The organism is Aristophania sp. ESL1142 (assembly GCF_058107345.1).
In genome coordinates, this window is sequence record NZ_JBYLUH010000001.1 from 1,453,528 (window position 1) to 1,511,198 (window position 57,671).

57 protein-coding genes and 2 tRNA genes (1 of these 59 running past the window's edge) are annotated in these 57,671 nt (G+C 41.7%); 40 read left to right on the forward strand and 19 right to left on the reverse strand.

The annotated features are described in order from the left end of the window. Positions 1-58: 58 nt before the first annotated feature. Entirely contained in the window at positions 59-325 is a 267-nt protein-coding gene (gene rpsT / locus AC3B6P_RS06795) for a 30S ribosomal protein S20 (RefSeq protein ID WP_489805336.1), read from the reverse strand. Positions 326-427: 102 nt separating this feature from the next. Continuing rightward, complete coding sequence (gene mutM, locus AC3B6P_RS06800) at positions 428-1,273, reverse strand: bifunctional DNA-formamidopyrimidine glycosylase/DNA-(apurinic or apyrimidinic site) lyase (RefSeq protein ID WP_489805337.1); 846 nt, start codon at positions 1,271-1,273, stop codon at positions 428-430. Between the two features lie 30 nt (positions 1,274-1,303). Here mutM and AC3B6P_RS06805 point away from each other — a divergent pair, with 30 nt between their 5' ends. Genes AC3B6P_RS06805 through AC3B6P_RS06825 form a run of 5 tightly spaced genes read left to right on the forward strand, consistent with a single transcriptional unit; the run spans position 1,304 to position 6,761 of the window. After that, positions 1,304-2,089, forward strand: coding sequence for a class I SAM-dependent methyltransferase (locus tag AC3B6P_RS06805; protein WP_489805338.1), 786 nt, complete (start codon positions 1,304-1,306; stop codon positions 2,087-2,089). A 43-nt stretch (positions 2,090-2,132) separates the two neighbouring features. Next, on the forward strand, positions 2,133-3,341 hold the full coding sequence (gene coaBC, locus AC3B6P_RS06810; protein WP_489805339.1) for a bifunctional phosphopantothenoylcysteine decarboxylase/phosphopantothenate--cysteine ligase CoaBC: 1,209 nt from the start codon (positions 2,133-2,135) through the stop codon (positions 3,339-3,341). A 16-nt stretch (positions 3,342-3,357) separates the two neighbouring features. After that, complete coding sequence (gene dut, locus AC3B6P_RS06815) at positions 3,358-3,813, forward strand: dUTP diphosphatase (RefSeq protein ID WP_489805340.1); 456 nt, start codon at positions 3,358-3,360, stop codon at positions 3,811-3,813. Between the two features lie 60 nt (positions 3,814-3,873). Next, complete coding sequence (locus AC3B6P_RS06820) at positions 3,874-5,439, forward strand: ABC transporter permease subunit (RefSeq protein ID WP_489805341.1); 1,566 nt, start codon at positions 3,874-3,876, stop codon at positions 5,437-5,439. Further along, positions 5,436-6,761: an ABC transporter ATP-binding protein gene (locus AC3B6P_RS06825; protein WP_489805342.1), complete on the forward strand. Its 1,326-nt coding sequence runs from the start codon at positions 5,436-5,438 to the stop codon at positions 6,759-6,761. Before AC3B6P_RS06820 ends, AC3B6P_RS06825 begins: the two co-directional genes overlap by 4 nt. On the opposite strand, the gene msrA is transcribed toward AC3B6P_RS06825, so the two are convergent. Then, a complete protein-coding gene (gene msrA / locus AC3B6P_RS06830) occupies positions 6,758-7,318 on the reverse strand; it encodes a peptide-methionine (S)-S-oxide reductase MsrA (RefSeq protein ID WP_489805343.1) in 561 nt (186 codons plus the stop codon). The two genes, AC3B6P_RS06825 and msrA, sit on opposite strands and share 4 nt — an antisense overlap. A 135-nt stretch (positions 7,319-7,453) precedes the next feature. On the opposite strand from msrA, the gene ilvD reads away from it, so the two are divergent. After that, entirely contained in the window at positions 7,454-9,307 is a 1,854-nt protein-coding gene (gene ilvD, locus AC3B6P_RS06835; protein WP_489805344.1) for a dihydroxy-acid dehydratase, read from the forward strand. 70 nt (positions 9,308-9,377) lie between these two features. On the opposite strand, the gene AC3B6P_RS06840 is transcribed toward ilvD, so the two are convergent. From AC3B6P_RS06840 to AC3B6P_RS06850, 3 genes are all read right to left on the reverse strand, one after another. After that, positions 9,378-10,034, reverse strand: a complete 657-nt coding sequence (locus tag AC3B6P_RS06840; protein WP_489805345.1) for a hypothetical protein — start codon at positions 10,032-10,034, stop codon at positions 9,378-9,380. Between the two features lie 224 nt (positions 10,035-10,258). Next, on the reverse strand, positions 10,259-12,964 hold the full coding sequence (locus AC3B6P_RS06845; protein ID WP_489805346.1) for a valine--tRNA ligase: 2,706 nt from the start codon (positions 12,962-12,964) through the stop codon (positions 10,259-10,261). 92 nt (positions 12,965-13,056) lie between these two features. Then, positions 13,057-14,550 (reverse strand): TolC family outer membrane protein, encoded by a 1,494-nt coding sequence (locus tag AC3B6P_RS06850; RefSeq protein WP_489805347.1) that lies wholly within the window; start codon positions 14,548-14,550, stop codon positions 13,057-13,059. A 152-nt stretch (positions 14,551-14,702) separates the two neighbouring features. On the opposite strand from AC3B6P_RS06850, the gene AC3B6P_RS06855 reads away from it, so the two are divergent. Together AC3B6P_RS06855 and galE are read left to right on the forward strand one after the other, a co-directional pair. After that, positions 14,703-14,776, forward strand: a tRNA-Cys gene (locus tag AC3B6P_RS06855). Positions 14,777-14,865: 89 nt separating this feature from the next. After that, positions 14,866-15,852 (forward strand): UDP-glucose 4-epimerase GalE, encoded by a 987-nt coding sequence (galE, locus tag AC3B6P_RS06860; protein ID WP_489805348.1) that lies wholly within the window; start codon positions 14,866-14,868, stop codon positions 15,850-15,852. Between the two features lies 1 nt (position 15,853). Here the strand turns inward: galE and AC3B6P_RS06865 are convergent, their stop codons facing one another. Together AC3B6P_RS06865 and AC3B6P_RS06870 are read right to left on the reverse strand one after the other, a co-directional pair. Continuing rightward, positions 15,854-16,591, reverse strand: coding sequence for a hypothetical protein (locus tag AC3B6P_RS06865; RefSeq protein WP_489805349.1), 738 nt, complete (start codon positions 16,589-16,591; stop codon positions 15,854-15,856). Positions 16,592-16,728: 137 nt separating this feature from the next. Beyond that, entirely contained in the window at positions 16,729-17,109 is a 381-nt protein-coding gene (locus AC3B6P_RS06870; protein ID WP_489805350.1) for a helix-turn-helix domain-containing protein, read from the reverse strand. Positions 17,110-17,481: 372 nt separating this feature from the next. On the opposite strand from AC3B6P_RS06870, the gene AC3B6P_RS06875 reads away from it, so the two are divergent. From AC3B6P_RS06875 to AC3B6P_RS06980, 22 genes are all read left to right on the forward strand, one after another. Continuing rightward, a complete protein-coding gene (locus AC3B6P_RS06875) occupies positions 17,482-17,880 on the forward strand; it encodes a hypothetical protein (RefSeq protein WP_489805351.1) in 399 nt (132 codons plus the stop codon). Further along, positions 17,877-18,440, forward strand: a complete 564-nt coding sequence (locus AC3B6P_RS06880) for a hypothetical protein (RefSeq protein WP_489805352.1) — start codon at positions 17,877-17,879, stop codon at positions 18,438-18,440. The genes AC3B6P_RS06875 and AC3B6P_RS06880 overlap by 4 nt, the downstream gene beginning before the upstream one ends. 155 nt (positions 18,441-18,595) lie before the next feature. Beyond that, positions 18,596-18,967, forward strand: a complete 372-nt coding sequence (locus tag AC3B6P_RS06885) for a hypothetical protein (protein ID WP_489805353.1) — start codon at positions 18,596-18,598, stop codon at positions 18,965-18,967. A gap of 132 nt (positions 18,968-19,099) precedes the next feature. Further along, on the forward strand, positions 19,100-20,464 hold the full coding sequence (locus AC3B6P_RS06890) for a hypothetical protein (RefSeq protein WP_489805354.1): 1,365 nt from the start codon (positions 19,100-19,102) through the stop codon (positions 20,462-20,464). Between the two features lie 35 nt (positions 20,465-20,499). After that, positions 20,500-20,964, forward strand: a complete 465-nt coding sequence (locus tag AC3B6P_RS06895) for a 5-fold beta-flower protein (RefSeq protein ID WP_489805355.1) — start codon at positions 20,500-20,502, stop codon at positions 20,962-20,964. A gap of 101 nt (positions 20,965-21,065) precedes the next feature. After that, positions 21,066-21,683, forward strand: coding sequence for a hypothetical protein (locus AC3B6P_RS06900; RefSeq protein WP_489805356.1), 618 nt, complete (start codon positions 21,066-21,068; stop codon positions 21,681-21,683). Positions 21,684-21,753: 70 nt separating this feature from the next. Beyond that, positions 21,754-22,908: a hypothetical protein gene (locus tag AC3B6P_RS06905; RefSeq protein ID WP_489805357.1), complete on the forward strand. Its 1,155-nt coding sequence runs from the start codon at positions 21,754-21,756 to the stop codon at positions 22,906-22,908. A gap of 15 nt (positions 22,909-22,923) precedes the next feature. Beyond that, positions 22,924-23,637, forward strand: coding sequence for a hypothetical protein (locus tag AC3B6P_RS06910; protein WP_489805358.1), 714 nt, complete (start codon positions 22,924-22,926; stop codon positions 23,635-23,637). 228 nt (positions 23,638-23,865) lie between these two features. Then, positions 23,866-24,810 (forward strand): hypothetical protein, encoded by a 945-nt coding sequence (locus AC3B6P_RS06915; RefSeq protein WP_489805359.1) that lies wholly within the window; start codon positions 23,866-23,868, stop codon positions 24,808-24,810. Continuing rightward, positions 24,810-26,390, forward strand: coding sequence for a hypothetical protein (locus AC3B6P_RS06920; protein WP_489805360.1), 1,581 nt, complete (start codon positions 24,810-24,812; stop codon positions 26,388-26,390). Before AC3B6P_RS06915 ends, AC3B6P_RS06920 begins: the two co-directional genes overlap by 1 nt. A gap of 50 nt (positions 26,391-26,440) precedes the next feature. After that, entirely contained in the window at positions 26,441-26,857 is a 417-nt protein-coding gene (locus tag AC3B6P_RS06925) for a hypothetical protein (protein ID WP_489805361.1), read from the forward strand. A 71-nt stretch (positions 26,858-26,928) separates the two neighbouring features. Further along, positions 26,929-27,480, forward strand: a complete 552-nt coding sequence (locus AC3B6P_RS06930) for a hypothetical protein (protein ID WP_489805362.1) — start codon at positions 26,929-26,931, stop codon at positions 27,478-27,480. A gap of 147 nt (positions 27,481-27,627) precedes the next feature. Further along, positions 27,628-28,929: a hypothetical protein gene (locus AC3B6P_RS06935; protein WP_489805363.1), complete on the forward strand. Its 1,302-nt coding sequence runs from the start codon at positions 27,628-27,630 to the stop codon at positions 28,927-28,929. Positions 28,930-29,008: 79 nt separating this feature from the next. Further along, on the forward strand, positions 29,009-30,766 hold the full coding sequence (locus AC3B6P_RS06940; RefSeq protein WP_489805364.1) for a hypothetical protein: 1,758 nt from the start codon (positions 29,009-29,011) through the stop codon (positions 30,764-30,766). Continuing rightward, on the forward strand, positions 30,733-32,577 hold the full coding sequence (locus AC3B6P_RS06945; protein WP_489805365.1) for a hypothetical protein: 1,845 nt from the start codon (positions 30,733-30,735) through the stop codon (positions 32,575-32,577). The genes AC3B6P_RS06940 and AC3B6P_RS06945 overlap by 34 nt, the downstream gene beginning before the upstream one ends. Then, on the forward strand, positions 32,577-32,996 hold the full coding sequence (locus AC3B6P_RS06950; RefSeq protein WP_489805366.1) for a hypothetical protein: 420 nt from the start codon (positions 32,577-32,579) through the stop codon (positions 32,994-32,996). The genes AC3B6P_RS06945 and AC3B6P_RS06950 overlap by 1 nt, the downstream gene beginning before the upstream one ends. A 185-nt stretch (positions 32,997-33,181) precedes the next feature. Beyond that, a complete protein-coding gene (locus tag AC3B6P_RS06955) occupies positions 33,182-35,437 on the forward strand; it encodes a hypothetical protein (RefSeq protein WP_489805367.1) in 2,256 nt (751 codons plus the stop codon). Then, positions 35,437-35,850, forward strand: coding sequence for a hypothetical protein (locus AC3B6P_RS06960; protein WP_489805368.1), 414 nt, complete (start codon positions 35,437-35,439; stop codon positions 35,848-35,850). Before AC3B6P_RS06955 ends, AC3B6P_RS06960 begins: the two co-directional genes overlap by 1 nt. 479 nt (positions 35,851-36,329) lie before the next feature. Beyond that, positions 36,330-36,620: a hypothetical protein gene (locus AC3B6P_RS06965; protein WP_489805369.1), complete on the forward strand. Its 291-nt coding sequence runs from the start codon at positions 36,330-36,332 to the stop codon at positions 36,618-36,620. Positions 36,621-36,953: 333 nt separating this feature from the next. Continuing rightward, the gene (locus tag AC3B6P_RS06970; RefSeq protein WP_489805370.1) at positions 36,954-38,435 is read left to right on the forward strand and encodes a baseplate J/gp47 family protein; all 1,482 of its coding nucleotides are present in this window, start codon (positions 36,954-36,956) and stop codon (positions 38,433-38,435) included. A gap of 12 nt (positions 38,436-38,447) precedes the next feature. Further along, entirely contained in the window at positions 38,448-39,083 is a 636-nt protein-coding gene (locus tag AC3B6P_RS06975; RefSeq protein ID WP_489805371.1) for a hypothetical protein, read from the forward strand. A 15-nt stretch (positions 39,084-39,098) separates the two neighbouring features. Further along, positions 39,099-39,710, forward strand: coding sequence for a hypothetical protein (locus tag AC3B6P_RS06980; protein WP_489805372.1), 612 nt, complete (start codon positions 39,099-39,101; stop codon positions 39,708-39,710). A 539-nt stretch (positions 39,711-40,249) separates the two neighbouring features. Here the strand turns inward: AC3B6P_RS06980 and AC3B6P_RS06985 are convergent. Continuing rightward, positions 40,250-41,422: an L-dopachrome tautomerase-related protein gene (locus AC3B6P_RS06985; RefSeq protein ID WP_489805373.1), complete on the reverse strand. Its 1,173-nt coding sequence runs from the start codon at positions 41,420-41,422 to the stop codon at positions 40,250-40,252. A 251-nt stretch (positions 41,423-41,673) separates the two neighbouring features. On the opposite strand from AC3B6P_RS06985, the gene AC3B6P_RS06990 reads away from it, so the two are divergent. The 7 genes from AC3B6P_RS06990 to AC3B6P_RS07020 all read left to right on the forward strand — a co-directional run bounded on the left by AC3B6P_RS06990 (position 41,674) and on the right by AC3B6P_RS07020 (position 45,931). After that, positions 41,674-43,695 (forward strand): hypothetical protein, encoded by a 2,022-nt coding sequence (locus AC3B6P_RS06990; protein ID WP_489805374.1) that lies wholly within the window; start codon positions 41,674-41,676, stop codon positions 43,693-43,695. Between the two features lie 4 nt (positions 43,696-43,699). Further along, positions 43,700-44,113 (forward strand): hypothetical protein, encoded by a 414-nt coding sequence (locus AC3B6P_RS06995; protein WP_489805375.1) that lies wholly within the window; start codon positions 43,700-43,702, stop codon positions 44,111-44,113. Between the two features lie 70 nt (positions 44,114-44,183). After that, the gene (locus AC3B6P_RS07000; protein WP_489805376.1) at positions 44,184-44,390 is read left to right on the forward strand and encodes a hypothetical protein; all 207 of its coding nucleotides are present in this window, start codon (positions 44,184-44,186) and stop codon (positions 44,388-44,390) included. After that, positions 44,390-44,845 carry a lysozyme gene (locus AC3B6P_RS07005; RefSeq protein ID WP_489805377.1) on the forward strand — a complete coding sequence of 152 codons (456 nt, stop codon included), beginning with the start codon at positions 44,390-44,392 and terminating at the stop codon, positions 44,843-44,845. The genes AC3B6P_RS07000 and AC3B6P_RS07005 overlap by 1 nt, the downstream gene beginning before the upstream one ends. Further along, positions 44,842-45,114 (forward strand): hypothetical protein, encoded by a 273-nt coding sequence (locus AC3B6P_RS07010; RefSeq protein WP_489805378.1) that lies wholly within the window; start codon positions 44,842-44,844, stop codon positions 45,112-45,114. Before AC3B6P_RS07005 ends, AC3B6P_RS07010 begins: the two co-directional genes overlap by 4 nt. Before the next feature lie 48 nt (positions 45,115-45,162). Beyond that, positions 45,163-45,486 (forward strand): hypothetical protein, encoded by a 324-nt coding sequence (locus tag AC3B6P_RS07015; RefSeq protein ID WP_489805379.1) that lies wholly within the window; start codon positions 45,163-45,165, stop codon positions 45,484-45,486. 229 nt (positions 45,487-45,715) lie between these two features. Continuing rightward, complete coding sequence (locus AC3B6P_RS07020; protein WP_489805380.1) at positions 45,716-45,931, forward strand: hypothetical protein; 216 nt, start codon at positions 45,716-45,718, stop codon at positions 45,929-45,931. Positions 45,932-46,015: 84 nt separating this feature from the next. On the opposite strand, the gene AC3B6P_RS07025 is transcribed toward AC3B6P_RS07020, so the two are convergent. The 4 genes from AC3B6P_RS07025 to gatC all read right to left on the reverse strand — a co-directional run bounded on the left by AC3B6P_RS07025 (position 46,016) and on the right by gatC (position 49,429). Further along, a tRNA-Ser gene (locus AC3B6P_RS07025) sits at positions 46,016-46,108 on the reverse strand. A gap of 92 nt (positions 46,109-46,200) precedes the next feature. After that, the gene (gatB, locus tag AC3B6P_RS07030; protein WP_489805381.1) at positions 46,201-47,658 is read right to left on the reverse strand and encodes an Asp-tRNA(Asn)/Glu-tRNA(Gln) amidotransferase subunit GatB; all 1,458 of its coding nucleotides are present in this window, start codon (positions 47,656-47,658) and stop codon (positions 46,201-46,203) included. Then, a complete protein-coding gene (gene gatA / locus AC3B6P_RS07035) occupies positions 47,655-49,142 on the reverse strand; it encodes an Asp-tRNA(Asn)/Glu-tRNA(Gln) amidotransferase subunit GatA (protein ID WP_489805382.1) in 1,488 nt (495 codons plus the stop codon). The genes gatB and gatA overlap by 4 nt, the downstream gene beginning before the upstream one ends. After that, positions 49,142-49,429 carry an Asp-tRNA(Asn)/Glu-tRNA(Gln) amidotransferase subunit GatC gene (gene gatC, locus AC3B6P_RS07040; protein WP_489805383.1) on the reverse strand — a complete coding sequence of 96 codons (288 nt, stop codon included), beginning with the start codon at positions 49,427-49,429 and terminating at the stop codon, positions 49,142-49,144. Before gatC ends, gatA begins: the two co-directional genes overlap by 1 nt. Before the next feature lie 69 nt (positions 49,430-49,498). On the opposite strand from gatC, the gene ruvX reads away from it, so the two are divergent. Then, positions 49,499-49,969, forward strand: a complete 471-nt coding sequence (ruvX, locus tag AC3B6P_RS07045; protein ID WP_489805384.1) for a Holliday junction resolvase RuvX — start codon at positions 49,499-49,501, stop codon at positions 49,967-49,969. Then, positions 49,947-50,858, forward strand: a complete 912-nt coding sequence (locus AC3B6P_RS07050; RefSeq protein ID WP_489805385.1) for an N-formylglutamate amidohydrolase — start codon at positions 49,947-49,949, stop codon at positions 50,856-50,858. Before ruvX ends, AC3B6P_RS07050 begins: the two co-directional genes overlap by 23 nt. Before the next feature lie 6 nt (positions 50,859-50,864). On the opposite strand, the gene xylB is transcribed toward AC3B6P_RS07050, so the two are convergent. The 4 genes from xylB to AC3B6P_RS07070 all read right to left on the reverse strand — a co-directional run bounded on the left by xylB (position 50,865) and on the right by AC3B6P_RS07070 (position 55,182). Beyond that, positions 50,865-52,325 (reverse strand): xylulokinase, encoded by a 1,461-nt coding sequence (xylB, locus tag AC3B6P_RS07055; protein ID WP_489805386.1) that lies wholly within the window; start codon positions 52,323-52,325, stop codon positions 50,865-50,867. Between the two features lie 69 nt (positions 52,326-52,394). Then, positions 52,395-53,204 (reverse strand): hypothetical protein, encoded by an 810-nt coding sequence (locus AC3B6P_RS07060; RefSeq protein ID WP_489805387.1) that lies wholly within the window; start codon positions 53,202-53,204, stop codon positions 52,395-52,397. Positions 53,205-53,270: 66 nt separating this feature from the next. Beyond that, entirely contained in the window at positions 53,271-54,269 is a 999-nt protein-coding gene (glk, locus tag AC3B6P_RS07065) for a glucokinase (RefSeq protein WP_489805388.1), read from the reverse strand. A gap of 109 nt (positions 54,270-54,378) precedes the next feature. Continuing rightward, positions 54,379-55,182 (reverse strand): SDR family NAD(P)-dependent oxidoreductase, encoded by an 804-nt coding sequence (locus tag AC3B6P_RS07070; protein ID WP_489805389.1) that lies wholly within the window; start codon positions 55,180-55,182, stop codon positions 54,379-54,381. 63 nt (positions 55,183-55,245) lie between these two features. On the opposite strand from AC3B6P_RS07070, the gene AC3B6P_RS07075 reads away from it, so the two are divergent. Next, positions 55,246-56,424, forward strand: coding sequence for a hypothetical protein (locus AC3B6P_RS07075; protein WP_489805390.1), 1,179 nt, complete (start codon positions 55,246-55,248; stop codon positions 56,422-56,424). A gap of 12 nt (positions 56,425-56,436) precedes the next feature. Here AC3B6P_RS07075 and thiL read toward each other — a convergent pair whose 3' ends face one another. Both thiL and nusB read right to left on the reverse strand, forming a co-directional pair. Beyond that, positions 56,437-57,381 (reverse strand): thiamine-phosphate kinase, encoded by a 945-nt coding sequence (gene thiL, locus AC3B6P_RS07080; RefSeq protein WP_489805391.1) that lies wholly within the window; start codon positions 57,379-57,381, stop codon positions 56,437-56,439. Continuing rightward, on the reverse strand, positions 57,378-57,671 hold the 3' portion of the coding sequence (gene nusB / locus AC3B6P_RS07085; RefSeq protein WP_489805392.1) for a transcription antitermination factor NusB. It continues 192 nt past the right edge of the window; 294 of the gene's 486 nt are visible here — the last part of the coding sequence; its start codon lies off the right edge, out of view; it ends in the stop codon at positions 57,378-57,380. The genes thiL and nusB overlap by 4 nt, the downstream gene beginning before the upstream one ends.

Below are 57,671 nucleotides of genomic sequence, written 5' to 3' on the forward strand. Positions count from 1 at the left end.
GAGGGGGCGCAGCAAATCTCAAAAAGCAAGGAAGATTTTAAAATCTTCCTAAACAGTCTTAAGCAGCAAGTTTTTTCACACTCAGAGACAGACGTGAAAGTTTACGGCTTACCGTATTTTTGGAGATCACACCTTTACTGACAGCGCGCTGCATTTCAGGCTGGGCAACACGAAGTGCTTCTGTAGCAGCGGCTTTATCACCAGCAAGGATAGCTTTTTCTACATTTTTGATGAAAGTACGCATGCGGGACAGTCGAGCCGTATTACGCATACGGCGGCGTACGTTCTGACGGATGCGCTTACGAGCCGAAGGGTTATTTGCCATGTGTCTTCCCGGTTCTTTCTACGAAAAATTGAGCTTTAATGATGCTTGCCCTCTACTCTGCAATAAAGGATACGTCAAGTGCTTTGCTTGCAAAATTTACGTTTATCTTTGTTTTCTGGGGCAATAAAAACTTGATCGTCCTGACTGTATGATACGTTCAATACCATGACATCCTGGCGCACCTGGACATGTGGGGCATGCCATTCCTTCTCTTCCGTAAACCTGATGCAGTTTTTGGAAATCCCCTTTCTGACCATCTGTTTTGACATAATCACGTAATGTCGAGCCACCAGCATTAACAGCCTGTTGTAAAATTTCTGGAATAATCCTGCATAACGCGTCTATTTCAGAATAAGTCAGGCTCATTGCCTCTCTTGCTGGGTGAATTGCAGCCCTAAAAAGGGCCTCACAGACGTAGATATTCCCTAACCCTGCAATGATTTTCTGATCAAGAAGAGTAGCCTTTATAGATGTATGTTTTCTGCTGAAAATTTCCTGAAGATAGTCTGCTTGCAGGGCATCTGGGCTCAGAGGTTCAAGCCCTAAATGACTAAGTAATGGAAATATATTTTCTTTATTTGTTTCAAAAAGGCTTATAAGCCCGAATCGTCTGGGATCAACCAGAGATATTTTAACCCCTTTATCAGTAATGACACAGAAATGCTCATGCTTGCGTAATTGGTCAGGTAATGGGAGCACATCAATAAAAATTCGCCCGCTCATTCCCAGATGAATTAATAAGGTCACTTCATTATCAAAATCAGCCAGGATATATTTGGCTCGTCTGCGCAATCTTATGACTTTTTGATGAGATAAAATCTTTTTTAGGCCCACTGGAAAAGGTTTTCGCAGATCTTGGCGATTAACAGAAACATGTTCAAGCTGGCGACCTTCAAGGACTGGAATTAGCCCTTGCATGATGGTTTCGACTTCAGGCAATTCTGGCATAATGTACTAGGATAAGCTAACGATGGTTTTATGACTGATAATGATCATTTGAATTCCTCTTCTTATTCCGGATCTTCACAGGAAGATATGACGGATTTCGGCTTCAGAAATGTCCCTCGTGAGGAGAAAAAGCCTCTCGTAAGGCATGTTTTTGAAAGTGTTGCCAGTAAATATGATATCATGAATGACGCAATGTCTCTTGGTATTCATCGCCTCTGGAAGCGTATTTTTATCACAGAGCTGGCGCCAGGCCCTGATCTGAAGCTGCTGGACTTGGCGGGAGGAACGGGAGATATCACTTTTGGCTGGCTTAAACGTGGCGGCGGATCGGCTATTTTATCAGATATTAATGCTGCTATGCTGGAAGTAGGGCGTGAACGGGCTATCAAAGAAGGCCTGATTGACAGGATCGAGGTCAAAGAAGTCGACGCTGAAGCGCTTCCCTTCTCTGATTGTTCCATGGATCGTGTTTCAATGGCTTTTGGCCTAAGAAACTGCACCGATAAGAATGCTGTTTTGCGCGAAGTCCGGCGTGTCTTAAAACCAGGCGGGCATTTTTGCTGTCTTGAGTTTTCCAAAGTAGCTGTCGCAGCTCTCTCACCTGTTTATGATCTCTGGTCATTCCAGATATTGCCACGTATGGGGCAAATGATTGCCGGAGATTCAGAAAGTTACCAATATCTGGCAGAAAGTATTCGCATGTTCCCTGATCAGGAAACATTGGCTTCAATGATGCGTGAGGCAGGGTTGGAACATGTCACTTACAAAAATCTCTCTGGCGGGATTGTTGCCATTCACTCTGGATGGCGTTTGTAATCCTTTTTTGCATAATAATTATTCGCAAAGATGAGTCAGAAAAATGCCTGTTAATGGTATTGAAAATAAGAAACGGATCATTCTGATCATAGGCGGTGGTATAGCAGCTTTTAAAGCTTTGGAAGTTGCGCGTCTTTTGCGGAAAAAAGGCGCTATTGTCACACCGGTTATGACGCGATCAGCAGAAGAATTTGTTACAAAATTATCGGTTGAAACTTTATGCGGAGAGCCTGTTCGTAACGAACTGCTTTCAGCCAATCAGGAAAGTCAGATCAGTCATATCGCTCTTGCGCGTTCCGCTGATGCCGTGCTCGTTTGCCCTGCTACTGCCAATCTTCTTGCCCGTATGACGCATGGTCTGGCAGATGATCTGGCAACAACGATTCTCCTTGCGACGACAGCACCGATTTACGTAGCGCCTGCGATGAATGTGCGTATGTGGGAACATCCTGCCACTCAAGCCAATAGAACGACCCTCCAGAAAAGGGGGGTACGTTTTATCGGTCCTGTTGAGGGAGAAATGGCTTGTGGTGAATTCGGCATCGGACGTCTTGCATCTCCTGAAGATATTGCCGAGGTGCTTTTCACATCTTCAGATGAAAATTCATGCCTGCGTGGACGTAAATTTTTGGTGACAGCCGGTCCTACATGTGAGCCAATCGATCCTGTACGTTATATTTCCAATCATTCCTCAGGGTTACAGGGTTTCGCTATTGCTGAAGTCCTGGCGCAGAGTGGCGCAGAAGTAACTCTTGTAAGTGGTCCTGTCTCATTGCCTACGCCTGCCCATGTAAAACGGGTCAATGTCGTCACCGCCTGTGATATGCTGAAAGAATCCCTGGCGGCATTACCTGTTGACGGGATGATCGCCGTTGCCGCTGTCAGTGACTGGCGTGTTGAAATCCCATCAGGGGAAAAGCTGAAAAAAGGTCTTCATGACCTTTCAACCATGAAGCTGGTTGAAAATCCTGATATTCTGGCGACAATAGGGGCAGATGAAAACCGCCCTGCTCTTGTGATAGGGTTTGCGGCAGAAACAGAGAATCTCATCAATTATGCCTATGAGAAACGCAAGAAAAAAGGCTGTGACTGGCTTTTGGCCAATAATGTAAAAACAGGGGTTTTCGGCAAAGAATATAATCAGGTCTCTTTGCTTGATGATCGGGGGGTTGAAAATTGGCCTGCCGAAAGCAAAAAAGAGATTGCGCGCCGTTTGGTAAAGAAAATTGCAGCCTATTTTAATCAGATATAAGTGAGATAATAATTTTATGACAAACCCTGTGACTGTTAATGTTGTTCAGTTGCCACATTTTGAAGGGCTTGCTCTTCCCTCTTACGCAACAGCAGGGGCTGCTGGAGTGGATTTTGTTGCTGCAATCGAAACGCCTATGGTCATCACGCCAGGGCAACGTGTGATAGTCCCTACAGGGTTGAAAGTCGCTATACCTGAAGGTTATGAATTACAGATTCGTCCACGCTCAGGCCTCGCACTTAAAAATGGTATTACATTACCTAATGCCCCGGGAACCATTGACGAAGATTATCGTGGCGAAATTTGCATCATTATTCTTAATGCGGGAACAGAGACGTTTACGATTGAAAGAGGTATGAGAATAGCGCAAGGTATCCTTGCGCCAGTGACACGTTTAACCTGGCGAAAATGTGTTAGTCTCGACGAAACTGACAGGGGTCATAGTGGCTTTGGTAGTACAGGGCTTCAGTAAAGCCTTTCACGACAAAAGCAAGGTAGGAGAGATGATCGGTCGATTATCCATAAAAAGGGCATGAGACCGTCATTAACTGTGCCCTCTGGTTTCAGGCAGGCTGTTAGCCATTTCTTAAGGAAAGACCGGCTATTGAGGCTCTGCCTTATTCTGGGGGGAATGGTTTGCCTGATTGTGTTTTTCAGCAATGGTTCGTGGTTGTCACGACCCGATCAGGTAAGATCTGCATTCCAGCAGCCTCTATTTTTTCAAGGTGATTTTTGGCGTGATAGTGCTGTTAGTTTTTTTGAAGTCTTAGCAGCTTTTTTTATAACAACTTTATCCGTCTTACTTATTTTTTCCATATCGGCACTTTCTTGCCAGATCCGATCATTTTTACGCTCTCTGATGTCAGTTCTGGGGGTTGTGCCTATGATCACTCTGGCTGGAATCATTAATCTTTTTCTTGATGATTTCTGGTCAGTCAGTTTTCTGGCAGCATCAACGCTAATTGTGCGCTGTGTCAGCCCTGTTTTAAAGATAGATCCCTATATTCCGCCATTGCTGCTTAAGAGTGCCAAGGCGATGAGATTGAAATCATGGCAGCAATTCTGGAAATTACATGTGCCTTTTGCGTACCCTGCTATGATACGTTCAACAGCTCTGGAAATGCCACATTTCTGGATCAGGTTTCTGGGAGCTGAATGGCTTTTCTCCCTGCTAAATCCTGCTACAGGCCATGGGTTGGGCGGATATGTTTTTCTTTGTCTGAAACTACATGATTTCTTCGAGTTCTGCGAAGTTTTTTGCGTAATTGCCCTTTTGATAGCCATCGTCCATATTTTCGGTATAAGACCTTTTTTAAAACGTATTCACCGTTACGATCTCTCCTCCCTCTCTCTGGTTAAAAATATACAGTTTGAAAGATATGAGCTTTGTGCGGGCAGTTTTTTGAAAAATTCGGCCGTTACGATCTTTCTTCTTATCTTGGCTTGCGTTTTCTTCGTTGCAACAAGCTATAATTTTGCTGATCTGTCTATTTCAATCTTCAGGGATGTTCTTCTATGGGGAACTATATCAGGAGCAGCACTGCTTATCTGGATCGTGATTGGCAGTATGACGATAAAAGCTCTCCCCTCTTTTCGTGCTCAGGCTCGCTCCTTGGCATATATAAGTAATATTCTCCCATTTTTTCTCTTATGCCCATTAATAAACTCTCTGTGGGAGGAAGTTTTACTCTTTACGTTTATTATTCAGGGGGCTTACGGCGCGAGTGTCTTTTTTCGTGATGACGATCCGTCCAGAGATGATCTGATGAATGTTGCCTATCGCTTGCGTCTGTCTCATTATCAGATATGGCGACATGTAAAAATCATGCTTCTGGCGCCTTCTCTCGCAAGGGGCGCGTTGCTGGGATCCTATTCCTTATGGGATCTGCTTTTGCTAGGCAATGTCATGATTGCCACGAATATTTCCCAGCAGGGTAGTAATTTGGGGACATTATTTTTGACGTCCCTACAGACGGGTCAGTATATCTTTCAGATAGGGCTGTTCCTTTTGATAACGGCAATATCTTATGGTTTGACGTACCTATTCCTTTTCCCACTTAGCGTAGAAACTCATCGCAAGTACAGGATGCATCCATGACAGATATTCTCAGATTGAGTGACTGTACTCAGGCTGCCCGTAAATCACGACAGCAAAATATTGTCGTTGTTGAAAAAGTCAGCTTCAGCGTTAAGGAAGGAGAGATTTTAGGGCTATTGGGGCGTTCAGGATCAGGAAAATCAAGCCTGCTGGATATTATGAGCGGTCTGGATAAGCCAGTCGAAGGGACAGTTTACTGGGCAGATCATATAGCGACGCCTAGAGATTTTGAAAAAGTCTCCATAGTCCTGCAGGATGACGCTCTATTTCCTTGGCTGACGATCGAAGAAAATATTCGACTTGCTCTTGAATCAAGTGTTTTGAATAAGGCAGAAAAAAATGAACGCGTTATGCGTATTATCGAGATCATGGATCTTGATGGTTATGAAAGCGCCTTTCCGCGGGAATTATCACAGACACTTTGTCAACGCACGGCACTTGCTCGTGCTTTTGTCCGCAATCCTGAACTGTTACTGCTTGATGAGCCTTTTCTCAATCTCGAATTATTGGGTGCAGAAAATTTACGTACGGATCTGATCGAATTATGGATTGATAAAAGACTAAAACCCCTGAAATCTATGGTTCTGGCGACTCATGCGATTGAAGAAGCTGTTCTGATGTGTGACAGGATTTTGCTTTTTTCTTCTTCTCCCGGGAAAATATCATTTGAAATTCCTGTACCATTTCCGCACCCTCGGAATAGAGAGGACAAATCTTTCCGGGCGTTTGTGGACCAGGTCTATTCTCTTATGACCAGAAGAGCACCTTCTATTTCTGAAGCTGATCTTTCAGAGGTTCCGTCAGATGTCGCGGACAAGACAGATGAAGAAGAGAATTTTATCGCCTTACCCGATCTTTCCATTGAGGTTCTGGTAGGATTGATTGAAGTCCTGGGAAGTGACAATTTTTCCGGCCGTGCAGATTTACCTGAACTCGCACAGCGCCTTCAGATGACGCTTGATGACCTCTTTCCATTGGGTGAGACATTACAGCTTCTTGATCTTGCACAGCTTGAAGATGGAGACATTATTCTTACCCCGACTGGACGTATTTTTGTAGAAGGAGATGCGGATGCACGCCGTGATATCATGCGGACCGCCCTCCTACGCGCGCTCCCTCTTTTAAGACTTATTAGAAATAGTCTTGATGAGCGTTCCAATCATAGTGTTAGTGCTGAGGTCATCAGACATGTTCTTGAAAAAACGATGTCGCAGAACTATGCCCAACAGACATTAAACACTGCCATTGCCTGGGCCAGATATGCTGGTCTTTTCATATATGATGAGGAATCGGATAAATTATTGCTCGAAGATGAGGATTAATGCCGAGTATTTTCAGAAGAATCTTTTAAAAAATAGCTCTGATAAAGCTTTCGTGCCTTAATGATTTTTGGGGTTATAACGACTCTGCAATAAGCAGCATTCTGATGTTTTGTATAATAATCATGATGCTCCGCTTCGGCCTCCCAGAAAATGGTCGGTCCTTCAATTGATGTGACGACTGGGTCAGGCCATATACATGCCTCGTCGATCTCTTTTTTAACACTCTGCGCTATTTTCTGTTGGTCTTGATTGCCAAAAATGACAGAGCGATATTGCGTTCCTACATCATTTCCCTGCCGATTGAGCTGTGTCGGGTCGTGGGTTGTAAAGAAAATTCTCAAGAGATCATTGAGTGAAATTTCCTCAGGGTCATAATTGATTTCAACGACTTCAGCATGTCCTGTATGGCCAGCACAAACTTGTTCATATACTGGGTGATGAACTGCCCCGCCAGCATAACCAGGTCTGATTGAAATAACGCCTCTCAGGTCTTTAAAAACAGCTTCTACGCACCAGAAGCACCCACCACCTAATAGAATTGTTTCATACCCTGTCATGGATTATCCTCCTGTTCTTAATAAATACGTTTTCTTTTTATGACTGGAAATTCAAGATTTTTTTTCATATATTACTCAAAAATCTATTTTTAAGTAATTTGTTGCCATAAAAGTCATAACTAAGAGGTTTTTCTCATGCCTGCCTACCGTTCACGTACCAGCACTCATGGTCGCAATATGGCTGGAGCTCGCGCACTTTGGCGAGCGACAGGAATGAAGGAAACTGATTTTGGGAAACCGATTATTGCAATAGCAAATTCTTACACACAATTTGTTCCGGGTCATGTCCATCTTAAAAATATGGGAGATCTAGTTGCTGGTGCGGTGAAGGAAGCTGGTGGCATTGCCCGTGAGTTTGACACGATTGCCATTGATGACGGTATCGCCATGGGGCATGGAGGCATGCTTTATTCCCTGCCTTCTCGTGAGCTTATTGCGGATTCAGTGGAATATATGGTCAATGCCCACTGTGCTGATGCCTTAGTTTGTATTAGCAATTGTGACAAGATCACTCCGGGGATGTTAATGGCTGCCTTGCGTCTGAACATTCCGACAGTTTTTGTCTCAGGTGGTCCTATGGAAGCAGGTCACACAAAGATGGACGGCATTGATAAAGCTGTTGATCTGGTTACCTCCATGGTTGTCGCTGCAGATGACAGGGTCAGTGATGCACAATCTGAACAGATTGAACGTTCAGCCTGCCCGACCTGTGGTTCCTGTTCTGGCATGTTTACAGCAAATTCCATGAATTGTCTGACAGAGGCTCTTGGCCTCTCTCTCCCAGGGAATGGTTCACTCCTTGCAACACATGCTGACCGTCGTTCATTATTTCTGGAAGCGGGGCATCTCTCTGTAGAACTTGCACGCCGTTATTATGAAAAAAATGACGAAACAGTTCTGCCTCGTTCTATTGCAACGAGGGATGCCTTTGAAAATGCCATGGCCCTTGATATTGCCATGGGAGGTTCAACGAACACTGTGCTACATCTCCTTGCTGCTGCTCATGAAGCCGGCGTGGATTTCAAGATGAGTGATATTGACCGTCTCTCTCGTAAGGTGCCAAATCTCTGCAAGGTCTCTCCAGCGAAAGCAGATGTGCATATGGAAGATGTGCACCGTGCTGGTGGAATTCCAGCGATCTTAGGTGAGCTGGACAGAGCTGGACTTCTGCATGGAAATGTCTCTTCCGTTCATAGCAAAAATCTGAAAGAGGCGTTAGATCAGTGGGATATTGTTAATCAGAAGCTCCCTGCTCTTGAACGTTTTAAAGCCGCGCCAGGTGGTGTACGCACGACAGAAGCTTTCTCTCAGGCTAATCGTTATAAAGAGTTGGATACTGATCGCGTGAAAGGTGTTATTCGTGATAAAGAACATGCTTTCTCACGTGATGGTGGCCTGGCTGTACTCTACGGAAATCTTGCTGAAGATGGCGCTATTGTCAAAACAGCAGGGGTCGATGAATCAATTCTGAGTTTTAGAGGGCGTGCACGCGTATTTGATAGTCAGGAAGCCGCTGTATCAGCAATTCTTTCTAAATCTGTCATTGCGAAAGACGTTGTCGTTATCCGCTATGAGGGGCCTAAAGGCGGCCCCGGAATGCAGGAAATGCTTTATCCAACGAGTTACCTGAAGTCTATTGGCCTGGGAGCTGAATGTGCCTTGATAACGGATGGCCGCTTCTCAGGTGGAAGCTCTGGCCTCTCTATAGGTCATATTTCTCCAGAAGCAGCAGAAGGAGGCTTGATCGGGTTGGTTGAGGAAGGTGATATGATTGAGATTGATATCCCCAATCGACGTCTTCATCTCGATGTCAGTGATGATGTGATAAAAGCGCGCCGAGAAATCATGAACCAGAAAGGCAGAGACGGATGGAAGCCTGATAGAGAGCGTCAGGTCTCACGCGCTCTACAGGCCTATGCCGCTTTGACGACAAGCGCTGCTCATGGCGCCGTACGTGACCTTGAACAAATCATCATTCGAAAACGTTAAGTTAAAATGTTGCATCCTTCTCTCTCTCGAGCTTACTCATAGAGAGAGAAGGCAATCACAAAGATTATTCTTAGTTATTCCCGTGATCGGATATGCTGTCCCAGCTCAGGAGCTGCCCTTTCTGGACGGATATATCATCGCCTGATTTGAAATTCAGTACAGAATCCTCCTGCGGCAAAGCTTGGTTAAAAACAAGCTTTTTCCTCAGTTCATGGTCATTCGGCTTAATTTCTATCGGTGCCCAGATATAGGTATCCCCGCTGACGATTGTACTACTTGTTGCAGGCCCCATATCTGTTGCAACTGTCACAAGCGGCATGACAGTGTTCTGTATTTCAAAAACGACGACCCATTTCCCAGCAGGCAGGTTTTTGAAATTATAGACGCAATTTTTCTTCCAGTTCGTATAACGTATTAACGCGTGACCATCTGGAGACAGGCTCCTGAATAACGGATCGCTATCAGTCTGAATCAGAAACTTGGCATATTTTTTTGCATAATCATCATCAGGGATAATCGCTGCTTTGAAACCTTTTTCGAAACAGGGACTCTCTTCCCCATCTGTGAGCATATAGCCTTGCACAGTCAAAGATTTATCACCAGTCTGACGGGCCCATGCTTCTTTCGCAGGATCACATTTCTCGTGAAATTGCGCACATCCACTCAATAAAGCCAAAGAAACCACTGCTGCTAAAGCGCGACGGACCTTTGTGTGAGAGGAGTTCATTCTCATTTTAGTGCCTCATTCATGCAACTTAATGCCTTCCCTGTGAACGAGTATGCGCTTCTTGAAAGGGAAAATACACAAAAAAGTGATTACTGAACAAAAGAAAGTGATTAACGGGCAATAAGGCAGTATTTAAAAAAAACGACTCCTCATTATGAACTGAAATTCATCTTAATAAAGACTGGGAGTGATAAGGTGTCTCCCAGTCTTTATTAAGAATAAGGTCAGGAAAGGCGCTTCAGGGCAGCCTGTTGTTTCGACAGATCAGCCTGGAAGTTTTCCATTCTATTCCTGTTTTCCTGCACGATTTCAGGTTTGGCACGAGCAATAAAATTCTCATTGCCCAATTTGCGTTCAACCTTCTCAATTTCTTCCTCAAGGCGTGTAATTTCTTTTTTTAGCCGTGCTTTTTCGGCATCCAGGTCAATAAGACCTTCCAGAGGAATAAGCACAGTTGCATCTTCAAGAACAATCTGTGCCGCTGCTTGAGGTGGTATGCCCTCTAACGGTTCAATAGAAGAAGCTCTTGCCATGCGGTCTAACGCCTCATGCCATTCTTCTGCCCATGCCAGACATTCTGGCGTGGTATCCTTGAAGAGCAAGGGTGCTTTTTGCGAAGGTGGGATATTCATTTCAGAGCGTACTGTCCTGACATCCGAAATAAGACGGATAATCCAGTTAACCTCTTTATTGGCTCTCTGCGCTTGAGAAAGAGAAGCTGGCACAGGCCATTTTTTTTGCTCAAGATCACCCTCATAACCCAGCTTGATCCAGAGAGTTGATGTAACGAAAGGAATAACTGGGTGCATCATGCGTAAAATGATGCCTAATACATAGGCGCTGACTTTCTGTATCTCTGTGGTTTCATCCCTATTGCCATTCAGAAGTGGTTTGGCAAGTTCAAGGAACCAGTCACAGAATATATTCCATACAAATTGATAGCAGCATCGTGCATATTCATCGAAACGGGATGCTTCCAGCGCTGCATTAGCAGCTTGGGTAGCTAAACGTGCTTCTTCAACAATCCATGCTCCTAATGTGGTTTGAATTGTCTCGGGATCAAAATCATTCCCTACGATAGCCCCATTCATCTGAAGAAAACGCGCAGCGTTCCATAATTTTGTAATAAATGCGCGGTGTTCTTCTACACGTGTCCGGCCAAGCTTAATGTCTCTTCCTGGCCCAGCTCCGGCACAAATTGCCAAACGTGTGGCGTCTGCTCCAAATTCTGAGATCAGGTCAAGTGGGTCTATACCATTACCGCGTGACTTGGACATTTTCTGTCCTTTTTCATCACGAACCAGACCATGGATCAGAACTTTATGAAACGGCACCTCTTTCATGAAGTGCAGTCCCATCATCATCATACGGGAGACCCAGAAGAAAATAATATCAAATCCTGTGACCAGGATGGAGGTTGGATAATAACGCTCCAGCTCTTCTGTTTTCTCAGGCCATCCCAGCGTTGAAAAAGGCCAGAGCGCAGAGCTGAACCATGTATCAAGAACATCTTCATCCTGCGTCAGGACAACTCCAACTCCTGCTTGGGCCTGGGCTTCTTCTTCGGTCTCAGCAACATATGTTTTTCCGTTAGAGCCATACCATGCTGGAATACGGTGCCCCCACCAGAGTTGCCGACTGATGCACCAAGGTTGCAGATCCCGCATCCATGCAAAAAAAGTATTTTCCCACTGCCTTGGCTCAAAGACGATTTTATCCGTTTCTACGGCAGTAATCGCTGGTTTTGCCAATGTGGCTGCATCGCAATACCATTGTAGTGTTAAACGGGGCTCTACAATGGCACCCCCTCTATCTGCTGTGGGAACTTGCAGTGTATGAGGCTCAATTTTTTCAAGCCACTCCAGACGGTCAAGCTCAGCAATAATTTTTTTACGGGCCTCATCACGGTGCAAGCCGGAAAGTGACTTTACAAAATCTGGATCAGCAAGATTTTCAACTTTATGAAGGTCAGCCCTGATTTCATCAAGCCAGATACAGGCACTCTCATCCAGGATCGTAAGGGCTGGCAGGCCATGTCGTTTCCCAACTTCAAAATCATTAAAATCATGAGCTGGGGTAATTTTGACAACCCCAGTTCCTTTCGTCGGGTCAGAATGTTCATCTCCAACAATCGGAATTTCACGGCCAGTCAGAGGTAGGATCACGCTTTGACCAATCAAGTCGCAATAACGCTCATCTTTTGGGTTTACCGCAACAGCAACGTCACCCAGCATGGTTTCGGGACGTGTTGTTGCAATGGTAATGGTCCCTTCTCCACTTTTAAGCGGGTAACGGATATACCACATGGATCCTTTTATCTCGTGATTATTAACTTCAAGATCAGAAATTGCAGAGCGGAATTCAGGATCCCAGTTAACAAGGCGTTTATCGCGATAGATCAGTCCCTCACGAAAAAGCTGGACGAAGACCTTTCGTACAGCATTGGAAAGTCCATCATCCATTGTAAAGCGTTCACGCTCCCAATCAGCTGAAACGCCCAGTTTACGTAATTGCTGGATGATGGTACCGCCATATTCTTTTTTCCACTCCCAGACGCGTTCGGTAAATTTTTCACGTCCCAAGGCCTTGCGGGAAACACCTTCTTTATCAAGGGCACGCTCTACCACCATCTGTGTGGCAATTCCTGCATGATCAGTGCCCGGCTGAAAGAGGACATTTGCCCCCTTTTCGCGCTGCCAGCGAATGAGAATATCCTGAAGGGTAAAGGTCAATGCGTGTCCAAGGTGGAGCGTCCCTGTGACATTTGGCGGTGGAAACATGATAGAAAACGCTTTTCCTTTTTTTGAAGGATCAGCTCTAAAATCGCCCCTTTTCTCACTTAACTGATAAAGTTCTGCTTCATAACTCTGTGGAATGAAGCTTTTTTCAAGTTCTGATTTTTGTAATGAAGGGGACTTCTGCTCTGACATGATCTTCCAATTTTCAGGTCGTGATAATGATTATGAAACTCTCATTAGCGCAGCATTGCGGCAACGCGAAGAGATAGATTTAAAGAAATAAATTAGCGGCCTGGCTGATTGACAGCATAGTCTCCTGTTCCCCAGAGACGACCATTGACTGATTTAAAATAGGCTTTTTCATCATAAAGGGGGACATTAAGCTTGAGATCAAGAGCCGTTAACCGTCCGATGGCGGCCGCTGTTACGTAGGAATTATACACATAAGTTGCGACATTCTGGACCAAGGTCTGTTGTGCCTGTAGCAAGGTCTGCTGTTGTTGCAGAACCTCTAATGTACTGCTAGTGCCTAATATAGCCTCACGCTCAACCCCAGCTAATGCAGCGATATCGGCAGATACAGCGAGTTTGTTACTGCTTATACTTTCTTTAGCGGCAAGCATTTCCTGCCATCCTGCTGAGCCTTTTTGCAGAGCTGTGCGCCGTTGTGTGTTGACCTCATGATGAGCTGCTTCTGCATTCTGCCTTGCCTGTCTGACGGCTGCATATTCAGACCCTCCCTGATAAAGGGGAACCTGGAACGCTAGTTCAGCATATTTATTTTCTGTTTCTGAATGGCTTGCTCCCTGATTTCTTGATCTCTGATAGCCTAATTCAGCCGAAATCTTTGGTAAGATGGCTGCCATCTGAACAGATACGGAATCTTTTTGCTGCGCTTCATCGAAAAGGGCTGCAACAACATCTGGATTATTATGGACAGCCTGATAGATGACCTCTTTTTCATTTTTGACGGGCAAAACCAGTGCCTGGGGTGGTTGTATATTTGGAGGCGCAGGTACACCCACAGCCTGCACATAAGTGGCCTGGCTCTGTTGCAACATGCCTTCTGCTTCCTGTCTCTGGGCCTGAGCGGTTGCCAATGCCCCCTGAGCCTGAGCAACATCTGTCCGACTTAATTCGCCAAGGCGGAAGCGTTTATTGGTCGCATCAAGTTGTTGACGTAGTACCTTTTCGTTATTCAAGCTGATTTGCAGGAGTTGCTCATTCTGGACCAGATTGACATAAGCACTTGTCACAGCAAGCAATACGGTTTGTTCAGTTGAAATTAAACGCGCTCTCTGCGCCATGATCTGGTTGCGGGCCTGTCTTGTTGAAGCAATAGTACGCCCTCCCTGATAAATTGGCTGGGAGACCGTAACACCAACCATATAGCCAGGCGTGGAGTAACTCTGCCCACTATGAATTGGCATTTGGCGTCTATTGCTGCCTGTGCCAAAGGTCTGCATCGAATAATTATCATTGCTGCCGCTATAATAACTGACAGACCCAGATCCCTGAATAGTAGGATGCCACCCGCTTTGTGCCGCTGGGAGCTGTTCATCGACTGATCTTAATTGCGCACGAGCTTCTTTCAGCTGAGGATTGGTCAAATAAGCCGTTGCCATGGCCTGACGAAGTGTATGGGGAATGAACTCAGGTGCTCCCTTCCCGTCATAGGATTGCGCCATGACTGCTGGCGCAATGAGGGCTGAACATAATCCTAACCCAACTTTAAAAGAAACGCCTGTATAGTTTCGTGCGTAATGGTTAATCTTCATAAGACAAAAATCAAACCTTCTTTTCCTACGGTGAGAGGATATCCTATTTCCCTAAAGGGTGGTAGGCGCGTTTTATGCAAAAAAGTAAAATTCATGCTCCTTCCCCCTTGACGGCAGAAATGGAAAAAGCGATACAACGCACGCGTCCTCTTGGTCTGGTGGCAGAATGGTGATGCAGCGGACTGCAAATCCGCGAACGTGGGTTCGATTCCCGCCCAGACCTCCATAAATCCCATATCTTAAGCTTATATTATATTTAATCCGCAGATATTTCATGCGGAAGGTTATAGATGTCAAAAAAGAAGGAGTCTGTCTATGCGCTGTCTGATTAGTGGCGGAGCCGGCTATATTGGCAGCCATGTTGCACAGAACCTTCTTGATAATGGCCATGAAGTTATTGTTCTGGACAACCTTAGTACGGGTTATAAAGCAGCCATCCCCTCAGGGGCGGAATTTCTTGAAATTGACCTCGCGAATAGTACCGCTGTTGATCAATGTCTTTCGAAGGGACCATGGGATGTGGTCATGCATTTTGCAGCCTTATCACTTGTGGGAGCTTCCATGGAGCGTCCCTATGAATATCTCCGTTCGAACACGTTGACATCACTCAATCTTATTGAATCCTGTACAAAATATGATGTGAAGCGTTTTGTTTTTTCATCCACTGCGGCTCTTTTTGGTGGGAAAAATCTTCCCCCTATTATCCCCGATACAGCCCCGGTCGATCCGGCATCTCCATATGGAGAAAGCAAGCTTATAATAGAGCGCGCCCTGAAATGGGCGGATCAGATTTATGGCATGCGTTATGCCTGTTTGAGATATTTTAACGCAGCAGGAGCTGATCCTAAAGGGCGTCTTGGAGAAGATCACCAGCCTGAAACACATCTTATCCCCCTTGCTATTGATGCTCTATTAGGGCGTCGTCCGGCATTGAAAATTTTTGGTAATGATTATCCGACCAAGGATGGCACATGTATCCGTGATTATATTCATGTAACAGATCTTGCTGATGCCCATATCCGGGTTGTAAATAAACTTGAAGAGGGCTCGGTCACCTATAATCTTGGAAATGGCAAGGGATTTAGTAATCTTGAGGTCATAGAAGCCTTGGAGCGCGTTTCTGGTATGAAACTTCCATGGTCGTGGGCACCAAGAAGGATGGGGGATCCTGCGTCTCTTGTTGCTGATTCAAGCCGTTTTCGTGCAGATGTTGGCTGGGCGCCTCTCTACCCTGATATTGATGCAATTGTTGAAACAGCGCTACGTTGGCGTATTGCTCACCCTCATGGTTATAGAAACTGACCTATTTATAATAAGTACGGGAACATTCGTTTCTGTGTTCGATTTTTAGAACAGCGTCTTTTTCATCATCAGAGTCATGGTCCCCACTTTTTTCATCTGCCAAAATACGCTCTACCTGCCAGGCACAGGAACTCTCAGGATGATGGAGGATCACCCAAGTAATATCGTCCACATTTTTCTGTGAAATTCCAGCAGTAATTAAAGTCTTTTTAGCCAGTTGTGGATGATTCCGAAAAAAAGATACAACTTTATCAGCCTGAACGTAAGGCAAAGCTGCTGGAAGTCTTTTATTTAAATGGTTTTTATCACACAGTTTGTGCTCAGTAATCATTGCTACCAACTCATCATTTGTTTCACCTTCTGACTTATTTTTAAAATCAGGGCGCACAAATTTCATATCGTGATAACCAGCCAGATGCATTGCATAAATAGCACAGCTAGATTGCGGTTTATGGGCGATTGCCCAAACAGCTCTGCGCGCCGTCAGAGGACTTAATCCTTTTTTCTCTAAATTTTGCTCATCTTTAAGGCGTCTTGCGTAGCGTTCGTGCGTATAATGCTGGCCTGTTTTTTGGAACTGACGGGTGGAGCCAGCCACTGTATCTTTCGTTACTGAAGGAGCATCAGGCAAAGGAAGAAAAGGCGTTTCAAGAGTGACATTCTTATTGTCAGCATAAGCCATCGGTGACGTAATGGCCACGAGAGCAGTTAAGGCCATTAGGACACAAAAAGATCTCATTAGGTCGTCTTCCTCTATAAACCAATGCACGTACCCTACTTATAAGAAAAAAGGATAATCCTTCAACTATTCCTGATAAAGAGGAATAAAAATATTTTCCTCCATTGCTGAGAAGAAACCTTATAACAGTAATGGGATTACGCAGCTTCAATTTTATGATTAAGCTTGTCCAAAAAACCTATGAGACTTTGACGTTCATTGCTATCCATGGCCCGTAAAACACGTATAAAGGCTCTCTCCTCGTCAGTTAGGGTTATATGAGGATGATTCTTGTTTGTACCCGAAGAATTCCCAATGAGGAAATCTACGGAAACATCATAAAAATTAGCAAGAAGAATGATAGTCTCAAGGCTTAATAGAACATGACCAGATTCCGCAGCTGCTAAATGGGAGCGAGAAATCCCTACTGCCTCAGCCACATCGGCCTGAGTGATTTTCAAATTTTTTTTTATACGTAAATTCCTACGTTCACTGCGTAATCTGTCTTTTATGGCTTCCAATAATTTTTTCTTATTCATGTAATAAATTCTCAAAACTGGGGACTTAGGCTGTCTAATTATATAACGAAAAGAGTTTGAAAGAGAATTTGTTTGTGATACAAACATTTTAGTCTCAACATCGCAAAAGGAGTCATACACCTAAGATGAGTTAAAAATGAATTTCTTATTAAATAATAAAGGATAATTATATGTGTATAAAAAGTATATATGATATTTTTATTATAATAATAATTTCTATTGATTTGATATTTTTTGGATTAATATCAGGAATTTTCTTTGCAACATATAACATATTCGTTCTTGCAATAGCTATAAGTCTACTTTCTACAGGATCTGCATTAACTATTTTAGCAAAAAAAACGAATATATTGTAAATTTACATGGATTATTATGAGACATGTTTACTGGAATCAAAAACGTATAGAACTTTTGCGTTCATTAATAAAAACTGGGCATAAAAAAGCAGATATAGAACGCCTTCTTAAGATTCCGAAAGGCGTATGCGAAGGATATTTGAGTGCCGCTATAAGGCGTTATACCCGCGACAAACCTGGCTCAGATAAAAAAAAATCACACAAAGAAAATATAGAATCAAAAAAATTATCACTTTCTAAAAATGACAATCTCTCTCCCCCTTTGAGACATATTCCTGCAAATCTGAAATTAACAGAACATGAAAAAGAACAGGCACAATCATCTGAACCGCTTCCTGCATTACATCCTTTAACCGGAACAGAAAAGTTTTTTTCTACTTTTGTTACAAATATGTCTAATGAGGAAAAAATATGAGAAAGAAAAAAATATCTATTAAAAAAATAAATACTGAACACATAATGCCGACAAAAGAGCGTACTAATAAATTTGATTATGAAATATTAAATAAAAAAAGAATTAAAATTAACAATTTAAAATTACTTCATGAAAAAGGTGATATTGATGGAAATGCTTTTACATCGGCCCAATGGTGGTTAAATGATTATTTATATGCGTATTTTGGTTATGTAGATTCTTTGAATAATAGTTTTTCTGTTCATAAGGAAAAAGGAGATCTTATTACCTTTAATATGAGTAAAGCTCAAGCAGGATTGAGGATAAAAAAAATACAAAAAACGTTAGGATTTTGTGTTCATGAACGTTTGAGAATTTTCCTTATAGAGGAAGTTTCATTTACAGAGCTGGGGAAAATATTTTATCCCAATAAAGATGAGACATCCGCCAGAAAATCGGCTCAAGCGCAAATGGCACTTATACTAACCCAACTTTCAGAATTTTATTTGGAGGAGCACAAAAATAAGAAACGTGAAAAACTTCTTGCAAAAGCGGGCCGGATAGTGTATAAGGAATCCTAAGATGAATTAATTATAAAGCCGCTGCAATAAAACAGCGGCTTTTTTTATTGCATTGCTAGATATTATAAATACAGTATTTTATTTTCTCTCTATAAATATTTTATATGTTACGATTATTACTATAAATGACGGTTTTGTCATTATGTGGAGTTTTTATGAAAGTCTGGACGAGACAATGGCAAGATAATGGAAAACAAAAATGGGTAGCTGTTACAGGTAATCAAGCAATTGTAGCCTGGGTGCAGAATCTTTTACTGCTTCAAAAAGGAGAATGCTACAAATATCCTGACTTAGGCTACAACATATCATATAATTCCTCTTCTATTATGTCTGATTTGCAGATCAAAAAAATAGAAGAGATGGTTTCACCATATGTACTTTCTATTCGTATAATGAAGGAAAATAAATCTTTAAAGGATAATCTTTCTTATAAAATTATTATAATTTTTCTTAATGGAGAAATATGGAATTCTGGAAAAGATAAATTTAACCAGAGTTTCAGTCAGACCTCTCCATACAGAAATTAATCTTCATTATAACCAATATTTTTTATAAAACTTGATTTTCTAATCTATAAGGTGCAAGGAGTGCAAAATTAATTTATCATATGACATGTTTCATATGATATTAATGTTTATATGAGATATCTGGAAAATTATATGAAAATCACTCCTCTACTACTCTTTTTGGGTGTCTCATCTTTCCTGACTGGCTGTAATGCAAATCAGGCCCATTATGATCGTCCCTATTCGGTCTGGCAGTGGCATGATTTATGGAAGGCTGGAGACATTTATGATGATAGCAATGATAGTTTTGTCGGTATCGTGGATGAGAATGGGTATGTATATGACCGTCTCAGAAATCGTTTAGGGCTTATAGAAACGATTGGTACGATTAAGAAAAACAAAACTGTCATCGGTTATATCCGGAATCACCTTGACGTTTATAATGCTCGGCATGAATGGGTTGGAAATGTTGATAAGCAGGGATATATTCTTGATCGTAATGAAAAATTAAATGGTAAACTGCACGAAGATGATTTTACCACCTCCTCTATAAATTTTTCAGAAAGACCAGGTCTCCGCTTTAAGGGAGCTGCTCATTATGGCACGCTTGAATATAGCGACGAAGTTTATGATTTAAATGAGAAAAAAGTCGGAACAGTCACTTATATTCCACAAGAGACGGATTATCAGGCAATTCCAGTTTCTCATCCTGATGACCGTATGATTACCAGCAGTCGCCCTTACGGCGCTATTTTGCTCCTTGATTATGATAAAGCTGTGGTCCAGCATAAAGCTGAACGTGCTAAATATGCTTATCTTTGCAGCTTTGCTTATACAGAAAATAAGAGAGAAATTTATAATAACCTGCATCAGTTAATTGGTTATATGGATAAACGTGATGGTTTTGATGACCGTAGCGTTTATGATCTGAAGCACAGGCGTGTTGGGTTTGTCAGTTATGGTGGGACGGACCAAAACTATACGGATATCAATTTTTATGATGATGGCGATAGGGCTGTAGGTAAAGTGCCTTATGGCTTCGAAGACTCTGCTGCACGTATGTTACTTGACGGAATTAATAATATGCATGTGCCATGGGATGGCTTTGAAGAATGTGATGGTGGCACACTTGATCAGCATAATATCCTTTATGATGTCGATGAAAATAAAATTGGTCATTTGGATCAGAATATGAATGTGCTTGATCTTCAAGAAAAAATTATCGGTCATATTGGTCCCGAGGGTACGCTTTTCGACGAAAAGAATAAGCTTATTGCTAAACCTTTTGGCCATAAGGGCGATGCAGTTGAAGTTTATAAAGGTAAATTAAGCAAGTTTGAAGAAGCGCATAAAATCCTCAAAACCTATCAGGATCGACAGCGAGAAATAGAAGATCAGAAAATTCGAGAAGAGCATGTTAGAGCTAAAAAGATAGCAGAAGAAAAAGCTAAAGCTGATCAAATTGAAATGAACAAGAGAAAAAAAACAGAGCAGAAACATTCTATAAAAAGTAAATAAAAGAATTAATAAATGTTTTGAGAAAGGATGAAAAAGTGAGATTACCCTTTTTCAGATATCTATGTGTTCTAGCTATCAGTTGTTTATTATTTATATCGTCCGTTAATCCGGGTTATACAGACGAACATAGCTGGCAAAGAGGCACTCTACGAGATGCTCATAATAATATCATAGGTTATATTGATGCTGGCGGCCGCCTATATAGCAAAGACGGCAAACGATATGGCAGCATTGATTCTGATGGTGCGGTAAGAGACCGATTTGGTCAGCTAGTCGGTGACGTTACTATAAATGGATTGATTGATTTAAATGATACACGTGTTGGCCATATTGATCTTGATGGCTCTGTAAGGGGAATAGACGGTACTAAACTGGGAACCATCACTCCAGATGGAAAGGTTTATGAAGAACATCCTGAACGTAAACTTGGCAGTGTTCCACCTGAAGACAAGGCTGTAGGAGCCTTAATGATCTTAAAAGCAAAAGAAAACGAGCATTAGACACGTTATTAATAAAATTATGATAACAATATATTATTTTATTATTTAATAAATATTATTAAAAATATAATTTTACTAATAAAAATACTAAGGGTAATTTTATGAGTATTTCGTCTATTATAGATCAGATAAGACTAACTGTTGGTGAATTATCTTATGTTATAAGTCCTATTTTACTTGAAGGTGGTGTTGTAGAAAAAGTCGGTAAATCTGTGCCCATTATTTTTTATACGGAATCTTTAGATTTTAGAAAAAAATTAATAGGTGGAGATGTCAATGAAATATTAAATATAGCTAACCTTGATAATCTATGGTGTCATTGGAAAATGCCCCCTAATCCTACAGGGGATACGTCAATGAATACATTGCTTGATTTTACACCAGCTATATATTCAATGGGGAATCAGGAAGTTGCATCAAATCATCTGATCTGTAACCCTCTTACAGTTTCTCTGCAAATGATCTGTCCTGCTCGTGGACCGGGAGCAATGCAGACAAAGCAAGATACGTTACAGTCTTTGCAAAATATATTAACTAAACATTCTTTAATGGGTGGATATTTTACTGTAATTACTGCAGGATTTATATATAAACATATGGTACTAAAACAGTTTTCCGATATAACATCAAATAGTGTAACTTTACCATCAAGTCTTTTTCAATTGGATTTTCAAGAAATTATGACGCCTAAATTATCAAAAAGGTATAATAATTTTTAATCTATACAACTCCTAAGTGTCATCATCTTTAATTTTCGTTCTGTTATAATATTTAAAAAATACAGGTAATATGATGCGTTTTTATAAATTAATAATTGGACCTAATCCAATAAAACATGATAGCGATTCATCTGTAGAAAAAACATTAAAAGAAAATGGAGAAGAAGGAAAAACACTTGTTTATACAAGCTATGTTTCAATAGATGAAAATGGGAGTGGTTATACCCCTTCTGGTAATCCTTTTGGTGATTATGACTCTGGCGCATTAGATATAGAATTTAAGATAGACATGGTGCATATAGCCCAGGAGACGCTAGCTTCTATTACTTTATATGGAATTGATATTGATCTGATCAATCAGGCCGCAAATCTGAAAGGGCGTTCTATTGAGTTGCAAGCAGGACTGGGAAAAGGATTTACGATTTGCAATCCTTCATTAGCTGGCTTGATTTTAAGAGGATGTATAAAATCAAGCATAGGCATATGGCAAGAGTCAAAAATGGCTTTGCAACTATACATAAAGCCATATATAGAAGATATAGATAGGCAAGAATTCAATCAAGATAAGAAAAATACTCAGAAATCTACTGAAAAAAAACCCTATATAGTTAGTGTTAAGAAAGGTGGTTTATTGGCGGATGCCTTTAAAAACTGTGTTAGGGAACATTTTCCTGATTATAATATAGTTTTTCGTTCAGCCATGACAAAAAAAGCTCAAAGTGACAAAGAATACCAAAATCATTATAATGATTTTGATACATTCGCAAAATCCATCGGTTTTGATGCTAAAGAAAATAGTCTTTGGTATAAAGTGACAAAGCGTGATCTCTATATCTTTTGCAATGATAAAACAATTTATTTTGCGGATGGAACAGAAGAAAATTCTATAAAACAAATACAGTTCGATGAATTAATTGGACAACCAACTTGGAATATACAAGAAAATTCTCTGACATTCCAATGTCAAATGCGCAGTGACATAATCATTGGGGACAGGATAATGCTTCCTACCTTTAATGTAATAAATTTAAATAATACTATTACAAATACTGTAACAAATAATCCATCTACTAAGCAACAATCTATCTTTAGTGGTATTTTTTTTATTACACAAGTTGAATATAATGGAAAATTCAGGGGTGTAAAAGGACTAGATTGGGCAAGTACATATACAGCTAAGCAGTATGTTCCTCTTCCTTCCAAAAATGGTAACAAAAAAAATTAATATATAAGGATTTATATGAGTTTTTATTCTATTGTAGATAAAATAGAAAATAATATAAATGATATACCTTATATTATTAGCCCAATACTTCTTAAAGATGGTATTGCCAGTAATATGGGTGGGTTAATTCCTATAATTTTATTTACGGAAAAAATTGATCGTCTTGATCAAATGATTTTAGATGGTGTTAATGGAGAACTTAATATTCCTTCAATAGATTCTTTTTGGTGCCACTGGAAACAAGCGATAAATAATAATATAACACAAAACAATATTATACAGAACACACTACCACAGAACTCTTTTACAGATATTACGTCTGCAGGAAACGCTTTTTCAAATAATGTAGCAAAAATTTCTATGCAAATGATGTGTCCTGCCCGTGGTGTTAGAGCTATGGAGACAAAACGAGCAACACTAACAGCTCTACAGAAAGCTCTTACAAAACATAATTGCCTTGGCGGGTGTTATATTATTATAACCCCAAGTGGTCTTTGGACTGATATGATTCTACAAAAAATATCTGATATAACGCCAAATCCAGAAAAATTCCCATCAAGTTTATATCAGTTTGACTTTCAACGACCTATTTTTAATAGAAATATGGCCAATAAGGTTGGGGATAGGCTAAGAATAAAATATGAAAATAAGACAAAAAATATAAATAGTATGTCAAAAAACTGTAATAATCTTGCAGAAAAAATTATGAGTGGAATGGGTATTATCTAATATTTTAGTATGTTATTGAAGTATAATTTAAACTACATTATGTATATTAATTTTTTATACAATTATAAATTCGCAACCAAAATAAGTGGGATAAATTATGTGATACGTGAAGGTCCACATAGGGAATAATGAAATGTAATTTTCTAAATTTTGTTCTTATATTACATAAGGAAACAAAAGAAATTAAATATCTTGCCGTTCAAACAGAACGATTGAGAGAGGTATTTTATGATTAACGTTCAAAGTGAACTAATAAAAACCACTCAAGATTCAAAAAATAATATTTCTTATAATGAAAATACATTAAAAAATATTACTTTTAAAAAATATAAGCGTACAACATTACCATTAGATGGTTATATATTTTGGGTTTCAACCGGAGAAACTATTTCCGTTACAGGAAATTTTTATATCGATTCAGGTATAAAACAGCTTATTTCTGAAAACTATGATAGCGGTCATATTCGCTTCATTTGTAACACAGAAATAAAATCATTTTATGATAAAGATGTATCGTTTATATGGGTTGGAGAGGCTCTAAATACAAAATTTGTAATAGGATCACAATTATCCAGGGATAATGATAATGGATTATTTCATTATTATGGTAAGGTATTAAGACCTATCTTTGAAAATCACTTTATTGACGATTTCACTGAGCTTGATGTTAAGGAAACAATTGTAAGTAATAGTCTTCCGTTCTTTCTTTCATTACCATTGGATAAAAGTCCAGCTCTTACATGGTGCTCATGGCCAGAGCACGTTCCCATTTTTCCTAGTTATTGTGTTCCTGAAAATCAATCCCCTCCTTATATAGTTGTTCATAATGATCCTGACACCATCATAGACACATCATTATCAATGGTTGATAATTATACAGCAAGTGATAGTCAGATTGTAAAGGAAACTGTTAGTCTTCTGCTTTATGGCATGACAAATAAAGAAGTCTCTAATATTAGGAATTTTATTTTACATTGGGCTTTACTTAATCCTGAAAAATTTGGAGTGATTAATAATCCTTTTATTCGTGACGAAAAAGAAATTATGCCAGAAGCTGGTATATTAGCTATGTACAAAAAAATTAATTTTGAAATCATGTATTGTCAGACTGCTGCGCGCAATCAGGCACTACAACTTATAAAATCTGCAAAAATTACTTTAAGGAATTCATAATGCCACAAATTGTTACTATTAATGAAAGCGTCATTCGTGGTGCAGAACCTAGTCTTTTACAAAAAAAAGGCTGTCTTATTTCTCTTGGTGCTACATCCTTATCGGCTGGAGAAACAAGATTTGTAGCAGACTTATCGGAATTGACAGCTCTGATTGATCCGTCGAGTACAGCACAAGTCCAAAGTTTCTCTAATGGACAATCTTCCCTCTTCATTCGAGGTGAGTCTAATAAAAATTTTAGCAATCAAATTATTGATCCACCTGTAGTTGGAAATAACCCTTCATACGAAGTTCCTTTTACAATTAATGATTGTATTTTTAAGAATAAATATTCTATCACAAAAGGCGTAGATACTCAATTTGATATTATTGCTTCATCATCTAAGCAATTACCAGCTACATTTATGCCATCAAGTTTAACTTTTTCTAAATTTCGTAAAGGAGATAGTGATTTTGTTACAAATAAAGTTACATATAAAGAAAAAGATGATAAAGGAAATATTATACTCACAGTATTCTTAGATAGCTCTGTTGATGATGACATTCCTGCCAATACGGAATTTAAACTAGATATTAGTGGTTTTAGTGTAATTGATAATACACAATCTGTTTCCGAATTAATGGCTATGGGAACATCATGGTTTTCCAATAATAATAATGGTTGCTATATTCTAGAACTAGGTATTTTACAGCCGAATATGATGGGGGCATCTTTTTCTGAATGGTATGAACAGAATACGTCATTATATTACGGATATGTATTCCCTAGAAAATCCGCTCTTGATAGTACATTAGCATCATTTTTGTCAGATCAATCAGGGAATAATACCAGAGTTTATTTCTTCTTCTGCGGCGATAAAGATGGTTATAGCCATCTTATTGCCAATTCTGTAGGTCAGAAATCTACTTTTTATGGTGTTGAATATACGGGTTCTGTCGTTTTACCGACAACAACTTCAGCCTCACAGTCGGCTGAGCATCTTGCCGCTGCCGTCTGTGCCCAGTATTGTTCTGCCAGTCCCTCAGCTTTAAATCGTCTGGCTCCTATGAGTTTCAGAGTGTTGAATGGAATTACACCATGGCCAGAAGCCCGAAACAAATCCTATTTTCAGAAATTTAAAACTGACAATGTTGGTTTTGCGGGAACTGCTAATGAAGGTGGAGTTCAGGACAGTATTCTTTTCTGGGGTAATTTCATGAATGGTGATTCCATGTCAGGCTGGTATGGGGCTGACTGGTGTTCCATTAATATGGAGTTACAGCTAGCCAACACAATTATCGAAGGAAGTCAGCCTGGTATTAGTCCTCTTGTATATAATCAATCCGGTATTTCCCGCCTGGCTGCTTGTGCTCAGCAGACACTTAATAGTGCTGTCAGTTGTGGTTGTATTCTTTCAGATTATTCACTTAATGTTACCTCTTTTGAAAATTATCTACGTGATAATCCCTCAGACTATACAGCTGGCATTTATAATGGACTTGCATCAACCGTCGTTCCAGTACGTGGCTTCTTGAGCCTTACATATAATTTAGCTGTAGATTTTTCAGGGCAGACTGTCACAGCAACGACAACACACTAATAAATTGGAGTTTATAAATTATGGATATCAATAACTCAAATCAGCAGGGAATGCTTAACCGTCTCCGAGGATCTGTTATCGTGACCTCTAATGCGGCACTGAATGTTACATCTGATTTTCTTACTTCTGAGGGTATTGAGATTGATCATACATCAGATGTGACTGAAATGATGGAAACGATGACAGGTTATGTTGGTGCACCTCATTCTAAACAGGATACCATTATCACGATCCATCTTAATCGTTCACAGAACTTGGCCAATGAATGGTTTCGTCAGCTAAGTAAAAACACATATATTGGTCAGATTCGTATTGTTAGTGATAGTTCTGCCCAGGATGATCGTACAGTAGAAAATTGTTATATTACAAAGCAACCGAAACAAAAGTTAAACGGGACTCAGGTTGGTTGGGACATAACCATTAAGGGCTATGAAACCATTAATTCCGAGATTTGGAGCCTATCATAAATTATGTATTTATCAGGCGGGTTAATACCGCCTGATAAATTTTATTATGCTAGTAAATTGGATATAGATTGATGAGCATTACGATTAATGAACGACTTAACCTTGTCGTATCATTGGATAGTGAAAAAGCAGTTATTCACTGCCCTCCTCTCAGCCGCGATGCCTTTGCTTTATGCTGGCGTCTTTTAGCACGCACATGGAGCAGCTTAGAAGCTGATGAGCTTGGTATAACAGCAGGTTCTGCTGTTGCTGCTTTAGCATTAAAAGAGCAGGCTGATTTATCGGGTCCAGAAGGAAAAGCTACTTATCAGACGTTATTGGCTGATATTAACCGTAACTCAACTTATATTGGTATGACAGATGAAGGTTTTAATCCTGTTCCACTTTCAAGTGCATTAAAAAAAGGTTGGCTCTCTGAAGAAGAACATGCAGAACTTGAGAATTCTCTTGTTTTTTTTATTGTCGCCTCTGCTCTGCTTTCTCCAAAAAGAAAGAATCTTATCCTGGATATGCTAAACTTGCTCAGACCTGTGGATCTGACCTCCTTAGACGCTATGGCATACAGAGATTCGTTGCAGAGCTCGATCAGAAAAGATGTTACTGGCGAGATGGTGGAGGCATAATCGCAGCTATTTTTGACTGGCTTGCCGATGAGGGGTTTTCCGAATGTATCGGATCTGAGACGGATTATAGCTCACGTGAAGAATATTGCTCCAGATATATAAATCCTACGAAAATCTTGTCTATGTTATCAAGGTAAAGGGGAAAATATGAAAATTAAATCAAAAAAAATTGTCAGGAAGGATCTTTCCCCTACCCTACAAGAATATCAAAATATAATAGATAATTACAAAATAATATTTTTCATAAAAGAAAAAGAATTAAAATTTAATAAAAGTTTAGCAACAATTGGAACTAAATTATCATATATTAAATATATTTCTTTAAGTCCACTAAATAACTTTTCTTTTGTTTTTAGAAATATTAATTTTCACACAAAAGATCTTAGATATTTGCTTATGGTTGATGATCATAAATATTTGTCTAAAAATATATGGAATTTTGAATTTTCTAACAAACAGCTTGAAACAAAATTTTCAAAAGAACGTCATGATGTAAAAATATTACCTGTTATCATAGAGAAAGAAAAACTCAAAGAAAAAAACATTTCTTTTGAAAAAAACTTTTTAGAAAAAAGTAATTTAAAAAGAGTATTAGAATATTTTATTTATAATAAAAAATATTTTTCATTGAAAAATGAACGTATTTCTCAATACATAAAATTTAAAAACAATTTTATAGATGATATATATAAAAGTAATTATTATAAGAAGTTATATTTATTTAAAAATAAAATAAATTATATAAATAATAATGATTATTTACTAAATAGTAATTATAATGATGTAATATTTCAAAAAAATTATCAGAATTTAATTACTAAATTTTATAATACTATATCTTACTTTAATAATAAAACTCATACTTTAATAAACAAAGAATTTTCTCATGAAAAAATAAATTTATCTTATGCTATTCTATATTCTAGTTTTTTATATAAAATAATTAATAAAAAATTTTATAATAAATATGATAAAAATTCTAATATAAATTCTGTGACATGGGCAAAAAAAATTATAAAAAAATATAGAAATATATTTAAGTATGAAAAATATAATTTTATATTTTTTAACGCCAAAAGAGAAAAATTATTTTTTCCACTTCTGCCATTAGCAACGAATAACAGTAAATATATTATAAAAAATCTAGAAAATACTGAGAATGAGCATCATATCAACAAATGTTATACTAATATTTTATTAAGCTCAATTAAAAGAAATTGTGAAATGGTATCACTTGAAGACCAAGAAAAAATAACTGATATTAAAAATATAATTAACACTTATAATAGAAAAAATAATAATAAAGAAAATAATTTTAATAATTTTCAAAGATACATAAATTATTTTAAGACGCAACAAAGTAATAGTAAGAAATATATAAATGAATATCATATTTACAATAATGAATATAGTAATACTATCGATATGATTAGAGCTATAGGAAATTAATTTATATATAAAACTTAATATTATTTTTAAAATTATTAATATATAGACAAAACAATTTCAATCTACTGGAATTTATTTTATGCTTTTTCAATATGCTAACAGGGCTAAAACGCAACTTGCGCGTTCTATAACGACGTCTGATACAGTCATTAATATTATTTCAGGAGATGGTGCTCTTTTTCCGGCCATTCGTCAGGGAGAAGAAGCTTTTCCCATCACGATTGTCTCTATCGCAGACCAGACACAGTTTGAAATCTGTTATGTTATCGCCCGTAACGCAGACACATTTACGCTTCGTAGAGCCCAGGAAAATACCAAAGCTATGAAGTTTGAGAGTGGCGATATCGTATCGCTTAATATGTCTGCTAAGATATTTGATTTATTCCCTCAGGCTGGTTTTCTAGGCATATACGATAATAATATCGCAAAAATGATTGGTGGCTACAAAAAAAATGCGGTTTTAGCCGACCCTCAGACACCTACTCAATTATGGATTAGCTTACAGGATAATAATAAAACACCACCTGACATAGAAGCTACTGAGTGGTGGTCTTCTGTTAATTTCGATGCTTTTGGTGAAAAATTTACAGAGTTTGTTTCTGGACGTATTGGCCTTCGTCCAAATGATATTCAAGGCATCAGCCTATTAACAAATGGTGATACAGGACGCGCCCGTTATAAAGATAATAGGGGAAACTCCTGGGATATCGCTGCACAGGAAGATGTGGATGGCGTTAATTCTGACTTACAGTCCTTAAAAGCAGATGTTGTCAGAGGGCATGGTTTTAGTTCAGGAGATAAACGCATCACTGATATTTGGGGCAATAATAATGAACGGACAAGATTAGAAGCAAATCTGGAAGGCGGCACCGCAATTATATCAGCAAGGCTCGAAGATATACAGGATGAATATAACCGTGCTGTAAGAGCAGAAAATAATATTAATAATGATTTACAGAATTTTAAATCACAAGAAGCTGTTACTAGTGAAGCTTATAGTGATTATGATACACGTATAACACATGCAAGAATTATGCATGATCAGCCCCATCCCCATGTAGCTATACAAGGCTCTGATGGGAAATATGATCACACTTTGGCTAATCTTGATGATATCAATGATACAAACACAGCTCTCAATAATTTTAAACAGGATGCTGTAACAGGTCATGGCTATAGCAATGGTGATAATCGTATTACGAATATCTGGGCTAATAATAACAGCGACAGGCAACGTTTACAGGCTAATGTTCCTGGGAAAAATGATATTATTGCTGCGAGTATTAATGACGTATGGGATGAAAGAGACCGCGCCATTCAGGACGTCACCAACGAAAGAAATCGTGCCCAGAATGTTGAAACTTCGCTCATTTCAGGCCGACTTGGCTTAAACTCAGGCGATAAGGCGGGACGTGGCCTACACACCAATAGCAGGACAGGACGTGCCAATTATTGGGATGAAAACGGAAATAGGGGTGACTTTCCCTGGGCATCAGAATTTGATGCTTTTGTTAATAGATTTCAATTATGGACTGCCAAAGTGAGTAATGGTGATTGGGTATATTTCCCTAGATCGATTGATGGATTTTTAAACGAAAACAATGTTTGTAATGTTTCAATATTTATGGGTGTCATAAACAGCACATATAATTCAGTATGGAATAGGGATAATAATATTTTTCTTTGTAACGTTTCCAGAGATGGCTCTGGAAGGCAAGAAATAGAACATGATAAATTTCGTGTCACTCTTCAACATTATTGGACAGGGAAAAATGATGCCAAAGGTGGCACTGCTGGAAATACATGGATTCAATTTCTAGCCATAAAAACGAGTTAATGATTATGACAGAACTGGATCCCAACACCCTGCCCCTAGCTGTGTCAGGGCAGGCCCTTAACCGTGTGATAGGCACACAGGTTAATGATGAAGGTGTCTCCTCCCTCGCCCTCTTTCCTCTCAAGGTGCTCAGTGCCACAGGTGGCCGTATAGCCAAACTCGCCATTGCCACAAGACCCGCCACTCCAGGAGAAGAACAGCCAGCCACCTTGACTGTCTATACTGATGATGGAGGATCATATCCTGTTAAATTCACCATTCCCCCTGGCGCAAGGGGCTATTCCATTACCGATATTGATTATGACCAGGACGAAGTTAAACCAGGAGAAGCCTGCACCGGCCGACTGACAGTCTCCCTTGAAAACGGAACAAAACTTCCTCCGGTGGAAATCCATCTGCCACCGGGTAAAGACAGCCTGACCATCACTGATACTTCCGTTACTCAGGAGCCTGTCGAAGCTGGAAAACCCAGCAAGGTAACCGTCACAGTTACCCATAGTGATGGGTCAAAGGCTGTTTACTCCTATGAAGCACCTCCTGGTGCTGAAGGTTTCGTCGATGGTGAGCATTTCGTCGCACGCCATGATGGTAAACTAAACTCCCCGACTATCTTCTATGGCCCCAATGAAAGCTACACTCTTACTCCTCAGAGTGATGGCAGTCTTGTCGCCAGGGATGACAAACAGAACATCCTTTTCTCCCTCAGCAAAACAGAAGGCCATATCGGTGATGATAGAATAGCCACAGCTTCAGATCTCAAAAACGAAACCAACAGGGCTATGGCCGCTGAAGCCGAAAAATTATCTCTCTCAGGGGGAAATGTTACGGGCCTCATTAATGCCAATTACACAATTAATGATAAACCCGGTGCAGCTGGAAGTGCGGTGCCAAACACATTCTGGGTCGACCAGAATTATGCCACCAAAACAGCATTGGCAAGCGAGACAGTAAGGGCTCAGGCAGCTGAGGCCACTAAATTACAGACCGTTCCAGCGTCAGATAACGACGACCGGCTCAATAATCTGGTGTGGAATCATACGGGTAACCACCTGTCTGCCCAATTACCTGATAATAGCTGGAGATCCTTCTATCCCACGGATGCGTCCGTTCAGGCACTCGTCTATTCTGATGCTGATGCACGCCCAACCACCATCAGAACCGTGAAAAAAGGCTGGAGAGGACATCGTGAACTGATTATTCAAAATGACGGGTTTGATGATTTTAACGGCCCGTCAACCAATGCTGTTGATGATGCCCTCAATACAAAGCTATCCCTCACGGGAGGCACTATGTCAGGAAATATTTCTCTTAGTGGGTTTCAAGACGATGTAAATGTGTGGTCTGGGATGCTGTACTTCCTGTCTCCTGACGGAATATCCACTTCTGGTGATATCCGACTATGGGGGCCCAAAAACGACCCAACCCTCGCGCTTGGGGTACGTGTTAATAATCAAGACGCCGCGCTTTTTATTCACAGTGATAATAGCGTGACGACGTCGCGCGGCACCTGTCTGCCTGAAATATTGATAGGAAGCAGCTCACCTAGGCGTATGGTGTTTCAGGCATTCAGGATCACAAAAGCTTATGGACAAATGAAAATCAAATTCCCTGTTCCATTTAAAGCCTCTGATCCAGTAGCACAGATTATGTTTTCATCCACTGAAGTGTGCGACGATTTAATTAATCATCTTGAGTCAGCTGTTACATGGGTTTCAAAGACATCCGTAACAAATGACGGTTTTCTAATGAATAATGACGATGCAAATCATATAGGTCGTGAAATGTCATTTATAGTATTAGGGCCAATGTAATGACTGAAAAAAACATGAATAAAATATCAGATTACTACGCAATGCTCGACGACAACAGAAATGTAACCTCTCTTGTTGTTTTTTCTGGTATTGCCACAGCAGATTGTTATTATAATCTCACAAAGGATGATTATGATAAAATTTATGCTATACAATTACAGAACAAATCTGGTGTTAATATATCTCCAGATGGCACAATCACAACCTATATCCTGCCTGAACCACCAAAACCGCCTTTGAAAGACCTTGCCCAGAATACTCTTTCTGACGTACAGTCCCAGGCGCCGATGATGGTAGCTATGGGAGAAAGTTTTGGCCCCAAAACGAAATCTTACGTGCAGGCGTTACAGGCTATCATTAATGGCACTGATACAACCAGCACTGAGTTACCTACCAAGCCGGATAGCCTGACAGACTAGCTAGCAAACAGAATCCTATTTCTATTCCGCCGCCCTTAGAGGCGGTTTTTTGAGAGAGCCATCATGTCTCCCCAGGTGAGCGATGATACGCGCACTGAATTGAGACAAAAGGCGGCATTATAGAATAGTCCGCTTCTTTCCAATCATTTCTTCCACTTTCTAGCCATAAAAACGAGTTAATGATTATGACAGAACTGGATCCCAACATCCTGCCCCTAGCTGTGTCAGGGCAGGCCCTTAATCGTGTGATCGGCACACAGGTTAATGATGAAGGTGTTTCCTCCCTCGCCCTCTTTCCTCTCAAGGTGCTCAGTGCCACAGGTGGCCGTATAGCCAAACTCGCCATTGCCACAAGACCGGCCACCCCAGGAGAAGAACAGCCAGCCACCTTGACTGTCTATACTGATGATGGAGGGTCATATCCTGTTAAATTCACCATTCCCCCTGGCGCAAGGGGCTATTCCATTACCGATATTGGTTATGAGCAGGATGAAGTCAAACCAGGAGAAGCCTGCACCGGCCGACTGACCTTCTCCCTTGAAAACGGAACAAAACTCCCTCCGGTAGAAATCCATCTGCCACCGGGTAAAGACAGCCTGACCATCACTGATACTTCCGTTACTCAGGAACCTGTCGAAGCTGGAAAACCCAGCAAGGTAACCGTCACAGTTACCCATAGTGATGGGTCAAAGGCTGTTTACTCCTATGAAGCACCTCCTGGTGCTGAAGGTTTCGTCGATGGTGAGCATTTCGTTGCACGCCATGATGGTAAACTAAACTCCCCGACTATCTTCTACGGACCCAATGAAAGCTACACTCTTACTCCTCAGAGTGATGGCAGTCTTGTCGCCAGGGATGACAAACAGAACATCCTTTTCTCCCTCAGCAAAACAGAAGGCCATATCGGTGATGATAGAATAGCCACAGCTTCAGATCTCAAAAACGAAACCAACAGGGCTACCGCCGCTGAAGCCGAAAAATTATCTCTCTCAGGGGGGACGACAACAGGTGCTCTTTATACCGATGGTAACTTTATTGACCAGAATGGACAGACACTCTCACAACCAAATGGCAATGCTATCGGTGATAACAGATTTTATAACCAGCTAGCACAGGATAAATCAGGCAATTTATTCGGTCGTCTGATTATGAAGAAAGACAATACATGGACTCACGTCCTTGAATGCACACCTGATGGTAAGCTCACTAATATTAATGGGAAATCTCTTGCTCTCATAGATGATATCACTGCTGAAACAGCTGGATCTCTCCCTCTTTCTGGAGGACACCTCTCAGGAGAGCTCTTCGTCGATGCTTCTTTCCATCAAAATGGGGAAACACTCTCAAAATCCATCGGCACGCAAATCGGCAATAGTCAGTTTTATATGCAGGCCGTCCAGCCAGATAATGTTAACCATCTGCTAGGAAGACTAGCTATCAAAGACCTGGACGGAAATTTCTACAAAGTTTTGGAAGCTGACACGACAGGAACTCTGAAAAATCTGAACGGCGATAATCTTGCGACGATTTCAGACGTACAGGAAGCCGAAGCCCGCTTACTTCCTCTCTCAGGAGGGCACCTCTCAGGAGAGCTGTTCGTCGATGCTTCCTTCCATCAGAATGGGGAAGCACTTTCAAAAACACTCGGCACACAGGTAGGAACTGGTCAGTTCTATATGCAAGCTGTCCAACCTGACGATGTCAAGCATCTGACCGGACGACTGGTAATTAAGGATCTGGATGGAAATTTCTACAGGGTTCTGGAAGCCGATACAAAAGGTAACCTGAAAAATCTCAATGGCAAGATACTGGCAACAACTGATGATGTGCAGGAAGCCAAAGACACCAGATTGCCTCTAACTGGAGGAGCCCTCACTGGAGATATTAGTCTGGAAGGTACTATAAATGGTGATAATCTTTACAGCAGAACACTATATTTAACGACTGCAGGAGATAAAAACCAAGGACAGCTCCAGCTGGTCGGCACAAAAACCAACCCCGCAACTGCTCTTACAACGCTTGCTGCAGATGGTAGAAGCGCTTCTCTGTTCCTGAATGCTGATAATAGTGTTACGACGCCCCATAACTCGTCATTACTGGAGATCATGATGGGAGGAGGCTCAACTGGACGCGTTGTTATGCAGGTCTTTGAGGCGAAATTTATAGCAGCAGGATTACCAACATTAAACTGGATAGATTTTCCAATAGAATTTTCTGAGCCAGCCTTATGCGTCGTCGCAAATGTCAATAACGAATATGGTGGATTGAATGCCAATGCAAATGGGCGAGGCAGATGGGTTGGACTTTGCAATAAACTGGATCAGCAGACTGAGACACTCGATATAACAAAATCGGGTTTCAGGGCATTTATTGCACGTGGAGATGGGTTTGCGCCTCTCCATGCATCAGTATGCGTCATGGCTGTGGGGATTATAAAATAATGAGCGCGACTAACAAAATATCAGACTTTTATGCCGTTCTTGATGACAAGCGTAACGTAACGAATATGGTCATTTTTCCAGGCATTGCCACTGCCAAAAGCTATTATAATCTCTCCTCAGATGATTATAAAAAGATCGAGTATCTCCTCTTTCAGGATGAGTTAGGTGTTAATATTGCCGAGAATGGGATGATCACAACCTATATCCCGCCAGAACCACCAAAACCACCATTGAAAGACCTCGCCCAGAGTGCCCTTTCTGATGTACAATCCCAAGCACCGATGATGGTAGCTATGGGTGAGACGTTCGGCCCCAAAACAAAATCCTATGTGCAGGCACTGCAAGCCATTATTAATGGCACTAATACAACCAGCACTGAGTTACCCACCAAGCCAGATGATCTGACGGATTAACCAGTAAAATAACAGTTCATCTTGTTCTGTCTCTTTTTAAGGCGTTTTTTTTATGTTCAAGAGGATCATTGTACTTGATCAGATGAGCTATGTTATATGCACAGAATTTAAGCAAAATGCTAATGAAATGCGTTTGAACTTTAAATCATTACGAAGAGAAATCAGAAACATGAAGAACTGGTCGGTTGGTACTGTGCTTCTGCTATTGGCTCCAGCAGCCCGATAACATTAATTGAATTATCAATGCTTATTGGTGATTTTGTAGGTTTTTTGAGTGGAAGTATAACACAAAATTTTAGCTATACTCTTTTAGGAGCAATCTTATTATTAATGTTACCAGATAATACAACGGCTAGACGTATGGAGGCAGGCTGCTTTATTGTCGTTGGTAACTATTTTAGCTCAACACGGATTATCTCATTCTTTAGATAATAAAAAAGATAGAATTATAAAAATAATATTTAAAAAGGCTTTATAAAATGACATATACAGAAACCGAACCAAATTCAGAAATTGTTCCTTTAGCAACAAACCTTGTTTCTTCAGGTGAAAATTTATTTAAATCGCTCACCGGACATGACATGAATAATAATCAGCAAAAAATTAGTGACGGCCTTACTAAAATTGTTGATGGCGTCTTGCCAACACTTGAGAAAATGGTTTCATTTGACCTTAAAGACCTTCTTGAGGGGTTGACAGAAACACTCAATGGTCTAACCAAAACAATCAACAGTACAAAATCCATAAATAATCCTAAAATTAACACTTAATATAAATTAATACTATGACTGATACTTATATAAAATTTCCTGAAAATGATACCGAAAGAGAGTCATTTCAATTTCAAACATCCGTAGCAGAAGGGTTAATAACAGTTAAATTTTATTGGAATATTGCCGATCTTAGATGGTACTTCAAAGCAGTGGATAGTAAAAAAAATACATTAACATACCGTCCACTCATTGGATCATCTATGGATAATAATATTAATCTTTTTAGAAATATAAGTCATTCAATTTGTATTTTTAGAGAAAAAAATAATATATTTGAAATAACTTACTAATATTAATTATTGTTATATAATATATTGGAAATTATATATAATGTCTATCTCAAATCTTCCGCTTTCAGTAACATCTTTACTAGAAGACCAATATCCAGGTTTGTTCAGTGTACTGCTTAATAGGGATATTGAACCAATTGATCAGGATGTTTTACAGGAAAAAATAACAACATTAGCAACACAGCTTAGCCCTGGTTTAACAACAAACCTTCCCGCAACATTAATTGAGAATATGAGTACAGTTGCTATGGCGGCGCTGACCCAAATGGACCAATTAAGAGTTTCTGCTGTAAATTCCATAAGCCCTCTTAACGCGCCCTCTGATCTTCTTGATGAGTTCGGTGAAATATATGGTGTCAAACGCGGTTTAGGATCTAATCCTTCAGTTTATGTGAACTTCACAGGAACACCTGGCCTGTTTCTTGCAAAAGGGTTTCAGGTTACTGATTCACAATATCTATTTGAAACACAAGAGAATTTGACGATTCCTAGTAATGGAATCTTAAAAGATGTATATGTTGTCGCAACAACAACTGGCAGTTATATTATTCCCCCTTATTCTGTGACACAAGTTATTAGTTCTATCCAGCCAGATACAGAACTAGAAGTGGAAAATTCACAATATGGTACTATAGGTGACGGACCAGAAAGTGATGTAGACTATAGAGGCAGAATTCTGAGAGCAGGTACAGCGACTTGTCAAGGGACTCCGAATTTTATCAAGACATGCTTACAAAAAATAGATAATGTTATTGATCGTTCTGTTGCGGTAAGTATAGTCAAAAATGAAATAAATAACCCTATTGGTTATAGTGTTCAAGTAGATGGTGGAGATCCTACTGAAATTGCTGGAGCAATTTATCAAAGCTGTTTTGATTTGATAAATCTAAAGAAAAGTATTAATACTATTGGTGGTGTTACTAATGGAAAACCATGTGTTATTACTACTGATCTAACACATGGATTGAAAACTGGACAAAAAATCACTATCAGTAACGCAACAGGAACACCAATGATCAATGGTGATTTTGTTGCTACAGTGATTGATGCCTCTCGATTTTCAATTGATATTGATACTACTTCCTCTCCATTTTATTCTGGTGGGGGTGTGTTAGAGACAAATTCTCGTGATATGTCTGTCACAATTATTGATGGAAAAGACAAATACGTTATCCCCTTTATTAAGCCATTAAAACAAAATGTAAAAATTATTTGTCATTGGCAAACATCTGCAATTAATATTATTGATAACGAATCTGCAACACAACTTTGTTCTTCAAATATTGCTAGTTATATTAACTCAATTGAAAGTGGAGATCCTATAAATCTTTTACAATTGGGAAATGTTTTTGAATCTTCAATTCTGGAATTGCTTCCTGGAAACCTTATTACTGAACTTTATTTTGAAATTTATCTGGATGATATATTAACTTCACCTAACAATAAGAGCAATATTATTAATGGAGATTCTCAAAGTTACTTTGTAACTACATCAGACCAGATTACATTGATTCAAACATAAGGATTTTGTTTAATGTCAAAAAACATTGAAGAATTAATATATCCTTATCATCAGTTTTCTGATGATGAAAATATTATGGCTATATTTAAAGCTTATAATCAGATTTCTGTAGAAATTTTATCATGGCTATATCAGCGTCCATTAGCTTTATATACTAGAGAATCAATAAAAGATGGATTTTTAAATTATCTAACCTATAGCCTGTACGGTCAATTTCGCTATAAAATTAGCTACCAACAATCACAAACTTATAGTGGATCTATTGATGATACTGACATTAATAGAACAGCCTTAGCTGAAGAAACCATTATAAAGAAATATAAAGGCACCTCTCTTAGCGATGACATACATAAACGAATTTTAACATGGAATTTTTATAAAGGTGATGGTTTAAATTTTTCAATCCCATGGCTCAAAAGACGTATTATGCGTTTTTTGACTGGTGACAATGGGCATTGCTGGAAGTTCAATAGCTGTAATGCTGTTAGTCTTACGGTTTCTGGTCGTGATATTATAATTAATATATCTACTGAAGATTGGGATAGTAGTTTAGTTGATACACTAAGAAAAATCATTGGAAATGGCATTCTAAATACGCCACCTATGTTTAATTATATTGTTATAAATAAAAATTCTATTTCAGAATAATTATGGAATTGATAAATGTCTGTTTCAACACGAAATTCCCCTGCCATATTAATGCAAAATGTAGCTGAAAGATCTGCACGTAAATTATCAGGTCTTTTATCAAAAACTATTCCTGTATCGCTCGTTCAAATGAGCGGGCGTATGGCAATAATTAAAATTGAAGCAAACACACCAGTGCCTTTTCCAACAATCACAGTACCTGTACTTGAGAGTGAATATATAAGAGCTCCTTTGCAAAAAGGGTGTAAAGGACTGCTACTCTGCTCAGATATTAACATTGGTCATCTAAGCGGAATGAATACCGACAGACCCAATTTTAATGAAACAATCTCTAATCTCTATTCAGGTATTTTTATCCCATTTTCTCATAAGAACTGGGATAACCTTGATGGTGATTTTCTCCAGTTATATGGTCTGAATGGCGTTCAGATAAATCATAAATTACATGGAAAAGTATCTGTTACACTTTCTGATAATAACGTCATTATAACAAATGGAAGTGCAACTATATCCCTAAACGATGGTGAGATCAAACTCGAGGGCCAGGTTATTATTAATGGACAAAAATATAAAGCACATACACATTCAAATGGCCATGAAGGAGCTCCTACTGGTGGTGTTTTATAATTAATGTAATGTCACAATGAAATTGGATTCATAACCATGAGTAATTCTTGCTTTGTACTTTTAACAATTATATTCAGCATGGGTTCACTCGGTTTGTTAATTTGGTATGCAAATCGGGCTGGATGTAATGCAGCACGTGTCCATGATGAAAAATGATCGTTTAGAAATAACTAAAAAGACAGTCCAGCTAAATCAGGAAATCACCCATGCCCTTGCAGACAGGCCAGTTGACAGTCGCGCTTTATCATCGTTTGGAACAGGGAAATGCATAATGAGAGGTATCATTTATGGGGCTTGTTAGGACTGCTCCTGGTAAGATGTTCATCCCCCGAGCTTCAGACTATTTGCCCGACAATTATAACTTATAATCTTGAAGACCAGAAAACACTTACGAACGAACTTAATAAGACATCTGATAATACTGAAATCATACGTTGGCTGAGTGATTATATTGGTCTAAGAGAACAAGTTAAAAGCTGCCATAAAATTATCTAAAGCTCAGAAGAGATGAGGAGAAAATTATTCCTCCTCATCTTATTTCAATGACTATCTAACTTATTTTTCTCCCATTCCTTCAAATTAATAGAAACAAGTATAATGGGTAATTTAACAAAAGATTTTCCCTGATGAAATTGAGGCAACCGATCTATTTGTGGAACAGGCACCCATAATTTCTTATCTTCTGAAATCATAAGGGCGTCTCCCCAATGCAATAAAGGATCCGTGAAAATTCTAACCGTCTTTCCTGACTCTGACCGCCGATAAATACTATTATCTTTTAAACTGGTGAAATAGAAATTTCCTTTTTCATCCATTGCTGTTCCTCCTATGGGAGGAAGGTCAACCCATGGACGAACAGAAGCAGCAATATCTTTCGCTGATGTTGCTGAGTTATCTATCAGAGCTGTTGGTACTTTTGACCATGGCCCCGCTGCTGGACCGTAATACAGCCATTTTCCATCAGGACTGACCTCTAAGGGATCTACCGCAACACTTAAAGCTTGACCAGGTTTGTCATCTACCTGTTTACCATCAGCAATAATGGGACGTTTCTTTTGCGCAAGCGTCGAAGGGTGTCCTTCAAGAACACGCCAGGCATGGCCATCCTTCGTGTCAAATACGATAACGGCCTCACTGCCTGTGTCAGTAATATAAGCTAGATCATTCTTGGGATTAAAGCGGATATCATTTATATAACTATTATTGTGAATAACATCCGCCCCTAAAAGGTAAACTTTCTGAATATCACCATTTTTAGGATTGATTTTAACAAGCTTAGGACCGTTGGGGACAATCGGCTTACCAAAAGCAGGAGCACCAGAATCAACAACCCACAACGACCCATTTGGACCTAAATGTATGGCATTCACACAAACAAAATAATTTGCGGCATCTTTTTCAGGAGTCCAATCATTCCATTTTTTATCTGGGAATGGGATAACCTCACCTTTTGGATCAATTATTCCGACAGCAGGACCGGGAAAACCAGTCCATCGTGGCCCAGCTACAAATATACGTCCTTGTGAGACAGCAACAGCATTCCAAGCCATAATATCTGTTTTGGCCTCAACCTTAACGATATTAGGAGACTCTGGCTGTATCTGTACAGGATTAGGAGAAGAAAAACCAGCTACTGGAATAGATGCCATTGCTATAGCGCTAGATAAAAGAAGATATTTAGATCTTTTTTTAAATTTATTTTCATTAGACATGATTTATATTCCATCCTTCCACGCACGTAAGGTTTCCAAAATCTAAACATGTTCAAATTTTATGTGTCATTTATACAATAAACTTTTAACTTAATCCACATATTTAATATGTTTTATTAGAAATATGTTTAATTTATTTAATTAATGGCTATGTATTAATAACTTATTGCCGTATTATTTTAAATATATATTTCTATCAGAAAGAAACATAATTCATATATAATTAATAAAAATCAAACGAGTTAATGATTATGACAGAACTGGATCCTAACACCCTGCCCCTGGCTGTGTCAGGGCAGACCCTTAACCGTGTGATCGGCACACAGGTTAATGATGAAGGTGTCTCCTCCCTCGCCCTCTTTCCTCTCAAGGTGCTCACAGCCACAGGTGGCCGTATAGCCAAACTCGCCATTGCCACAAGACCCGCCACCCCAGGAGAAGAACAGCCAGCCACCTTGACTGTCTATACTGATGATGGAGGGTCATATCCTGTTAAATTCACCATTCCCCCTGGCGCAAGGGGCTATTCCATTACCGATATTGATTATGACCAGGACGAAGTTAAACCAGGAGAAGCCTGCACCGGCAGACTGACAGTCTCCCTTGAAAACGGAACAAAACTTCCTCCGGTGGAAATCCATCTGCCACCGGGTAAAGACAGCCTGACCATCACTGATACTTCCGTTACTCAGGAACCTGTCGAAGCTGGAAAACCCAGCAAGGTAACCGTCACAGTTACCCATAGTGATGGGTCAAAGGCTGTTTACTCCTATGAAGCACCTCCTGGTGCTGAAGGTTTCGTCGATGGTGAGCATTTCGTCGCACGCCATGATGGTAAACTAAACTCCCCGACTATCTTCTATGGCCCCAATGAAAGCTACACTCTTACTCCTCAGAGTGATGGCAGTCTTGTCGCCAAAGACGATAAACAGAACATCCTTTTCTCCCTCAGCAAAACAGAAGGCCATATTGGTGATGACAGAATAGCCACAGCTTCAGATCTCAAAAACGAAACCAACAGGGCTACCGCCGCTGAAGCCGAAAAATTATCTCTCTCAGGGGGAAATGTTACGGGCCTCATTAATGCTAATTACACAATTAATGATAAACCCGGTACGGCTGGAAGTGCGGTGCCAAATACATTCTGGGTCGACCAGAATTATGCCACCAAAACAGCATTGGCAAGCGAGACAGTAAGGGCTCAGGCAGCTGAGGCACAGCTTGTTTCCGGGCAAGGTTATGGTGGCAAAGACAAGAATGTCAAACGCTTCTGGCTCGGTGGTGATAATGGCGACCGACCTGTTATTAATGATCCAGAGAATAAACTGACTTATCTGGCAACGGCTCAGTCCCTCAACAATGAAACAGCACGGGCTCAGGCAGCTGAGGCCGTAAAACTACAGACCGTTCCAGCGTCAGATAATGATGACCGGCTCAATAATATGGTGTGGAATCATACGGGTAACCACCTGTCTGCCCAATTACCTGATAATAGTTGGAGATCCTTTTACCCTACGGATGCGTCCGTTCAGGCACTCGTTTATTCTGATGCTGATGCACGCCCAACCACCATCAGAACCGTGAAAAAAGGCTGGAGAGGACATCGTGAACTGATTATTCAGAATGACGGGTTTGATGATTTTAACGGCCCGTCAACCAATGCTGTTGATGATGCCCTCAATACAAAGCTATCCCTCACGGGAGGCACACTCAATGGTGATGTTTTATTTAGTGGGTTTCAGGATGATGTGAATGTGTGGTCTGGGATGTTGCGCTTCCTGTCTCCCGCAGGAATATCCACTTCTGGCGATATCCGACTATGGGGGCCCAAAAACGACCCAACCCTCGCGCTTGGGGTGCATAATAACAATCAAGACGCCGCGCTTTTTATTCACAGCAATAATAGCGTCACGACGTCCCACAATACGTCCCTGCCTGAAATCATGATGGGAGGCGGTTCAACTGGACGCGTTGTTATGCAGGCTTTTCGTGTAACTGTAAGCAACACAGCTCTATTCCAGTGGTTTTCGTTTCCAGAGCCATTTTCACAACCAGCAATAAGTGTTGTCGCGTTGTGTAATGATACTTATGGCGGCAAAAATAACGCCGGAGCCGCAGGTCGTTTTGTTTCACTTTCAAATAAGGCAAATACTGATGGTATGGAATTAGATATAACAGAATATGGGTTTAGAGCCAGCCTCGACCGAGGCACTAGTAACCCACAAGGGCAAGCGGCAACGATTACTGTCTTTGCTGTAGGCGTTAAGGATTAATATTATGACACTTTCTAAAAAAATTAGCAATAATTACGCAATGCTTGACGAAAACAGAAATGTGACCGCCTTGGTTACATTCCCTGGCTATGCAACATCCCCTTATTATTTTAATTTAAATGACTCACAATACGACACAATCAGGGTTTCATTATTTGAACAGAAGTCAGGAATTAATATTGCCCAAGACGGCACAATCACAACCTATATCCTGCCTGAACCACCAAAACCCCCTTTGAAAGATCTTGCTCAAAGTGCTCTTTCGGACGTGCAATCCCAGGCACCTATGATCGTCGCTATGGGAGAAAGCTTTGGCCCCAAAACAAAAGCTTACGCGCAGGCGCTACAGGCCATCATTGATGGCACTGATACAAAAAGCACAGAGTTACCCATCAAGCCAGATAATCTGACAGATTAACTAGCAGACAGCATCCCGTTTTCATTCCGCCGCCCTCTGAGGCGGTTTTTTTATTTTCAGGAGAATTATCGTGCCCAATCCCGATACCTACGTCACCCGTGCCGAATTTGAGGAAAATGCCAGCGAGGTTCGGCGTAACTTCAGGTCACTCCGTGACGAAATCAGGGAGATGAGAAACTGGCGAAACTGGACCGTTGGCATTGCCTCCGCTATCGGCTCTAGTCTCGCCTACGCCATCATCAATCTGCTCCATATTCACAATGGAGGGCATTTCTGATGGAGGACGCCCTTACTCTGGCTCTCTCCTTTGTGAAACGTTTTGAAGGGTGTTGTCTCAAGCCTTATCTCTGCCCGGCAGGTTACTGGACCATAGGCTATGGCAACACGGTTCTGTCCGATGGAAAGCCGGTTACGGACTATACAAGACCAATCACTCAGGATGAAGCTGACGCCCTGTTGCAGCAGACCCTTCAGACGGTTCAAAAACAGGTGCGCAATGTGGTCAAAGTGCCTGTTTCGGCTCAACAGGAGGCTGCCCTTTTATCGCTAACCTATAATATCGGCATCGGCAATCTGGATGGCTCCACTCTCCTCCGCCTTCTGAATAACAGACAATATAAACAGGCCGCAGACCAGTTCCTGCGCTGGAATAAATCCGGCGGCCATGTCCTCAACGGCCTGACACGACGAAGGCAGGCAGAACGTTCCCTCTTCCTGGAGGGGATGAAATGAAAATCCTCTCGCATATACGGCATTGGCTTCAGCAGCCGACAACATTGGGAGGGCTTTCGATGCTGATAGGAGGCGGCGTTGGTCTATGGACTGGAAGCCTGCCGCAAGATCTCGGTTATACCCTCATGGCTGCCTCCCTGCCTCTCCTCGCCCCCGACAACACAACCGCACAACGCATCGGGCAGGCAGCATTATTACCTGTTGTCACGGCTCTCTCACGTCACGGCGCACCTATTATGCCGCCTACGGAAAAACCGCCAGACACGTGACTGACGGTGGTCCCAAACTCAACAACTCAATTCAAAAAGGAATTTATCATGACAAATACTACACTCCCTACCAACCCTGAAGCAACCAATCTAGTTGCCGCTGGTGAAAGCTTCTTCAAAGCTATGACAGGCCGTGAAATGAGTGACAACCAGCAGAAAGTGAGCGACGGCATCACTAAAATCGTTGACGGGCTTCTGCCTTCTCTGGAGAAGATGGTGACGCGCTTCACGCTTTCAGACATGCTGACGGGTCTCACTTTATCTCTCAATGGCGCCACTCTTATGGTTAAGGGAGCAAAAACCCCCAACAAACCGCTAGAAGAGACAACATCCAACACACCAACCTCTTCCATACAGACCACAATCCAGTGAATAGTTGGGAAGGCTTCGGGGCACTCACGCTCATCGTGAGCGCCCTGACCGGCCTGGTCTGGTACGCCAACCGATCCGGCCGGAATGCCGAAAAAGTTTCAGTGAGCAAGGACGCTACCTCTATGGCAGAGCAGACAACCCTTACTGTTCGGGCGATGGCGCAGGCTGAAGCCAACAAGCCAACGACGAAAGACGCGATTATCGCATGTTTAGAGAAAGGGGATGCATAATGAGAAAAATTCTTCTCTGGATCTGGCTCGGTTTACTCCTCGGGGCATGTTCATCCCCCCACCTAAAACCTGTCTGCCCAACACTTGTCTCATATTCCGTGCAGGACCAGAAAGCTCTTGCTACTGAACTGCTACAACCCGGCGAGCGTCCTCAGACCATCCGCTGGATTGGGGACTATATTGGGTTGAGAGATCAGGTTAGAGCGTGCATTTAAAAATATCCTGTATTTTCGCGTTGCTAATCGTCGCTTCATGTTACGATCTGGTGCTAAATACATCGTTGTATAGACATGAGGTCGTGGCGGAGGGGATGGGATTCGAACCCACGGTACGACTTGACATCGTACAACGGTTTAGCAAACCGCCGCCTTCAGCCTCTCGGCCACCCCTCCGCTCTTTACGCAGATAACACGGCGTTTGCAAAAGTGTTCATAAGGGTAAAACGTCTATTCGTCAAACCCTTATGAACATCTTTTTTTACTTTTTATGAATCAAGAAGCTTCTTCAGGAGCTCATTGACCATTGCAGGGTTTGCCTTACCCTTCATTGCTTTCATTGTCTGTCCTACAAAGAAACCGAAAAGCTTGTCTTTCCCCCCTTTATATTCAGCAACCTTGTCTGAATTTTCATCAAGAATCTGCTGAATGGATGCCTCAATCGCTCCGGTGTCCGTAACCTGCTTCAACCCTTTGCGTTCAACAATCTCAGAGGCTGATGCACCGGTTTCTACCATATCTTCAAGCACTTCCTTGGCGATCTTGCCATTAATGGTAGAATCGCTGATCAGTCCTAAAAGTTCACGTAGTCCCTGCGCACTGACAGGACTATCTTCAATAGAGCGGCCTGTACGATTCAGGGCTGCGAAGAAATCCCCCATAATCCAGTTTGTTGCCAATCGTGCATCAGCATTTTTTGCAACCTCTTCATAGAAATCAGCAATGTTCTGCTCAGCTGTCAGCACAGCTGATTCATAAGCAGACAGACCGTAATCTCTTTCCAGACGAGCTCTTTTTTCTTCAGGCAATTCTGGCAAAGCTGCTTTTAGTTCATCAACCCAGCTTTGCTCAATTTCTAGAGGTAGAAGGTCAGGATCTGGGAAGTAGCGATAATCATGCGCATCTTCCTTACTACGCATGGATCTTGTTTCCCCTTTGATATGATCAAAGAGACGCGTTTCCTGATCGACCGTTCCACCAGCTTCCCATATTTCGACCTGACGCTGCGCTTCGACTTCAATAGCCTGCATTACGTAACGTACGGAATTGACATTTTTGATTTCACAGCGCGTACGGTAATCTTCACCCTCTTTACGGACTGAGACATTGACGTCCGCCCGCATTGAGCCTTCTTCCATATTTCCATCACATGTTCCAAGATAACGCAAAATCTGACGGAGTTTACGGACGTAAGCACCAGCTTCTTCAGGAGAGCGCATATCAGGTTCACTGACGATCTCCATCAGAGCAACACCTGCCCGATTAAGGTCAATGAAGGAACGTGCCGGATCATGATCGTGAATGGATTTTCCAGCATCTTGTTCCAGATGAAGGCGCGTAATGCCGATATTGCGTTTTTCACCGTCAGAAAGCTCAATCTCGACAACACCTTTACCGACAATCGGGAACTCAAACTGGCTGATCTGATAGCCCTGTGGCAGGTCTGCGTAAAAATAGTTTTTCCGGTCGAACCGGCTAAAGAGATTGATTTGCGCTTTAAGTCCCAGGCCAGTACGTACAGCCTGAGCCACGCATTCTGCATTCAGTACAGGCAACATACCTGGAAATGCCGCATCGACCAGACTTACCTGCGTATTAGGCTCTGCCCCGAAAGCAGTTGAAGCGCCTGAGAAAAGTTTTGACTGACTGACAACCTGGGCATGAACTTCCAGCCCGATAACGACTTCCCATTCACCGGTCTCGCCTTGAATACGATATGAGCTCATGCTGAAACTCCTGCATGGAGAGAGGGACGATGATTAAATGAGGCTGCCTGTTCCATAACATGCCCAGCTTTAAGGAGCGTTTCCTCATCGAAATAACGGCCAATGAGCTGCAATCCTAAAGGAAGTCCCTCATGACTTAATCCAGCAGGGACTGAAAGTGCTGGCACACCTGCCAGACTTGCCGGTACTGTAAATATGTCATTAAGATAAAGCTGAACGGGATCGGTTGGTTTTTCATCCCATGCAAAAGCTCCAGAGAGCGCAGTAGGAGCCAAAAGCAGATCGCATTTCTCATAAGCATTCAGGAAATCCTGCTTGATGAGTGTCCTGACTTTCTGCGCACGCAGGTAATAGGCATCATAATAGCCTGATGAGAGCACGTAAGTCCCAAGTAATATACGGCGTTTTACTTCCTCACCAAACCCTTTCCCACGGGTTGCTTCATAAAGCTCATCTAACGATTTTCCCGGGACACGTTCACCAAAACGCACACCATCATAACGGGAAAGGTTGGAGGAAGCCTCCGCTAAAGCAGCGATATAATAGGTAGGCAGTCCATATTTCGTATGTGGTAGGGAAATTTCAATAATTTCCGCCCCTGCATCCTTTAACCACGCAATTCCCTGATCCCAAAGGGCCTGAATTTCAGCAGAAAGGCCTTCTGTACGGTATTCCTTTGGGATACCGACACGTAATCCTTTAATACCCTGCCCTAAAGCCGCTTCGTAATGGGGAATAGCCTTTTCAACAGATGTTGAATCCTTAGGGTCAAATCCAGCCATGGATTCCAGCAAAATCGCACAATCCTGAATTGTGCGTGCCATAGGGCCTGCTTGATCCAGAGAGCTTGCAAACGCAATTGTACCAAAGCGAGAGCAGCGACCATATGTTGGCTTAATGCCTGTAATGCCACAGTAAGCAGATGGTTGACGAATGGAACCACCTGTGTCTGTTCCTGTCGCTCCGAGTACCAGCCCTGCTGCAACGGCCGCTGCTGACCCACCGGAAGAACCACCAGGAACCAGACGGGCTTCTGAGTCTTTTTTCTTCCATGGATTTTCAACACCACCGAACGCGGAGGTCAGATTTGTTGACCCCATGGCAAATTCATCCAGATTTAATTTCCCTAAAAATATAGCACCATCACGTAACAGATTGCCTGTCACTGTGCTTTCATAAGGAGGAATAAAATTTTCAAGAATATGACTGGCAGCCGTTGTACGAACATTCTTTGTGGCAAAAAGGTCTTTTACACCGAGAGGAATTCCAGTCAGGGCTTTCCCTTCCCCACGTTGCAGGGCGGCATCTGCTTCTTTGGCTTGTTCGCGGGCCTGATCAAGTGTCCGTGTAATAAAGCTGTTCAGGCGTCCATCAAGGCGCTCAATGGCTTCGCAATGAGCGTTAACCAGCTCGACTGCTGAAATGTCCTTACTCTTCAGGCTATCGCGTGCTTGTGCAAGAGTGAGATCAAAATTATAAGTCATTACTCAACTACCTTTGGCACAGTATAGAAAGGCCCTTCACGGTCAGGGGCATTGGAAAGAACTTTTTCCTGGCAATCACCATCTGTTACACGGTCTTCTCTCAGACGCGCGCGCGCGAGGTCAGTTCCAACCATTGGAGGAACATCGATAATATTGACTTCGTTTAGCTGTTCTACCCAACCGAGGATGCCTTGCATTTCTTTTTGGTAGGTTTCAACTTCTTCTGACGAAAGACCCAAACGTGAAAGCCTCGCCATTTTTAAAACTGTTTTTGCATCAAGCGACATGGAATGTCCTAAATAAAAGAGTAAATCGGGCTAGCTTTTAAACATGAAAATAGATCATAACGCTTCTTTATGACGTACTTCAATCCGCATGACCTGCGCCAGCAGATCAAACCTTCGCAACGTATCCTTGGCATTGACCCTGGATCAAAGCAGATCGGCCTTGCTTTGACGGATGTTCAGCTTATGTTGGCATCACCCTTCATGATTTTGAAAAGACAAAAACTTTCTTTTCTCATAAAGGAATTTACCAGTTTTTGTAAGATGCATGATGTAGGAGGCCTCGTTATCGGGCTTCCTCTTTCTCTTGATGGCACTCAGGGGCCGGCAGCTCATGCCGCCAGGGATTGGGGGAAGGACCTGGCACAGGGTTTAAACTTACCCTTTACTCTTTGGGATGAACGACTCTCTTCAAGTGCTGTTAATCGCTTCCTCATTCAGGAAATGGATCTGACACGTAAAAAAAGAGGTGAAGTTGTCGATAAACTAGCTGCTTCTTATATGCTGCAAGGTTGGCTTGATGCCACAAAAGACAAAATCTAGCTCCTCAGGAAATCATCATTTGTTTTTACCTCTGGAAATAGAAACAGAGGGGCAGGAACCTTTTTCTTTCAATGAAGGGAGTGCGGCACCTCTCCTTTTTTCCTCCCCTCATTCCGGTCGTTGCTATCCTGCGTCTTTTTTGAAACAATCCCGGCTGTCAGCCTATGACCTGCAAAGAATGGAAGACAGGTTCGTAGATGATCTGCTCTCTGACCTTCCCCATCTTGGTGTCTCTTTTCTAAAAGCACTCTTTCCTCGCAGCTTCTGTGATGTAAACCGTGACTGGAGAGAGCTTGACGGCAGGATGTTTACGCCTGCCCTTGATGAAAAAGAACTTATAAGATCACAACGTGTTATAGCGGGTTATGGTGTTATCCCCCGATGCACGGCGCCTGGTCATACAATTTACAGCCATACACTTCCTGTAGAAACAGTTGAACAGCGTTTAAATCATTATTGGGCTCCATTTCATCAAAAATTACATAAAACACTGGAAAATATCAGGTTAAAATCAGGTTACGTCATTCTTTTTGATGTCCACTCAATGCCAACACTCTACCAGAGCAAACCTTGTGACATCGTTTTGGGAAACCGTCATAACCGTTCCTGCCCGCCATTCCTGATTAATTATGCACAACAGGTTTTTGAAAAAATGGGCTATAAAGTTCAGCAGAACACGCCTTATGCGGGTGGTTTTATTACCGAACATTATGGAAACCCTGATATTCACGTCCATGTTCTACAAATAGAGATCTCACGCTCTCTCTATCTTAACGAAACAACCCTTGCACCAAACCAGCATTATGAAAAATTCAAAGAAGCGTTAAACCTCTTTGCACAAACCATCGTGCATTGGGTCTCTGATCGTGCCATATATTGTAGGTTTTAGGCCCCATTAGGCAATTTCAAGATGCGCTAGAGCCGGATATAGCAGGCGGTAACGTCGGTAAGCCTTATTATAAGACTGAACAAGCTCTGATGACGGTTCTATAAGAGAAACTCTCTTTGGCGGCTTACAAATATCTTCGCTCTTTTCACCTGTAAATACCAAACGGGCCAGCCGTGCAGCACCAAAGGCACCACCATGCTCTCCATTCTCAATACGGGATAGGGGAAGATTCATGACTGATGCAATGATCTGCGTCCATAAAAGGCTACGTGATCCGCCACCAATTACGTCTGCTTGTGAAGGCATTTCCCCGGTAGCGCGAATGGCCTCAAGGGCATCTCGAAATGAAAATGCAACGCCTTCAAGCACAGCCTGGGTCATATCAGCCCTTGTTGTATCATGTGAAAGCCCGACAAATCCACCTCTTACCCGTCCATCATTATAAGGGGTACGTTCCCCAGATAAATATGGTGCGAACATTACATGAGATGGTCGAGATATCCTCTCCGGCAGTTCAGCTAAAAGAGCTGCTTCAGAAATCTTATTAAGATCCGCCCACCATTTCAAAGATGAGGCGGCTGATAACATGACCCCCATATGATGCCATTTTTCAGGGAGGGCGTGACAAAATGTATGTATTGCGGCCTCTGGATAAGGCTGATAACGGTCAGTTGTCATCCAAAGCACACCTGACGTTCCCAGCGAAATAAACGTGTCACGATGTCTGATCGCGCCAAGCCCGATTGCTCCAGCCGCATTATCTCCTGCACCACCAGCAAAAACAGGAGCTGTTTTCATCCCCCATAGAGAAACATATTCCTCTTTCAAACGTCCTGCCTGATCGGATCCTTCACATAGATCAGGCATATAAGACCGCTTCAAACCTGTTGCCTGAAGAGCCTGTTCTGACCAGCACCTTTTGCCAACATCGAGCCATGATGTGCCTGACGCATCTGACATTTCTTCACACATTAAACCGGTCAGAACATAACGTAGCCAAGCTTTAGGTAATAAAACATGCCTTGTTTTTGCAAAGATTTCAGGCTCATGCCGTGCCACCCAAAGTACTTTTGGCGCCGTAAAACTCGGCATTGTCATAGAACCTGTTATGGCACGAGCATCAGAAAAACGAGATTCAAAGAGCGCGCATTCGGCCTCTGAACGTGTATCATTCCACAAGATGCAGGGACGAAGTATACTCCCCTTTTCATCAAGGAAAACAGCCCCATGCTGTTGGCCGGAAAGTCCGATCGCCCTTACTTCAGATAAAGCCTGAGGATTTTGCTCCTTCAAGTCATTAATAGCCTTGAGTGTTCCTTTTAGCCACTGGACAGGATCCTGCTCAGACCATCTTTCATGCAGTCTTTGTACTGTAAATGAGCATCCACTTACCGCGATAATTTCTTGCCTCTCATTAACGAGAATGGCTTTGACGCTCGACGTACCAAGATCGATTCCAAGAAACATGAATCACGCCCTACTGCTACAATAAAAGCAGACCGAAGCGGCCACGCTAATATAATAAGGCGGAAGCAATCAACCTGCTTTTTTCGGCGAGGGCGTTTCTTTTTTATGATTGAGATTCAGAATTCTTGCCAAACTCTGCTTCTCACGCGCTGTAACTGCCTCTTCTATGTCAATAAGGGATAAAAGGGATTCATCCCCAGCTGAAGCGACAGTTGCATTATCTGAATATCCATCCTCAGAGTCACGACTTTCCTGCCCAGAAATAATTCCTTTATTACGAAGTTTCCCATTGGAGAAAAACCTGTCGGAATAAATATCCTGAGTATCATCAGAAGAGTTTACAGACTTCTGGCGTTTTACAAAAAACTGCGCCCATAAATCAGGCTTGTCTTTCTGAAGATTGCCACCAACTACAGAGCTGACGCTGGGAACGAACTGTTTCTCTACAGCAAAATATTTCTCAAAATCGCTATCAGAATTTGCAGCTTTAAAGTGCCCCCAGGCGGAGGCAAAAGTCCCTGTGATCGCCCCTAGGGTACTGCCCATGAAAAACAAATGATAAGCTGAAGAGATAGCGGCCAGTCTCTGAGAATCTGAAGTGGCACTATTCGCAACTATTCTGGCTGCCATATTAAGCTGGCTTGTCACCTGACTTATGGAGCGTTCCTGCTCCCCTTCCAGATATTGCTGCGCTGTTTCTGAAAGGGTGACAATGTCGCGTTTATCCAGTTTACCTGACTGTTCGAGAAATTTCTGACTGACCATATCGCCATAAGACGCACGGTCTTTACGAAACTGAAGCGCATGGATGCTTGTTTGCATCTCATTAATAGCAGCGGTACCCGGCCACCCTAATTGTGCTGCGATCGTTGTCATCATTCCCTCTTGGGCATCAATGCCTAAACTTCTCTTTATTTATTAAATACAAAATTGGTAACAAAATTATTAATTATCAACTAAAATATTATTCTCTGCACTTGTTTTTGAAATATAAGCGGCAGCTGCACCATAAAGACCAGGTTGAGGGTGAGTAATAATTTTTACTGGAATGTCACTCATCCAGGACTCAAAGCGACCTTTTGCAACAAAACGTTCTGCAAAACCAGAATGGGGCAGTAAATTTGCCAAGCGTAAACCTAGCCCACCTGCAATGACAACACCAGCCGCCTTGTGAGACAAAGCCACGTCACCGGCAAATGCGCCCAAACTCAGACAGAAACGTTCAAGAGCTGCTGAAGCCAGGGTATCTGTTCCCTCAAGTGCTGTCGTCCATAAAACGCGATTATCTTTCAGCCTGATAGGCATATCCTGCAATTCAGCAATAACCTCGTAAATATTGGTCAGACCAGGACCTGAAACAATGCGTTCAACCGAAACACGGCGGAAACGCTCCCTCATAGCTGCTAAAATTCGGTCTTCCAGTGAATCAAGAGGAGCAAAATCAACATGTCCTCCCTCTGTTTCTACGACCTGATAGGAGCCATTTTTCTGGCGTAAAACGCTAGCTGCTCCCAACCCTGTGCCAGGGCCGATAATGCTGATGGTCCCTTCATCAGGTAGATCATTGTTTGGGCCGCAGAGATGTTGCATATATTCCGGTCCGATCTTGGCTACTGCGTGACCAACGGCTCCAAAATCATTAACAATGACGAAATTATCCAGCTTAAGGCGATTGGCTAATTGTGACGGTTGTATGACCCACGGATTATTTGTCATTTTCAGGGTGTCGCCGGACACAGGACAGGCTATAGCCATGCTTGCTTCTTTGGGAATCGGCCTGCCAAGCTCACGTCCATAAGCCTCCCATGCAAGCGCGAGAGAAGCATGTTCAGCACATTTCAATGTAATTTCTTCTGTTAAAGAAATAACCTTCCCCGCATCAATGGTCGCAATAGCAAAACGCGCATGCGTACCACCAATATCCATAACAACGATTTCTCTCACAGTACGGGGGCCCTTTCTCTTAATACCTTCATATATATATAATTACTACTTTATAACTCTTCATTTAACCTGTTTTCTGATCACATATTACTTAATAAAATGTGATCGATCAGTTTGTCGGATGCTGCATGATATCAAGTTTTCTTAAAATTCTATGGGCCAAGGCTCTGGGTAAAATGATCTCAAGCAAACGCGTCAGTTCAAAAATCCAAGGAAATACAAGAGTTGCCTGCCCCCGATTGATAGCGCGCGCTATTTTCCGGGCAGCTACTTCTACTGGAACCAGAAAAGGCTGATCCCCTTCTAGCTTCCGGCTCATGGGAGTGTCGACAAAACCAGGTGCAATAAGAGTGACCTTCACATTATAAGGTTCCATAGCAGCTCTCAGAGCTGTACTGAAACGTCCTACTCCTGCTTTTGAGCCACTATAGACTGTCGCCAATGGCAGATCATGGAAAGAAGCAACAGAACCCATAATACCAATTCTTCCCCCGCCTCGTTCAGACATGAGAGATGCTGCTTTTGTTGCCAATGTCACAGGCGTGGCAAAATTCACCATAGACATTTTCAGGGCGATTTCGGGAGATTCAGTTTTCTGCCCTGCTGGACGGATATCTGACATACCAGCGGAAAGTATAAGAATATCAACAGGATTTTCACGATCTGCAGCGCTGAAAGCCTGTAGGGCTTCTTCCGCGTTTGTGATATCAAGGCTCAATGTCAGGACCGAAGCACCTTTACGACGCACCTGTTCAGCAATTTCTGTCAAGCGTCCCTCATTGCGGCCCCAGAGAGTAATGAGAATTCCTGGTGCGGCATAATGGAGCGCCAAAGCTGCACCTATACCACTTGAGCCCCCTGTAATCAGGATATGATGTCGGTTTGAAGCACCCATGTTATTTTTTTTAGTCATAATTGGCTATTTATCTCCTGATCCCTCTGGTCACTTTTCTTTTGTACGCGTATAGCCACTTTCATGCAACGTGAAGTCCTTCTTAATAACCATCAGAAGATTGAAATCAGGCCTGTTACGTCCCGTCGTGACCTGCGCCTTTTTATCACACTTCCAAGACGTATTTATAACGGACTGAAAGGCTTTGTTCCACCATTTGATATGGAACAATATGCCCTACTCGACCCTAAAAAAGCTGCTATTTTCCGTCATGCAGACATAGAATATTTTCTGGCCTGGCGCGGCAAGCAGCCTGTCGGACGCATAGCAGCCATCTTTGACCAGCAGGCAATGGAATATTGGCAGGAGAGAATCGGGCAGTTCGGCGCTTTTGATTCATTGCCAGACCCTGAAATCACAGAAGCTCTTATCAAGTCTGCTGAAGAATGGCTCATAAAACGCGGAGTCACTCATATTCGTGGTCCTGTCACGTTAAGTGGTAATGGCGAAACTGGTTGCATGATCTGTGGTCAGGACACGCCACCCATGGTTGCCATGCCCTGGCACCCTGTCGGACTAGGGACATTGATTGAACGTGAAGGCTACAGTAAAACTCAGGATCTGCTGAGTTACAGCCTTGAACTGACACCAGACATCGAAGAACGTTTCAAGGTCCCAGCCGGGCTCAAATTTGGTGAAGGGCGGCTGAAATCAATTACTGCTCGATCTCTTTCAAAAAAAGAAATTGTCGCACAAAGTGAAATCTTGAGGCGTCTTTACAATGACGCCTGGGCGCAGAAATATAATTTTGTTCCTATGCAGGATTATGAAATGCGTGCAATGGTCAAAGAGATCAAACCCCTTCTGCGCCCCGAACATTATGTCCAGATTGATCAGGATGGCGAGCCTGTGGCCATGGCTATGGTTATTCCAAATATTTATGACATCACGGCCGATTTGGGAGGAGCACCCTCTTTCACTGGCTGGCTAAAATTCGCCTATCGTCTGGCTAGACACCGCTTTACTTCTGCGCGTGTGATCCTACTTGGTGTTAGTAGTCAGTTGCGGGGGACAATTCTTGGTTCCCTTCTTCCCTCTCTGGCTATCAGAGAATTAATGCAACGTGGGAAGACTCTCCCTTATAAATGGGTAGAGTTAGGCTGGATTCAGGAAAGCGATATTGGCATGAGAAATCTGGCTGAATCCCTTGTTCCTGAACCCCATAAGCGTCACAGGGTTTATGAAAAGGCCCTCAGAAGCTAATTTTACGATTTTCTAGAAATGCTGCCATCCCAGTTTCTCAAAAGAAATTGGCCGGCCGTATTTATCGAGCATTTCAACAGAGCTGCCAGCACTTACCTTACCGATCCTGGTAATTTTTACATTTCTTTCCCGGCAGATTTTTTCAAGCAGTGGGCCTGTTTCGGGTGGACAGGTCATAAGAAGCTGATAATCATCTCCCCCCATAAGACGGATTTCCTCCCATTCATCGGGAACCTGGCGAGCAGCAACTCCAAAAGGCAGACTCGCCGCATTAATGGTGATATGTACACCGGATTCCTCGGCGATATGATCGGCATCCTGCATCACACCATCAGAAATATCCATTGCTGTACTTACAATGCCATAGAGTGGCAGTCCCAGACATGGTTGAGGCAGGAGATAAGCCTGTGTCAGCTCTCCGGTTGGATCTTCCAGCTTTCCTAATCTTGCCTGCAACCCAAGCGCTGCAGCTCCTATTTGACCCGTGACCCATAAATCATCGCCCGGACAAGCCTGATCACGGCGCAATGACTGGCCATAGCGCACGCGTCCAAAAATTGTCAGACTTAATACGAGAGGGCCTTCTATCCCAGTCGTGTCTCCTCCCAGTAAGGAAAGACCATAATGCTTTTGATCTTTCAATAATCCCGTTGAAAACGCTCTGAACCAATCTTCATCATAACGATGATCAAGCGGAACGCTGACATTAAGTGTATACCCCACTGGATCAGCTCCCATTGCTGCAATATCTGAAAGATTGCAGCGAAGCAGTTTACGGGCAACCGTCTCCGGTGGATCAAAAGGAAGAAAGTGGCGATTTTCGACCATTGTATCGCTAGAAATGACAAGTTCATACCCGGCAGGAACGGAAAGAACGGCTCCATCATTTCTTAATTCGAAAGCACCTTCCCCTGCCAAAGGCCGGAAATAGCGATTAATGAAGTCAAACTCACTCATAAGGTCTGATCTGTATCTTCTGCCTTAAAACTATCGAGAACACCATTAACCATCTTGGGCTCATCGCCAGAGAAGAAGCCATGAGCAACATCCAGATACTCATTAATGATAATTTCTTTAGGAGTTCCCTGACGCAGCTCAGAGATCGCCGCACGTAAAAGAGCACGTAATACCGGATCAAGCCGATGAAGCGGCCAGCTTGGCGGCAATAAAGCCTCAATGGCTTTATCAAGCTCAGGACGAGTAGCCACCACATTGCGGACAATCTGTTTAAAGAGGGTTAAATCTGC

Bases quoted from the DNA above. Each gene is read 5' to 3' on its own strand.
- rpsT (WP_489805336.1), bottom strand. From the start codon at position 325: ATGGCAAATAACCCTTCGGCTCGTAAGCGCATCCGTCAGAACGTACGC.
- mutM (WP_489805337.1), bottom strand. From the start codon at position 1,273: ATGCCAGAATTGCCTGAAGTCGAAACCATCATGCAAGGGCTAATTCCA.
- AC3B6P_RS06805 (WP_489805338.1), top strand. From the start codon at position 1,304: ATGACTGATAATGATCATTTGAATTCCTCTTCTTATTCCGGATCTTCA.
- coaBC (WP_489805339.1), top strand. From the start codon at position 2,133: ATGCCTGTTAATGGTATTGAAAATAAGAAACGGATCATTCTGATCATA.
- dut (WP_489805340.1), top strand. From the start codon at position 3,358: ATGACAAACCCTGTGACTGTTAATGTTGTTCAGTTGCCACATTTTGAA.
- AC3B6P_RS06820 (WP_489805341.1), top strand. From the start codon at position 3,874: ATGAGACCGTCATTAACTGTGCCCTCTGGTTTCAGGCAGGCTGTTAGC.
- AC3B6P_RS06825 (WP_489805342.1), top strand. From the start codon at position 5,436: ATGACAGATATTCTCAGATTGAGTGACTGTACTCAGGCTGCCCGTAAA.
- msrA (WP_489805343.1), bottom strand. From the start codon at position 7,318: ATGACAGGGTATGAAACAATTCTATTAGGTGGTGGGTGCTTCTGGTGC.
- ilvD (WP_489805344.1), top strand. From the start codon at position 7,454: ATGCCTGCCTACCGTTCACGTACCAGCACTCATGGTCGCAATATGGCT.
- AC3B6P_RS06840 (WP_489805345.1), bottom strand. From the start codon at position 10,034: ATGAACTCCTCTCACACAAAGGTCCGTCGCGCTTTAGCAGCAGTGGTT.
- AC3B6P_RS06845 (WP_489805346.1), bottom strand. From the start codon at position 12,964: ATGTCAGAGCAGAAGTCCCCTTCATTACAAAAATCAGAACTTGAAAAA.
- AC3B6P_RS06850 (WP_489805347.1), bottom strand. From the start codon at position 14,550: ATGAAGATTAACCATTACGCACGAAACTATACAGGCGTTTCTTTTAAA.
- galE (WP_489805348.1), top strand. From the start codon at position 14,866: ATGCGCTGTCTGATTAGTGGCGGAGCCGGCTATATTGGCAGCCATGTT.
- AC3B6P_RS06865 (WP_489805349.1), bottom strand. From the start codon at position 16,591: ATGAGATCTTTTTGTGTCCTAATGGCCTTAACTGCTCTCGTGGCCATT.
- AC3B6P_RS06870 (WP_489805350.1), bottom strand. From the start codon at position 17,109: ATGAATAAGAAAAAATTATTGGAAGCCATAAAAGACAGATTACGCAGT.
- AC3B6P_RS06875 (WP_489805351.1), top strand. From the start codon at position 17,482: ATGAGACATGTTTACTGGAATCAAAAACGTATAGAACTTTTGCGTTCA.
- AC3B6P_RS06880 (WP_489805352.1), top strand. From the start codon at position 17,877: ATGAGAAAGAAAAAAATATCTATTAAAAAAATAAATACTGAACACATA.
- AC3B6P_RS06885 (WP_489805353.1), top strand. From the start codon at position 18,596: ATGAAAGTCTGGACGAGACAATGGCAAGATAATGGAAAACAAAAATGG.
- AC3B6P_RS06890 (WP_489805354.1), top strand. From the start codon at position 19,100: ATGAAAATCACTCCTCTACTACTCTTTTTGGGTGTCTCATCTTTCCTG.
- AC3B6P_RS06900 (WP_489805356.1), top strand. From the start codon at position 21,066: ATGAGTATTTCGTCTATTATAGATCAGATAAGACTAACTGTTGGTGAA.
- AC3B6P_RS06905 (WP_489805357.1), top strand. From the start codon at position 21,754: ATGATGCGTTTTTATAAATTAATAATTGGACCTAATCCAATAAAACAT.
- AC3B6P_RS06910 (WP_489805358.1), top strand. From the start codon at position 22,924: ATGAGTTTTTATTCTATTGTAGATAAAATAGAAAATAATATAAATGAT.
- AC3B6P_RS06915 (WP_489805359.1), top strand. From the start codon at position 23,866: ATGATTAACGTTCAAAGTGAACTAATAAAAACCACTCAAGATTCAAAA.
- AC3B6P_RS06920 (WP_489805360.1), top strand. From the start codon at position 24,810: ATGCCACAAATTGTTACTATTAATGAAAGCGTCATTCGTGGTGCAGAA.
- AC3B6P_RS06925 (WP_489805361.1), top strand. From the start codon at position 26,441: ATGCTTAACCGTCTCCGAGGATCTGTTATCGTGACCTCTAATGCGGCA.
- AC3B6P_RS06930 (WP_489805362.1), top strand. From the start codon at position 26,929: ATGAGCATTACGATTAATGAACGACTTAACCTTGTCGTATCATTGGAT.
- AC3B6P_RS06935 (WP_489805363.1), top strand. From the start codon at position 27,628: ATGAAAATTAAATCAAAAAAAATTGTCAGGAAGGATCTTTCCCCTACC.
- AC3B6P_RS06940 (WP_489805364.1), top strand. From the start codon at position 29,009: ATGCTTTTTCAATATGCTAACAGGGCTAAAACGCAACTTGCGCGTTCT.
- AC3B6P_RS06945 (WP_489805365.1), top strand. From the start codon at position 30,733: ATGGATTCAATTTCTAGCCATAAAAACGAGTTAATGATTATGACAGAA.
- AC3B6P_RS06950 (WP_489805366.1), top strand. From the start codon at position 32,577: ATGACTGAAAAAAACATGAATAAAATATCAGATTACTACGCAATGCTC.
- AC3B6P_RS06955 (WP_489805367.1), top strand. From the start codon at position 33,182: ATGACAGAACTGGATCCCAACATCCTGCCCCTAGCTGTGTCAGGGCAG.
- AC3B6P_RS06960 (WP_489805368.1), top strand. From the start codon at position 35,437: ATGAGCGCGACTAACAAAATATCAGACTTTTATGCCGTTCTTGATGAC.
- AC3B6P_RS06965 (WP_489805369.1), top strand. From the start codon at position 36,330: ATGACATATACAGAAACCGAACCAAATTCAGAAATTGTTCCTTTAGCA.
- AC3B6P_RS06970 (WP_489805370.1), top strand. From the start codon at position 36,954: ATGTCTATCTCAAATCTTCCGCTTTCAGTAACATCTTTACTAGAAGAC.
- AC3B6P_RS06975 (WP_489805371.1), top strand. From the start codon at position 38,448: ATGTCAAAAAACATTGAAGAATTAATATATCCTTATCATCAGTTTTCT.
- AC3B6P_RS06980 (WP_489805372.1), top strand. From the start codon at position 39,099: ATGTCTGTTTCAACACGAAATTCCCCTGCCATATTAATGCAAAATGTA.
- AC3B6P_RS06985 (WP_489805373.1), bottom strand. From the start codon at position 41,422: ATGTCTAATGAAAATAAATTTAAAAAAAGATCTAAATATCTTCTTTTA.
- AC3B6P_RS06990 (WP_489805374.1), top strand. From the start codon at position 41,674: ATGACAGAACTGGATCCTAACACCCTGCCCCTGGCTGTGTCAGGGCAG.
- AC3B6P_RS06995 (WP_489805375.1), top strand. From the start codon at position 43,700: ATGACACTTTCTAAAAAAATTAGCAATAATTACGCAATGCTTGACGAA.
- AC3B6P_RS07005 (WP_489805377.1), top strand. From the start codon at position 44,390: ATGGAGGACGCCCTTACTCTGGCTCTCTCCTTTGTGAAACGTTTTGAA.
- AC3B6P_RS07010 (WP_489805378.1), top strand. From the start codon at position 44,842: ATGAAAATCCTCTCGCATATACGGCATTGGCTTCAGCAGCCGACAACA.
- AC3B6P_RS07015 (WP_489805379.1), top strand. From the start codon at position 45,163: ATGACAAATACTACACTCCCTACCAACCCTGAAGCAACCAATCTAGTT.
- AC3B6P_RS07020 (WP_489805380.1), top strand. From the start codon at position 45,716: ATGAGAAAAATTCTTCTCTGGATCTGGCTCGGTTTACTCCTCGGGGCA.
- gatB (WP_489805381.1), bottom strand. From the start codon at position 47,658: ATGAGCTCATATCGTATTCAAGGCGAGACCGGTGAATGGGAAGTCGTT.
- gatA (WP_489805382.1), bottom strand. From the start codon at position 49,142: ATGACTTATAATTTTGATCTCACTCTTGCACAAGCACGCGATAGCCTG.
- gatC (WP_489805383.1), bottom strand. From the start codon at position 49,429: ATGTCGCTTGATGCAAAAACAGTTTTAAAAATGGCGAGGCTTTCACGT.
- ruvX (WP_489805384.1), top strand. From the start codon at position 49,499: ATGACGTACTTCAATCCGCATGACCTGCGCCAGCAGATCAAACCTTCG.
- AC3B6P_RS07050 (WP_489805385.1), top strand. From the start codon at position 49,947: ATGCCACAAAAGACAAAATCTAGCTCCTCAGGAAATCATCATTTGTTT.
- xylB (WP_489805386.1), bottom strand. From the start codon at position 52,325: ATGTTTCTTGGAATCGATCTTGGTACGTCGAGCGTCAAAGCCATTCTC.
- AC3B6P_RS07060 (WP_489805387.1), bottom strand. From the start codon at position 53,204: ATGATGACAACGATCGCAGCACAATTAGGGTGGCCGGGTACCGCTGCT.
- AC3B6P_RS07070 (WP_489805389.1), bottom strand. From the start codon at position 55,182: ATGACTAAAAAAAATAACATGGGTGCTTCAAACCGACATCATATCCTG.
- AC3B6P_RS07075 (WP_489805390.1), top strand. From the start codon at position 55,246: ATGCAACGTGAAGTCCTTCTTAATAACCATCAGAAGATTGAAATCAGG.
- thiL (WP_489805391.1), bottom strand. From the start codon at position 57,381: ATGAGTGAGTTTGACTTCATTAATCGCTATTTCCGGCCTTTGGCAGGG.